General features: G+C 46.0%; 52 protein-coding genes and 21 tRNA genes (2 of these 73 cut by a window edge). 17 read left to right on the top strand and 56 right to left on the bottom strand.

Features of this window, described 5'->3' with window-relative positions:
* Positions 1-1,037 carry the 3' portion of a 23S rRNA (cytidine(2498)-2'-O)-methyltransferase RlmM gene (gene rlmM, locus DYB02_RS04680; protein WP_015296337.1) on the top strand. The gene continues 55 nt to the left of window position 1, outside the view, so the window shows 1,037 of its 1,092 coding nt (coding positions 56-1,092); its start codon lies beyond the left edge, outside the window; the stop codon is at positions 1,035-1,037.
* 89 nt (positions 1,038-1,126) lie between these two features.
* Here rlmM and DYB02_RS04685 read toward each other — a convergent pair whose 3' ends face one another.
* The 6 genes from DYB02_RS04685 to queF form a co-directional block, all read right to left on the bottom strand.
* Positions 1,127-1,879, bottom strand: a complete 753-nt coding sequence (locus DYB02_RS04685; protein ID WP_005496245.1) for a DNA/RNA non-specific endonuclease — start codon at positions 1,877-1,879, stop codon at positions 1,127-1,129.
* Between the two features lie 192 nt (positions 1,880-2,071).
* Positions 2,072-2,854: a flap endonuclease Xni gene (gene xni / locus DYB02_RS04690; protein WP_005459149.1), complete on the bottom strand. Its 783-nt coding sequence runs from the start codon at positions 2,852-2,854 to the stop codon at positions 2,072-2,074.
* A gap of 73 nt (positions 2,855-2,927) precedes the next feature.
* On the bottom strand, positions 2,928-4,289 hold the full coding sequence (ppnN, locus tag DYB02_RS04695) for a nucleotide 5'-monophosphate nucleosidase PpnN (protein ID WP_005496242.1): 1,362 nt from the start codon (positions 4,287-4,289) through the stop codon (positions 2,928-2,930).
* Between the two features lie 289 nt (positions 4,290-4,578).
* Entirely contained in the window at positions 4,579-6,144 is a 1,566-nt protein-coding gene (locus DYB02_RS04700; RefSeq protein WP_021822948.1) for a GGDEF domain-containing protein, read from the bottom strand.
* A 98-nt stretch (positions 6,145-6,242) separates the two neighbouring features.
* A complete protein-coding gene (locus DYB02_RS04705) occupies positions 6,243-8,525 on the bottom strand; it encodes a tetratricopeptide repeat protein (RefSeq protein ID WP_024703717.1) in 2,283 nt (760 codons plus the stop codon).
* Between the two features lie 162 nt (positions 8,526-8,687).
* Entirely contained in the window at positions 8,688-9,533 is an 846-nt protein-coding gene (gene queF, locus DYB02_RS04710; RefSeq protein WP_029804599.1) for an NADPH-dependent 7-cyano-7-deazaguanine reductase QueF, read from the bottom strand.
* A gap of 108 nt (positions 9,534-9,641) precedes the next feature.
* Here queF and syd point away from each other — a divergent pair, with 108 nt between their 5' ends.
* Both syd and DYB02_RS04720 read left to right on the top strand, forming a co-directional pair.
* Positions 9,642-10,187 (top strand): SecY-interacting protein, encoded by a 546-nt coding sequence (syd, locus tag DYB02_RS04715; RefSeq protein ID WP_020840191.1) that lies wholly within the window; start codon positions 9,642-9,644, stop codon positions 10,185-10,187.
* Positions 10,188-10,189: 2 nt separating this feature from the next.
* The gene (locus DYB02_RS04720) at positions 10,190-10,966 is read left to right on the top strand and encodes a Zn-ribbon-containing protein (RefSeq protein ID WP_005459158.1); all 777 of its coding nucleotides are present in this window, start codon (positions 10,190-10,192) and stop codon (positions 10,964-10,966) included.
* A 104-nt stretch (positions 10,967-11,070) separates the two neighbouring features.
* Here the strand turns inward: DYB02_RS04720 and DYB02_RS04725 are convergent, their stop codons facing one another.
* The 3 genes from DYB02_RS04725 to metN are packed head-to-tail and all read right to left on the bottom strand — an operon-like array spanning position 11,071 to position 13,614.
* A complete protein-coding gene (locus DYB02_RS04725; RefSeq protein ID WP_005459159.1) occupies positions 11,071-11,880 on the bottom strand; it encodes a MetQ/NlpA family lipoprotein in 810 nt (269 codons plus the stop codon).
* 32 nt (positions 11,881-11,912) lie between these two features.
* Positions 11,913-12,590 carry a methionine ABC transporter permease gene (locus tag DYB02_RS04730; RefSeq protein WP_005459160.1) on the bottom strand — a complete coding sequence of 226 codons (678 nt, stop codon included), beginning with the start codon at positions 12,588-12,590 and terminating at the stop codon, positions 11,913-11,915.
* Positions 12,580-13,614 (bottom strand): methionine ABC transporter ATP-binding protein MetN, encoded by a 1,035-nt coding sequence (metN, locus tag DYB02_RS04735; RefSeq protein WP_029805220.1) that lies wholly within the window; start codon positions 13,612-13,614, stop codon positions 12,580-12,582. The genes DYB02_RS04730 and metN overlap by 11 nt, the downstream gene beginning before the upstream one ends.
* Before the next feature lie 342 nt (positions 13,615-13,956).
* Here metN and gmhB point away from each other — a divergent pair, with 342 nt between their 5' ends.
* The 4 genes from gmhB to treC all read left to right on the top strand — a co-directional run bounded on the left by gmhB (position 13,957) and on the right by treC (position 18,932).
* Entirely contained in the window at positions 13,957-14,508 is a 552-nt protein-coding gene (gene gmhB / locus DYB02_RS04745; RefSeq protein ID WP_005459163.1) for a D-glycero-beta-D-manno-heptose 1,7-bisphosphate 7-phosphatase, read from the top strand.
* 102 nt (positions 14,509-14,610) lie between these two features.
* Positions 14,611-15,558, top strand: a complete 948-nt coding sequence (gene treR / locus DYB02_RS04750; protein WP_029805222.1) for a trehalose operon repressor TreR — start codon at positions 14,611-14,613, stop codon at positions 15,556-15,558.
* A gap of 176 nt (positions 15,559-15,734) precedes the next feature.
* Positions 15,735-17,159, top strand: a complete 1,425-nt coding sequence (treB, locus tag DYB02_RS04755; RefSeq protein WP_005486795.1) for a PTS trehalose transporter subunit IIBC — start codon at positions 15,735-15,737, stop codon at positions 17,157-17,159.
* 87 nt (positions 17,160-17,246) lie between these two features.
* Positions 17,247-18,932 (top strand): alpha,alpha-phosphotrehalase, encoded by a 1,686-nt coding sequence (gene treC, locus DYB02_RS04760; protein ID WP_029805225.1) that lies wholly within the window; start codon positions 17,247-17,249, stop codon positions 18,930-18,932.
* Between the two features lie 104 nt (positions 18,933-19,036).
* Here the strand turns inward: treC and DYB02_RS04765 are convergent, their stop codons facing one another.
* The 3 genes from DYB02_RS04765 to DYB02_RS04775 form a co-directional block, all read right to left on the bottom strand.
* Positions 19,037-19,936, bottom strand: coding sequence for a hypothetical protein (locus tag DYB02_RS04765; RefSeq protein WP_029805227.1), 900 nt, complete (start codon positions 19,934-19,936; stop codon positions 19,037-19,039).
* 131 nt (positions 19,937-20,067) lie between these two features.
* Positions 20,068-21,588 (bottom strand): winged helix-turn-helix domain-containing protein, encoded by a 1,521-nt coding sequence (locus DYB02_RS04770; RefSeq protein WP_029805230.1) that lies wholly within the window; start codon positions 21,586-21,588, stop codon positions 20,068-20,070.
* A 90-nt stretch (positions 21,589-21,678) separates the two neighbouring features.
* Complete coding sequence (locus tag DYB02_RS04775; protein ID WP_005496223.1) at positions 21,679-22,281, bottom strand: YitT family protein; 603 nt, start codon at positions 22,279-22,281, stop codon at positions 21,679-21,681.
* 347 nt (positions 22,282-22,628) lie between these two features.
* On the opposite strand from DYB02_RS04775, the gene glyA reads away from it, so the two are divergent.
* A complete protein-coding gene (gene glyA / locus DYB02_RS04780; protein WP_005479594.1) occupies positions 22,629-23,879 on the top strand; it encodes a serine hydroxymethyltransferase in 1,251 nt (416 codons plus the stop codon).
* Between the two features lie 262 nt (positions 23,880-24,141).
* Here glyA and lipA read toward each other — a convergent pair whose 3' ends face one another.
* The 12 genes from lipA to leuS all read right to left on the bottom strand — a co-directional run bounded on the left by lipA (position 24,142) and on the right by leuS (position 36,709).
* Entirely contained in the window at positions 24,142-25,107 is a 966-nt protein-coding gene (gene lipA, locus DYB02_RS04785) for a lipoyl synthase (protein WP_005496220.1), read from the bottom strand.
* Entirely contained in the window at positions 25,104-25,766 is a 663-nt protein-coding gene (lipB, locus tag DYB02_RS04790; RefSeq protein ID WP_005488805.1) for a lipoyl(octanoyl) transferase LipB, read from the bottom strand. The genes lipA and lipB overlap by 4 nt, the downstream gene beginning before the upstream one ends.
* 176 nt (positions 25,767-25,942) lie before the next feature.
* Positions 25,943-26,221, bottom strand: a complete 279-nt coding sequence (ybeD, locus tag DYB02_RS04795; RefSeq protein ID WP_005488798.1) for a DUF493 family protein YbeD — start codon at positions 26,219-26,221, stop codon at positions 25,943-25,945.
* Between the two features lie 138 nt (positions 26,222-26,359).
* Positions 26,360-27,538: a serine hydrolase gene (locus DYB02_RS04800; RefSeq protein ID WP_005488796.1), complete on the bottom strand. Its 1,179-nt coding sequence runs from the start codon at positions 27,536-27,538 to the stop codon at positions 26,360-26,362.
* 92 nt (positions 27,539-27,630) lie between these two features.
* Complete coding sequence (locus DYB02_RS04805; protein ID WP_005496218.1) at positions 27,631-28,434, bottom strand: septal ring lytic transglycosylase RlpA family protein; 804 nt, start codon at positions 28,432-28,434, stop codon at positions 27,631-27,633.
* A 2-nt stretch (positions 28,435-28,436) separates the two neighbouring features.
* Positions 28,437-29,558: a rod shape-determining protein RodA gene (rodA, locus tag DYB02_RS04810; RefSeq protein ID WP_005483658.1), complete on the bottom strand. Its 1,122-nt coding sequence runs from the start codon at positions 29,556-29,558 to the stop codon at positions 28,437-28,439.
* Entirely contained in the window at positions 29,558-31,483 is a 1,926-nt protein-coding gene (gene mrdA, locus DYB02_RS04815; protein WP_005493014.1) for a penicillin-binding protein 2, read from the bottom strand. The genes rodA and mrdA overlap by 1 nt, the downstream gene beginning before the upstream one ends.
* A 29-nt stretch (positions 31,484-31,512) precedes the next feature.
* The gene (rlmH, locus tag DYB02_RS04820; RefSeq protein ID WP_005456129.1) at positions 31,513-31,983 is read right to left on the bottom strand and encodes a 23S rRNA (pseudouridine(1915)-N(3))-methyltransferase RlmH; all 471 of its coding nucleotides are present in this window, start codon (positions 31,981-31,983) and stop codon (positions 31,513-31,515) included.
* 4 nt (positions 31,984-31,987) lie between these two features.
* Positions 31,988-32,305 carry a ribosome silencing factor gene (gene rsfS / locus DYB02_RS04825; protein WP_021453827.1) on the bottom strand — a complete coding sequence of 106 codons (318 nt, stop codon included), beginning with the start codon at positions 32,303-32,305 and terminating at the stop codon, positions 31,988-31,990.
* Positions 32,306-32,396: 91 nt separating this feature from the next.
* Positions 32,397-33,416 carry a DNA polymerase III subunit delta gene (gene holA, locus DYB02_RS04830; protein WP_029805823.1) on the bottom strand — a complete coding sequence of 340 codons (1,020 nt, stop codon included), beginning with the start codon at positions 33,414-33,416 and terminating at the stop codon, positions 32,397-32,399.
* Between the two features lie 5 nt (positions 33,417-33,421).
* Positions 33,422-33,964: an LPS-assembly lipoprotein LptE gene (locus DYB02_RS04835; protein ID WP_005454508.1), complete on the bottom strand. Its 543-nt coding sequence runs from the start codon at positions 33,962-33,964 to the stop codon at positions 33,422-33,424.
* 171 nt (positions 33,965-34,135) lie between these two features.
* Positions 34,136-36,709: a leucine--tRNA ligase gene (gene leuS / locus DYB02_RS04840; protein WP_024703725.1), complete on the bottom strand. Its 2,574-nt coding sequence runs from the start codon at positions 36,707-36,709 to the stop codon at positions 34,136-34,138.
* Positions 36,710-36,864: 155 nt separating this feature from the next.
* Here leuS and DYB02_RS04845 point away from each other — a divergent pair, with 155 nt between their 5' ends.
* Positions 36,865-37,335 (top strand): zinc ribbon-containing protein, encoded by a 471-nt coding sequence (locus DYB02_RS04845; RefSeq protein WP_005454505.1) that lies wholly within the window; start codon positions 36,865-36,867, stop codon positions 37,333-37,335.
* 95 nt (positions 37,336-37,430) lie between these two features.
* Here DYB02_RS04845 and lnt read toward each other — a convergent pair whose 3' ends face one another.
* The 5 genes from lnt to miaB all read right to left on the bottom strand — a co-directional run bounded on the left by lnt (position 37,431) and on the right by miaB (position 43,054).
* A complete protein-coding gene (gene lnt / locus DYB02_RS04850) occupies positions 37,431-38,948 on the bottom strand; it encodes an apolipoprotein N-acyltransferase (RefSeq protein WP_025535088.1) in 1,518 nt (505 codons plus the stop codon).
* A 37-nt stretch (positions 38,949-38,985) separates the two neighbouring features.
* Complete coding sequence (gene corC / locus DYB02_RS04855) at positions 38,986-39,885, bottom strand: CNNM family magnesium/cobalt transport protein CorC (protein ID WP_005483493.1); 900 nt, start codon at positions 39,883-39,885, stop codon at positions 38,986-38,988.
* Between the two features lie 106 nt (positions 39,886-39,991).
* Positions 39,992-40,456: an rRNA maturation RNase YbeY gene (ybeY, locus tag DYB02_RS04860; protein WP_025507822.1), complete on the bottom strand. Its 465-nt coding sequence runs from the start codon at positions 40,454-40,456 to the stop codon at positions 39,992-39,994.
* A 2-nt stretch (positions 40,457-40,458) separates the two neighbouring features.
* On the bottom strand, positions 40,459-41,556 hold the full coding sequence (locus DYB02_RS04865; protein ID WP_005483495.1) for a PhoH family protein: 1,098 nt from the start codon (positions 41,554-41,556) through the stop codon (positions 40,459-40,461).
* Between the two features lie 73 nt (positions 41,557-41,629).
* A complete protein-coding gene (gene miaB, locus DYB02_RS04870; RefSeq protein ID WP_005496209.1) occupies positions 41,630-43,054 on the bottom strand; it encodes a tRNA (N6-isopentenyl adenosine(37)-C2)-methylthiotransferase MiaB in 1,425 nt (474 codons plus the stop codon).
* A gap of 258 nt (positions 43,055-43,312) precedes the next feature.
* Between miaB and DYB02_RS04880 the strand changes: the two genes are divergently transcribed.
* A complete protein-coding gene (locus tag DYB02_RS04880) occupies positions 43,313-44,488 on the top strand; it encodes a 2-octaprenyl-3-methyl-6-methoxy-1,4-benzoquinol hydroxylase (RefSeq protein WP_005490463.1) in 1,176 nt (391 codons plus the stop codon).
* A 139-nt stretch (positions 44,489-44,627) separates the two neighbouring features.
* Here the strand turns inward: DYB02_RS04880 and DYB02_RS04885 are convergent.
* From DYB02_RS04885 to lolB, 27 genes are all read right to left on the bottom strand, one after another.
* Positions 44,628-44,712: transfer RNA gene (locus DYB02_RS04885), tRNA-Leu, on the bottom strand.
* 54 nt (positions 44,713-44,766) lie between these two features.
* A tRNA-Gln gene (locus tag DYB02_RS04890) sits at positions 44,767-44,841 on the bottom strand.
* A gap of 47 nt (positions 44,842-44,888) precedes the next feature.
* Positions 44,889-44,973, bottom strand: a tRNA-Leu gene (locus tag DYB02_RS04895).
* Positions 44,974-45,002: 29 nt separating this feature from the next.
* Positions 45,003-45,087: transfer RNA gene (locus DYB02_RS04900), tRNA-Leu, on the bottom strand.
* Between the two features lie 47 nt (positions 45,088-45,134).
* Positions 45,135-45,211 (bottom strand) — tRNA-Met (locus DYB02_RS04905).
* Positions 45,212-45,235: 24 nt separating this feature from the next.
* Positions 45,236-45,320: transfer RNA gene (locus DYB02_RS04910), tRNA-Leu, on the bottom strand.
* 52 nt (positions 45,321-45,372) lie between these two features.
* Positions 45,373-45,447 (bottom strand) — tRNA-Gln (locus tag DYB02_RS04915).
* A gap of 29 nt (positions 45,448-45,476) precedes the next feature.
* Positions 45,477-45,561, bottom strand: a tRNA-Leu gene (locus DYB02_RS04920).
* Positions 45,562-45,614: 53 nt separating this feature from the next.
* Positions 45,615-45,691, bottom strand: a tRNA-Met gene (locus DYB02_RS04925).
* 24 nt (positions 45,692-45,715) lie between these two features.
* Positions 45,716-45,800 (bottom strand) — tRNA-Leu (locus tag DYB02_RS04930).
* 52 nt (positions 45,801-45,852) lie between these two features.
* Positions 45,853-45,927, bottom strand: a tRNA-Gln gene (locus DYB02_RS04935).
* Positions 45,928-45,956: 29 nt separating this feature from the next.
* A tRNA-Leu gene (locus DYB02_RS04940) sits at positions 45,957-46,041 on the bottom strand.
* 52 nt (positions 46,042-46,093) lie between these two features.
* A tRNA-Gln gene (locus DYB02_RS04945) sits at positions 46,094-46,168 on the bottom strand.
* A 29-nt stretch (positions 46,169-46,197) separates the two neighbouring features.
* Positions 46,198-46,282: transfer RNA gene (locus tag DYB02_RS04950), tRNA-Leu, on the bottom strand.
* A gap of 35 nt (positions 46,283-46,317) precedes the next feature.
* Positions 46,318-46,392 (bottom strand) — tRNA-Gln (locus DYB02_RS04955).
* A gap of 48 nt (positions 46,393-46,440) precedes the next feature.
* A tRNA-Leu gene (locus DYB02_RS04960) sits at positions 46,441-46,525 on the bottom strand.
* 30 nt (positions 46,526-46,555) lie between these two features.
* Positions 46,556-46,640, bottom strand: a tRNA-Leu gene (locus DYB02_RS04965).
* Between the two features lie 77 nt (positions 46,641-46,717).
* Positions 46,718-46,794 (bottom strand) — tRNA-Met (locus DYB02_RS04970).
* A 77-nt stretch (positions 46,795-46,871) separates the two neighbouring features.
* A tRNA-Gln gene (locus DYB02_RS04975) sits at positions 46,872-46,946 on the bottom strand.
* 31 nt (positions 46,947-46,977) lie between these two features.
* Positions 46,978-47,062 (bottom strand) — tRNA-Leu (locus DYB02_RS04980).
* Between the two features lie 40 nt (positions 47,063-47,102).
* A tRNA-Met gene (locus DYB02_RS04985) sits at positions 47,103-47,179 on the bottom strand.
* Between the two features lie 18 nt (positions 47,180-47,197).
* Positions 47,198-47,458 (bottom strand): hypothetical protein, encoded by a 261-nt coding sequence (locus DYB02_RS04990; protein WP_077345907.1) that lies wholly within the window; start codon positions 47,456-47,458, stop codon positions 47,198-47,200.
* Positions 47,459-47,462: 4 nt separating this feature from the next.
* Positions 47,463-48,554: a redox-regulated ATPase YchF gene (gene ychF, locus DYB02_RS04995; RefSeq protein ID WP_005496175.1), complete on the bottom strand. Its 1,092-nt coding sequence runs from the start codon at positions 48,552-48,554 to the stop codon at positions 47,463-47,465.
* Between the two features lie 10 nt (positions 48,555-48,564).
* Positions 48,565-49,155 carry an aminoacyl-tRNA hydrolase gene (pth, locus tag DYB02_RS05000; RefSeq protein WP_005496173.1) on the bottom strand — a complete coding sequence of 197 codons (591 nt, stop codon included), beginning with the start codon at positions 49,153-49,155 and terminating at the stop codon, positions 48,565-48,567.
* Between the two features lie 151 nt (positions 49,156-49,306).
* Positions 49,307-50,251: a ribose-phosphate pyrophosphokinase gene (locus DYB02_RS05005; RefSeq protein WP_005496171.1), complete on the bottom strand. Its 945-nt coding sequence runs from the start codon at positions 50,249-50,251 to the stop codon at positions 49,307-49,309.
* Between the two features lie 28 nt (positions 50,252-50,279).
* Positions 50,280-51,152, bottom strand: a complete 873-nt coding sequence (ispE, locus tag DYB02_RS05010) for a 4-(cytidine 5'-diphospho)-2-C-methyl-D-erythritol kinase (RefSeq protein ID WP_029805335.1) — start codon at positions 51,150-51,152, stop codon at positions 50,280-50,282.
* Positions 51,149-51,787, bottom strand: coding sequence for a lipoprotein insertase outer membrane protein LolB (gene lolB / locus DYB02_RS05015; RefSeq protein ID WP_005490532.1), 639 nt, complete (start codon positions 51,785-51,787; stop codon positions 51,149-51,151). The genes ispE and lolB overlap by 4 nt, the downstream gene beginning before the upstream one ends.
* A gap of 134 nt (positions 51,788-51,921) precedes the next feature.
* Here lolB and hemA point away from each other — a divergent pair, with 134 nt between their 5' ends.
* The 7 genes from hemA to ushA all read left to right on the top strand — a co-directional run.
* Complete coding sequence (hemA, locus tag DYB02_RS05020) at positions 51,922-53,178, top strand: glutamyl-tRNA reductase (RefSeq protein ID WP_005496164.1); 1,257 nt, start codon at positions 51,922-51,924, stop codon at positions 53,176-53,178.
* A gap of 29 nt (positions 53,179-53,207) precedes the next feature.
* Positions 53,208-54,296: a peptide chain release factor 1 gene (gene prfA / locus DYB02_RS05025; protein WP_005456867.1), complete on the top strand. Its 1,089-nt coding sequence runs from the start codon at positions 53,208-53,210 to the stop codon at positions 54,294-54,296.
* A gap of 3 nt (positions 54,297-54,299) precedes the next feature.
* Complete coding sequence (gene prmC, locus DYB02_RS05030) at positions 54,300-55,157, top strand: peptide chain release factor N(5)-glutamine methyltransferase (protein ID WP_020904133.1); 858 nt, start codon at positions 54,300-54,302, stop codon at positions 55,155-55,157.
* A gap of 41 nt (positions 55,158-55,198) precedes the next feature.
* Entirely contained in the window at positions 55,199-55,582 is a 384-nt protein-coding gene (locus DYB02_RS05035) for a SirB2 family protein (protein WP_005468486.1), read from the top strand.
* Positions 55,583-55,587: 5 nt separating this feature from the next.
* Positions 55,588-56,397, top strand: a complete 810-nt coding sequence (locus DYB02_RS05040; RefSeq protein WP_005481357.1) for a SirB1 family protein — start codon at positions 55,588-55,590, stop codon at positions 56,395-56,397.
* Positions 56,398-56,451: 54 nt separating this feature from the next.
* Positions 56,452-57,303 (top strand): 3-deoxy-8-phosphooctulonate synthase, encoded by an 852-nt coding sequence (kdsA, locus tag DYB02_RS05045; RefSeq protein ID WP_005457350.1) that lies wholly within the window; start codon positions 56,452-56,454, stop codon positions 57,301-57,303.
* A gap of 223 nt (positions 57,304-57,526) precedes the next feature.
* Positions 57,527-57,671, top strand: the beginning of a protein-coding gene (gene ushA / locus DYB02_RS05050; RefSeq protein ID WP_029805333.1) for a bifunctional UDP-sugar hydrolase/5'-nucleotidase UshA. The gene runs 1,538 nt beyond the window's last position; only the first 145 of its 1,683 coding nucleotides appear in the window; the start codon lies at positions 57,527-57,529; its stop codon lies off the right edge, out of view.

Here is a 57,671-nt window from a genome sequence, read left to right on the forward strand (position 1 = left end):
AAATTCAGGACAAAGCGACACAGTTGGAAGTGTATGGCTTTCCTCGTGTGAAGAAAAACTCAGGTTATGTTGTCTTCGAGTGTTACCAAGATGGAGACGCAGAGAAGCTAGTTAAAGGCTTAGACTTTAGCTCATTGATTTTTGCGCGTCAGATGTTTGCTGTAGCGGCTGAGTTTGAAGCGCTGCCAAGTGAAGACCGCATCAGCCCAATTCTTGCCGAGCTGTCAGAGTTTGAATCGTTCCCACGTTGTGGCGATCTACGTATCGAAACGCCAGATACGAACGAAGCAAAAGAGCTATTGAAGTTCTGCCGCAAGTTCACCGTACCAATGCGCCAAGCGTTGCGTGGAAAAGGCTTGATGTGGAATAAAGACAACGCGAAGAAGCCAGTGCTACACATCTGTTTTGTCGCACCGGGTCATTGTTATGTGGGTTACTCACTACCAGGCAACAACTCGCAGTTCTTTATGGGTATCCCTCGCTTGAAATTCCCAGCAGACGCACCAAGCCGTTCAACGCTAAAACTGGAAGAAGCTTTCCACGTATTTATTCCGCGAGATGAGTGGGATGAGCGTTTGGCGCCAGGCATGTGGGGCGTTGACTTAGGTGCATGTCCAGGTGGTTGGACGTACCAATTAGTGAAACGTTCTATGTTCGTTCATTGTGTTGATAATGGCATGATGGCAGACAGCTTGATGGAAACCGGTCAAATTAAGCACCACATGGTGGATGGCTTTAAGTTTGAACCAGACCGCAAGAACGTGACTTGGATTGTGTGTGATATGGTTGAGAAACCAGCTCGCGTGGCACATCTTATGGGCCAATGGCTGCTTAAAGGTTGGGCGAAAGAAGCCATCTTTAACCTGAAATTGCCAATGAAAGGTCGTTACGATGAAGTACTGCAAGATCTTGAAAATCTAAAAATGTTCTTGATTGAGAACAAGGTGAAATTCAAGCTGCAAGCGAAGCATCTGTATCATGACCGTGAAGAGATCACGATTCACATTCAGTGTCTATCTAATATCTCTCCGCACTAAGTTATCGTTTCTATGTGGTTGAACATTATTAAAAAAGCGCCTACTTCAGGCGCTTTTTTTGCGGTTTAGGAATCGCGACAGTCACTCAATTACTGGTTGGTTGGCCACATCTCTTCCCATTTTACTGATTCCATGTTGTCTTCGATGCTATCTGGCGTTTGAGCAAAAAAGTCTAATCCAGTTTGACGTTCAACTTCGTCAATGGTGGTAATAAAGTTGGCTAACTCAGAGCTTGAAACATCGCGATGCGGGACAATGAACGCAATGGCTTCATCAAAGCTTGGATCAAGAATGACTTTGTAAAATGCGCTCGGGATCGCCACACCATTACCGATTGTTCCTTCGTTACCTTGGTAAATCGGCCCAGTCACCACATAAAGCTCATTGTACTCATTGGCGAGGTCACGAACATGTTCCTCTAGAACGCGCCAACCAACTCGGTTAAACCCCGGCAGTTGAGGTGACATGTTACTCATCAAAAAGCTTTGCTTCATTGACTCTTGGGTGAAATCCATTGTCGCTGACGGCGCAAGGTGCCCTCTGTCGTATCCTGATCCTTTGTAGTCCGCTAGGGTAGAGCGTGCGTAATCCGGCATTTCAGTGTCTTCTTGGAAGGCGTTACTGCGTTTGTTGGTGATGTTCACGCTTTCCGCGGTAATGTGGTAAGCAACCCAGTCTGCATTTTTGGTGTTGTAGTTGTACCCAACCGCATAGCCATCTCTGCAAAGGAACTGATCGCTGTTGCTTGAAGGTATGCCTTTATCAAGGTGTTGACCGCAAGTTTCAGCAAGAGTAGGGAAGGATAAGAGTGTGACTAAAGATACTAAGATGATGTTTTTCATTATTTTTCTCCGTTATTAAGAGATTTAAAAATAATGAAATTACTCACTAAGACTGTGAATTAGCTTATAAATTAATCAGTATCTTGTAGGTTAATGATGAGGTAAATATCATTGCCGTGAATGTAAAGGGTTACACAACAGATTTTATAAACGTGTTGCTAACCCAAAACTCACAGCGTAAAAGAGATGTGCTTACTCGGCTTTATTTGGTCCGGTAAAGCGAATGTCTTGCAGGTTAAAGCCGAGCTCGATATCGCATTTCAACGCCGCTACTCGTTTACATAGACGTGCAGACTCAATGTGTTCATCCAGTTTCTTGCGATATTTCGGTGCAAGTTCATCGCTGGCGTAGGCCGCTTCAATGTCTTCAAATTGAGTTAGGATCTCTTTGGCAGCTTTTGGTCCAATGCCCGGAACGCCCGGCACTTGGCTTGAACTAATGCCAGTTAACCCCCAATAATCAGCGAGTTGGCTTGGCTTTACGCCAAACTCTTTCTCGATAAACGGTTCATCCAACCAACGGTGTTGAAAGTAATCGCGAATTTGCAGCGTCGGTGAAAGTAACTGGCAGTAGCCTTTGTCGGTTGAAACGATCGTTACTTTCTCGCCGTGGCTTGCCACTTTGGTCGCCAGTGTCGCAACTAAATCGTCCGCCTCATCGCCTTCTGATAGCAGTGAATCAATACCTTGCTCCCACCATGCTTGTTGGATGGCATCCAAACCTTGCATCAGCGGCTCTGGCATCGGTTTGCGATTTTGCTTGTAGTCAGGAAGGATTTCAGCGCGCCAACCTCTATCTTGTTCATGGTGATCAAACACCGCGATGATATGTGTTGGTTTCGCTTCGGAAAGAATACGCGTAAGGGTTCGCTGAGTCGTCGTGATGGTTCTTGCGATGTCAGTTGGATCCGGCTGTGCAGAGTGCACACGGCGAATCAAGTTGAGGGCATCAATAATAACAAGATGAATAGACATAATGACTTAGCAATAAAAAAGGGGCGTAATGCCCCTAGTGTAACGAATGCAAGCCAGACTATCGACCACCAATTTATGGATGGGCAATTCGATAGCATGGTTCGTAATCAGAACCGCCTGGCAATTTCATTCGATGCTGTTCAACGAAGTCTTGCAGTAGCTTGTCGAGCTTCTTCATCAGTACAGGATCGCCATGAATGGAAAATGGACCTTTGCATTCGATTTCGCGAATGCCCTCGGCTTTGACGTTACCTGCCACAATACCAGAGAAGGCTTTGCGTAAGTTAGCCGCCAGAACCTGAGGTTCTTGATCCAAGTTCAAATTCAACCCTTCCATTGATGTATGCGTTGGGTCAAATGGCAGTTGGAAATCCGGTTCGATTTTCAATGACCAGTTGAAGCTGTAAGCATCGCCTTTTTCTTTACGGTGAAGGCGTACATCTTCCATCGAGCGCTTCATGATACGTGCAACTTCTGCAGGATCATCAATGACGATTTGGTAGTGTTTTTGACCTTCTTCACCTAAGGTATCGCGAATAAACGCATCGATAGAACGGAAGTATTCTTCGCTCTCTTTTGGTCCGGTTAACACAATCGGCATCGGCTGATCAGCATTGTCTGGATGCATCATGATACCAAGAATGTACAGCAACTCTTCAGCAGTACCCGGACCACCCGGGAAGATCACAATACCATGCGCCATACGAACAAACGCTTCTAAACGTTTTTCGATGTCCGGCATGATGATCAGCTCGTTGACGATTGGGTTTGGCGGCTCAGCGGCAATGATTGAAGGCTCTGTCAAGCCAAGGTAGCGTTGCTCAGTGTAACGTTGTTTAGCGTGACCGATTGCCGCTCCTTTCATCGGGCCTTCCATCGCACCTGGTCCACAACCCGTACAGATATTAAGTTCACGTAAGCCAAGCTCGTTACCCACTTCGCGCGTGTATTGGTATTCAACGCCATTGATTGAATGGCCGCCCCAACAGACGACGAGATTTGGTTCAATACCGGGAGTGAGCGCGCCTGCGTTACGCAAAATACCAAACACAAGGTTGGTAATATGCGTTGGGTTAGTGAGATTTAGGCGCTGGCTGTCAGCCAAGTGCATGTTCACATAAACGATGTCACGCAGTACAGAGAATAAGTGTTCTTGAATGCCTTTTATGATCTCTCCATCGACGAACGCATGCTCTGGTGGGTCGGTCAGCTCTAGCTTAATGCCACGCTCGCGGCGCACTACATTCACATCAAACGATTGGTGTTTATCGAGAAGCTCTTTGGAGTTATCTGTGTGGCTACCAGAGTTCAATACCGCTAACGTACAGTTACGATAAAGCTGGTAAAGATCACTCGAAGCGGTTTTCTTTAAGCGTTCAACTTCCAGTTGGGATAGCAAGTCCATGCTACCTGCGGGGCTTATATGGGTAATCATAACGCCTCCTTGTGTTGCATTATTTTGAGGGATAGTTCCAACGCATCTTACTTAGTTGTACGTGTCGTTTTACTCAGATGGCTGGAGGGTTTGGTTTTATGGTTATCGAGTCCCAAGCAACCTCAAGATGCCATATTCGTCATGAATGAATACATCATCTTGAAGTGACTTGGGTTTTAACAGCTTAGCAGACTGAAAGGGGATAAATGTGATAACTCGTTGAAAATGGGAGGTTATGAGCGTTTGAGAGGGGGGGGAAGTGTTTGTTTGCTTGTTTTTTGAACGGTTTTTAGTTCCAGTTTAGCTGGTTTGTGCCCCGTTTTTTAGCGTCAGTGAGCATTTGCCCAAGGCGATCGAGCACATATTCTGGTGCGTCTGATTCCTTAAATGAAGTAGAGACGGCTGTCAGAGTAATGATGATGTTTTGCTCGCGGAACTTAAACGGCAGCTGACAGATATCGCGCTGAATATTCTTCATCAGCTCTAACGTGTATTCTTCACTTTGTTCTGGAATCAGCAGAATAAACTCTTCACCGCCAAAGCGAGCGACGGTTTCGGTATCAGACACGCTCTTATTGATGGCTCGAGCGATGATCTTCAGCGCTTTATCACCAGCGGTATAACCATAACTGTCGTTTACGGCTTTGAAGTTATCGACATCAAACAGTACCACTCGTAGATTTTGTTGAGAGCGAATCCAACGACGGTATTCGAGCTCAAGACGATCGTTAAATGCTGTTCGGTTGTAAACCTTCGTGAGTGGATCAAGCAACATTCGCTGTGTCTGGTCGTCTAAGCGGCGGCGGTAATCTTGTGTGGTTTCAAACACCGCTTCAAGCTGATTTTTGCTGTAGCTTAAACGCTCTTGCAGGGCCTGTTCTCTCTCTTCCGTCATCTTGAGGCGCTCGGTTAACGAGGCCATTTTTGCCAGCAATGGAGCGACTTCTTGTTTGAGTTCTGCTAAATCCTGTGCTTGGTCGAGAGATTGTTGGCTGAGCTCAACCAAACCATTCATTTCCGTATTCAGCTCTTGGCGATGCTCAAAATAAGTATGGTGTTGATCGACGTTTTGATGGACGGTTTTGAGGTTACTCGCCAGCGCTGAGTTTAACTGATCGAGAAATTGGCTTGATGCTTTGCGCTCAAACTTAGTCGCTTCGACGACTAACTTCAGAGTGCTTAACGTCAGCTCGATTAAGGATTCTGCATTCACGCCAAGCAACAGTTTTGCACGAATATCAAGCAGTCTCTCGCCACATTCGCCTTCAAAATCAAGTTCTGTAATCGTATGTTGTAGATCGACGGCGAGGCATTCTAGTTGAGATTTGTCTGGGTTGTTTTCGAATTCGCTGAGTTGTAAACGCGAGTTCGAAGTGATGATTTTAATCGCGCGTTCGTAGATGCTCAGTAGACGGGTAGCTTGATCGACTTTCTTCCCTGCGTGTACTTCCGAGAAGCTCATTAAGTTGCGCAGTTCGCGTTTTAACTGCGCTGGCAAACCCGTAACACGTTGGAGTGTCTCACCGCTGTGTTTGATTTGTTCATCGAGGTAGCCGTTCTGTTTATCCATCGTTTTCGACTGCTGTTTGAGCATTCTTTCAAGTACCGCCAAACGCGGGATCAGAGTGCTGATGTCTTTTTGATGTTGCAGCTCTTGCTGAATTTCAAACAGATAGTTAGCAACTTGGGTGTTTGAGCCTTGGCAAGCAGACGACAAAGATGCCACAACGCGCTTGAGAACTTGTTGTTCTCGCTTAAATTTGAGCGAAGTATCACGATGTGTCAGCCTGAGTTGGTCAAGTTGACAACTCAGCTGATGAAGCTGCGACTGAATATCGGATTCCAAGATTCCCATGAAACGACTACGGTTAAGTCCATGTACTACTGACAATTAACTGATAATAACAAAAAACTTTATAGCGTCATTAGTTATTACGCTTAACCGATGGTTAATTATCCATTTTTTAATATTTTCTTGATGTCGTCCTCATTCTTGTAAGAGGAGTGGATCTTGATCAGGCCTTGGTTGATGGCATGTTGGCAAGCGGTTCTTATGTTACCGGTTGCAAAGCTTGCTGCTGGCGCGTTGTCTATGGCTTTCAAAAATACCCAATGACTTTGTTTATCTTTGAGGCTAACTTCGCGTGCAATGTGCGTCGCAAGTAGCAGTAAATCGAGCAGCTCTTCGTCATTGATAGCGGTGTAAGCACGAGGCAAGAACGGGTAGTCGCTGATGCCCATACGAATGATGCGATTGACGTTATGCTGAGTCGCAAATTCGTCTACCCACGCTTGGAATTTTTCAAACATGACTTCGGCAGAGGCGTCGCGGTCTGCGTTAGGTTCGATGTAGAGTAAGTTTGCATCCGAGAAGTGGTACAAACGTGCCGGTTTTTCGATGCGCTCTGCTAGGTATTCACCGAATGCGCGTTCTAATTCTAAGCCCGCTTTGTAACCATTTTGAACGTACATGCTGCGTAAGAACGGTAGGTCGATCATCACAAAACGTAGTCGGTCGTTGAGCGGTTCATGGATAAGTTCACCCATTTGCCACTGTTCAAAAGTGTCACGCGATTTTTTCAGTGAGCGAGACAACTTCACGTTCAGCATGCGCAGATTACGTAAGCGAGAGCGGGAATGGGTAAAGAGGTCGTTGCGAAGTTTCTCGATTTCACCCGCTTGGCGCTGCATGATCACGCCGCGGCGCATAATGAACAAAAACATAACCAGAACGGTGATGAATAGGGCAAAGGAAATTTTCTGGAACTTACGATGTTCCATTTCCACCTGCTCTAGACGCTCTGATTGACCGACATAGTGAATGGTCTGTTCCGCAAACTCTTTTTGCTGACGGAACGCATCTTCACTAATTTGGTTGAGTTGTTTTTGCTCCAAACGCACTAAGCTGGTGTATTTTTTGTACGCTTGCAGTGACAGTTGATATTCGCCCGCCTGTTCGTAACCCAAGCCTAACAAACGGTAAGATTGCTGCTTGATGAAGTTTTTGTTTTCCGGCGCTTTTTCGACAAGCTCTAAGGCTTTCTTCGCGTTTTCAATTACTTTTTTGCTGTCGTTCTGATGATAAGCGAGACCAGACTGAAGTAGGGCGGCTTTCGCTTCAAGCTGAGGGATATCCGCGTATTCCAGTAACTCTGTCGCACGTTCCAGATATTGCTCTGCAAGTGCGTAGTTGTAGAGTTGCAGGTAAGTCGCAGCCAAGCTCAACCGAATCTTGATGGTGCGATTGATATTACGACTGGTGCTTTCGTGATCCAGTACGTTGAAGTAGTGCACCAAAGCAAGGTTGAACTTGCCTTGATAAAAATAGATGTCGCCCATTTGTTCAAGCACATCGGCCAAAATAGGGGAGCTTGGGTAAGAGTCGTAGAAATCTGCAGCCTGAGACAGATATTCAATGGCTTTGTCGTAAACACGACGTTCTTGGAAAAGTCTCGCCAGCAAGCGGTTTACTTTGGCAAGGCGAGTACCGCTGTCACTTTCGATGGACTGCCAATAACCGTAAAGCAGTTCTGAAAGCGCAAGGTTGTATTTTTTACTGTTAAGGTAAAACTCACCAACAGAAGTGTAGTAATCAATTAAGGCCAAATCGGAACGACTGTCCTCAAGCATGCTTTTCGCTTGAGCATACAAACGCTCTGCGCCAACGTTATCGCCACGATGAGCCGCTAGCAGGGCTCGTTGCATCACCATACGATAACGGACGCTGTCTGTACGTTGAAGTACAGAGTCGGCTTCGTCTAGCTGTTTTTCAATTTGATTGAGGGTGTCTTCGGCAGCTGAATAGTTGTGGTCGTACATCCAAATCATTTGGTTGCGCATGAGTTGCACATCCAAAGTCATGTAAGGCAGTTGATATTCTTTCGCGAGCTTTTCTGCTTCATTGAGGTTATCGATCGCTGAGCGGACATTGCCCATTGTATAGTCGGCTTGCGCAATGATCTTGTGTGCTTCGATGGTGCTGGCTGGGGTACGAATGCTGCGATCGGTCTCTTCTCGAGACATCGCAGAAGGGCTGCCGCTTTCTTTACGTTCGGTCAGTTCGCGTTGCGATAAGTAGTTTTTGGCTGCTTGCTTTGCTTGAGCTGGCTCTATCTCAGCCAGTTGTTGTGCTTCGTTAAGCAAAGCAGAAGATAAAATGGTCGCGTGAAGTGGCTGTGCCAAGAGTAGACAAAAAAAGCCTATTAATTTAATTAGACGCGAACTGTCCCAAAACATTCTTTTCGTTCCCTCGAACTGTTTTAGATAGCGGATAAACCCAAATGACTTCAACTTGCTTTTTATAGCCGGTTGAAGTCGTTTGGTATAGTAACATGCTTGGGCAATAAAAACGCCCGGCAATCCTCTTGATTGCCGAACTTATTTCTGCCTATCACGCTATTATTGACGAGCCATGCGATGATTATGAGCTGGCTTATCTTGTTCTGTCGAACGGTAAGGGTTGATATCCAAGCCGCCACGACGAGTGTAACGCGCAAACACAGTCAATTTGTTTGGTTGGCAGTATTTCATCAGGTCAGTGAAAATACGTTCTACACATTGCTCATGGAACTCGTTGTGTTCACGGAAAGACACCAAATAGCGCAGCAACTTCTCACGATCGATCTTGGCACCTTGGTAGCGAATTTCAACGCTCCCCCAGTCTGGCTGGTTGGTGATCAAACAGTTCGATTTCAATAGGTGGCTATGCAGCACTTCTTCTACTTGCTCTTCGCCAGCAGATCCTGCTAGCAAATCAGCATCAAAATCGTAGCTGTTGATTTCAATGTCTTGGTCGTCAATGCATTCGCCTTCCATTGTCACGATAGGTTGGTTGGTGTAGTGACCTACAGGGTTCACTTCGACCAACACCTTTTCGCCCGCACACGCGGATAGGTCTTGCGTTAAACGCTCCGCTACTTCTTCCCAACTCGCGAAACGGGTTTGGTTGTAGCTATTTAGGTAGAGCTTAAATGACTTCGACTCAATTAAGTTTGTACTGGTTGCAGGAATGTACACTTCACCAACGGCCACTTGAGGCAAGCCTCTGCTGTTTAGCCAAGACAGTTCGTACAGAGTCCAAATGTCATGTCCCAAGAAAGGTAAGGTGTCGCCTAGTTCAAGGTCATCACGGTTTAGGCTGCGAGGTACAGGTTGCAGTAGGCTTGCATCGTACTGGTTAGCGTACTCAGTCTTTTTGCCCAGCGTCAGGCCAGCAAGCTCTTTAGCGTCAGAATATTTGCTCATACTTTGTGGTCGTTTTCGATTAGAATGGCGAGAATTTTACTGAATCCGCTGATTAATTGCTATCCGGCAAATTCTGCTATCTGACAAATAAGGAATGAGGAGACCTTCATGACCCAAACCGTTACTCAGGCGCTACAAGACTTCAGCCTGCGCTACCAACAAGCTTGGCAAAATAAGCACAATGAATTGCCTCGCAATGAGGAGCTTGCTGATCTTGTTTCTCCATGTGTCGAAGAGAAGTGTGACGGCGCGGTATTGTGGAAAGCATTCCCGCGAGAAGAGATGGCGGATTTCACTAACGTTGAAAATGCGATTGAGTTGACGCTGCATGAAGACATTAAAGCGTTTTATGGCTCTCAATACAGTGCGGATATGGACGCAACGTGGCAGACGAATCCTCTGACATTGCTTCAAGTTTGGAGCGATGACGATTTTGTTCGCTTACAAGAGAACATTTTGGGTCACTTGGTGACACAGCGTCGTCTAAAGCTAAAACCGACGGTGTTTATTGCAGCGACGGATGCAGAATTGGACGTGATTTCAATTTGTAACTTAACGGGCAATGTGATCTTAGAGCGTTTAGGAACAGATAAGCGCGAAGTGCTCGCAGAGAATATTGTGGAGTTTTTGGCCAAAATTGAGGCTGCGGTGTAAGCATGTACGTTGTTGAGTTGCAATTTGAGTGTTTTGATAACACCACCGTCAGTGCGGTAGATAAAGCCATTAACGGTTTGATGGATGCGTTGCGTTACAACGGCCAAGTGCTAGGTCGTGAATTCCCGATAGTGATGGGCGATGGCGAATTTTTTGTGCGCGTGGTTTGCCCGGAACAAGACAGTTTGCATCCGCGTTATCATTCAGATTTCGTTAAAGTGTGCATGAATCGTTTGTCGGATGCGTCTTTGCTTGCGCCGAAAATGCGTATGCTTGGTCGTGATTTAAATTCAGAACAAGCGGCCGAAGACGAAGCGCCAAGTTGGCAAGTGCTCTACACGACGTATGTGCACACATGCTCGCCACTGCGCAGTGGTGAAACCTTGTTGCCAATTCCACTGTATCGTAATGATCCGACACTCAATGGCGATCATAAAGCGGTCATCAAATGGCAGACGGAATGGCAAGCGTGCGATGAAATCCAAATGGCGGGCGGGTGCCGCGCGGAGCATGCGGCGCTGCACGAAATTTGCGACGTAGACAGTGTGTTGTTCCGCCGCGGTTGGGATTTGCGTGGTCGTATCGAATACATCACCAAGATTCCAACTTACTATTACCAGTATCGCGTAGGCGGTCAGTCGTTGGAGAGCGAGAAAGCACGTAAGTGTCCGAAGTGTGGTGGAGAATGGCTGCTTGATGAGCCATTACATGACATCTTCTATTTTAAGTGCGACTCGTGCCGAATTGTTTCGAACATCTCTTGGGATCATATTAAATAGGTTCTCACCTGACGTAACTTGATAGATTGAGAAAGACTAAAAAGGGCTGATGTTTTCACATCAGCCCTTTTGTTTTCGAATAGTTCGGTTTTAGAAAAGCGGGATTACCAACCTTTCACTACGCCGCCTTTGAATAGTTTTTTCGCTGCTTCGTAAACTTCTTCAGTTTGGTAAGCTTTTACGAAGTTTTGTACGTTTTGAGCATTAACGTTCTCTTCACGCGCTACGATTAGGTTTACGTATGGAGATTCTTTATCTTCAACAAACACACCATCACGCTCTGGAGACAGGTCGATAGAGCTTGCGTAAGTGGTGTTAATGATAGACAGCGTTACGTCATCCAGAGAGCGAGGAAGTTGCGGTGCTTCTAGCTCAATGATTTCAATGTTCTTAGGGTTGCCTACGATGTCACGTACTGTAGCGAGTAGACCAACGCCATCACGTAGAGTGATCAAACCTTGTTGCTCAAGAAGCAGTAGTGAGCGACCTAGGTTGGTTGGATCGTTTGGAACCGCGATGCGTGCGCCATCTTGAATTTCATCCACAGATTTTACTTGCTTTGAGTACCCTGCGATTGGGTAAACAAACGAGTTACCTGCGATAGCCAGTTTGTAGCCGCGATCTTTAACTTGTTGATCTAGGTAAGGTTTGTGTTGGAAAGCGTTCGCATCTACAGAGCCGTCATCTAGCGCAGCGTTTGGTGTTACGTAGTCCGTGAACGTAACCAGTTCAACGTCTAGGTTGTACTTTTCTTTCGCTACTTTTGCCGCTACTTCAGCAACTTGCGCTTCAGCACCTGCAATTACGCCAACTTTTACCTTGTTTACGTCCACTTCTTTATCGCCACAACCCGCTAGAACAAGAGCAGAAGCAGCAGTTGCTACAGTCAAAAGACCTTTAAGGCTAAATTTCATGTTTATCTCCTTATAATATGTATTTTCAATGCTTATCGGTGGTCTACACGGCGCACCACTGCGTCACCGATAGACTGAATAATTTGTACTAGAACAATCAACATCACAACGGTTACTGCCATGATAGTAATGTCGTAACGGTGGAAGCCGTATCGGATGGCTACGTCACCGAGGCCGCCGCCGCCCACCGTTCCTGCCATCGCAGAGTAGCTCACTAATGTCACTAGAGTAATCGTCACTGAGTTAACAATAGTCGGCATTGCTTCTGGTAGGAGAACTTTTGTGATGATTTGCGTTGGTGTTGCACCCATGGATTGCGCAGCCTCAACCAAGCCAGTTGGTACTTCCAGCAATGCCCCTTCAATAAGACGAGCGACAAACGGAATCGCACCAATAGTCAGCGGAACGATTGCCGCAGTTGTACCAATGAAAGTGCCCACTAACATCTTAGTTACTGGAATGATCGCAACCATCAAAACAAGGAAAGGAACTGAGCGCCCAACGTTAACCACTGCACCAAGAATTCCGTTCAGTTTGGTGTTTTCTAGTAAGCCGCCTTTCTTAGTAATATGCAGAATCACTCCCAATGGAATGCCGACCGCAAAACCAACTACGCCCGCAACCGCGACCATGTAGATGGTTTCCCACGTAGCACCTAAAAGTAGTTTGCTGTTTAAACTTAGCCATTCAAAAATCGTATTAAAGGACATAACCAAGTACCTCTACTTTTACGTTGTTCTCGCGCAGATATTCAATTGCTGCACTGTCGTCTTGTTCATTACCAAACAGCTCTGCGACCATCATGCCGAACTTCACGCCGCCAGCGTAATCAAGATCGGAACTCAGAATGCTGACGTCGATGTTGTACTTACGCGAAATCTGCGACATCAACGGTGCATCTACGGTTGCGCCAGTAAATTCCATACGGACAAGAGGGTAGCTGCCTTCAACGCGATTTGGTTGCAAACGCGCTTGGTAATCTTCTGGAATGGAAAGATCCAATGTGGAACGAATGAACTCGTGAGCCAGTTCCGTTTTAGGGTGCGCAAAAATATCGCCAACCGTGCCTTTCTCAACCAATTCACCACCACCGATGATCGCCACTTCGTGACAGATGCTTTTTACCACTTCCATTTCGTGGGTGATCAGTAGAATCGTGATGTTGAGTTTGCGGTTGATTTCTTTTAATAGCTCAAGGATGGATTGAGTTGTTGCAGGATCCAGTGCGCTGGTGGCTTCGTCACACAACAGTACGCTTGGGTCGGATGCCAATGCACGAGCAATAGCCACACGTTGTTTTTGACCGCCACTTAGGTTGGACGGATAGCTTTCGTGCTTGTCCGCTAAGCCAACGAGCTTTAGCAACTCAGTCACTTTTGTTGTGATTTGCGATTTGTCTTTGCCAGCCAGTTCCAGTGGTAGAGCCACGTTATCAAACACAGTACGAGACGAAAGCAGATTGAAGTGCTGGAAGATCATGCCAATGTTGCGGCGCGTTTCAACCAACTGCTTTTTGCTGAGTGTTGTTAAATCAACGCCATCAACGATGATGGATCCAGAGCTTGGTGCTTCTAGCATGTTTACACAGCGGATCAGAGTACTTTTACCAGCGCCTGATGAACCGATAACACCGAAGATGGTGCCCTTGGCGATGTGTAGGTTAATGTCTTTCAGGGCAAGGATTTCCTTACTGCCTTGGTAGAACACTTTATTGACGTTTTTTATTTCTATCATGTTTCAACCTGCCCAGAGATAAGGGGAACTTCGCTGTCAAAAACGGCCTTTGACAGAACTTAATTTTGAGCTTTATCTCAATTCTCAGTTGATGCTATGGGTTAACCAGAATGAAGTCAATAGATATTTTTACGTCTAGACGTCTAAATGTATGGATGTTCTGTTTTGGAAAGAAAGAGGCGTAGATAACAACAAGAAGATGAGCGGAGGGGCACCCTCAGATTTACCGATTCTTGCCCAACAAATCAACCGTTTTGTCGAGGCCTAGAACGAATTAGATAGTGTTGAAGTTTATAAGGTATGTAATAATCTGATTAAACCGAGTTAATAGAGAAATACGTTTTGGCAAAACCTGCTGTTTTTATCGATCGTGACGGCGTGATCAACGTTGACCACGGCTACGTTCATGACGAACATGATTTTGAGTACATTGACGGTGTGTTTGAAGCGACAAAAGCGCTGAAAGATAAAGGTTACCTGTTGGTGCTTGTAACGAATCAATCGGGCATCGCGCGCGGTAAATTCAGTGAAGACCGTTTCTTGTCTCTGACACAATGGATGGACTGGAACTTCGTTGATAATGGCGTTGAGTTTGATGGTTTTTACTATTGTCCACATCATCCTGAGCATGGCATCGGTGACTACAAGCAAGATTGTGATTGCCGCAAACCTAAACCTGGTATGTTTATCTCTGCTCGCGACTTCTTGAAAATCGACATGGAAAAATCTGTGATGATTGGTGATAAAGCCGAAGACATGATGGCAGCAGAAGCCGCAGGTGTTGGCACTAAGATTCTGGTTCGCACAGGTAAGCCAATCACCGAGCAAGGTGAAGCATTAGCTACAGTAGTGCTCGATAGCATTGCAGATGTGCCAGCGTATTTACAAAAATAACACCACAATTTGCATGTTTAAGGGAAGCGTTTGCTTCCCTTTTCTTTTATTGCTGTTAAAGTTCAGTCACCTAAGCATTCATCCATTCTAGTTTGATCACTTATGAGCAAAAAACTCACCATTCTTGATATCGCGAAATTGGCAGGCGTTGGCAAATCAACAGTAAGCCGTGTGCTTACCAATGATCCAAAAGTGAAACCTCAAACGCGAGAGAAAGTAGAGCAAATCATTCGTGAATCTGGCTATGTACCGTCCAAATCTGCGCAATCAATGCGTGGCGGTAGCCAAAAAGTCATTGGAGTTATTATCTCCCGTCTGGACTCACCATCCGAAAATCGCGCAGTTGGTACAATGCTCAATGCATTGTATTCCGCTGGCTATGACGCGGTGATCATGGAAAGCCAGTTTGATCGCGACAAAACCAACGAACACCTAAACGTGCTTAAGCGTCGCAATGTGGATGGCGTGATTGTGTTTGGCTTTACTGGGTGCGATGAGCAAGCCTTAGCCGAGTGGGGAAATCGCATTGTGGTGATTGCGATGGATACCAATAACGTCTCTTCCATCAATTATGATAACCAAGGCGTGATAGACATGGCTTTGTCTCATCTTGAGCAGCAAGCTTTATCTCGCATTGCTTACATTGGTGTTGATCCTGAAGACAAAACCACAGGCTTGGCGCGTTTAAATGCTTATAAAGCTTGGTGTCAACGCAAACAACTCACACCTTGTTTCCAAACCGGTAAGCTTAGCCATGAAAGTGCTTATCAGTTGGTGGATCACGTTCTAAAAGCAGACACGCAAGCCATTGTGTGTGCCAGCGATACCATTGCATTGGGCGTAATTAAGCGTCTTCAAGAGTTAGGCCGTGAAGACGTGGTCGTGACAGGCGTGGGTGGTAACGAGTTGCTTTCTTTCCTTTTCCCTAACGTATTTAGTGTTGACCCAGGTTATACCCTTGCGGGTGAAAAGTCCGCTAAGATGCTGATTAATCAATTAAATGGCGATGAAGAAGTCGTTCACTTCACTCAACATCCTGTTTGCCGTTAACCCGTTCTAAAACGATCTGCTCTAAAATTATACTGTGATCATTCTCAATTAATGGGACTGTTCCCATTTTGTTTTTTGTCTTTGGGTGGCAATATTAAAATTAAGAAATGGGAATGTTCCCATTTATAAAAATAAAATGATGAATCGAATGTATCCAATACAGGGTGGACAAAGTTATGAGTAAGATTGCGCGTAAAGACGTGGAGCGTCTTATTGAGCTGGTCGGGGGGCCGGACAATATTGCCAGTGTAAGCCACTGTTTAACTCGCTTACGTTTTGTTCTAAATGATACCGACAAAGCGGACACGAAACAGTTAGAAGCCTTGCGTATGGTGAAAGGCTGTTTTACCAACGCAGGTCAATTCCAAGTCGTCATCGGCACTGAAGTTGATGAGGTTTACAAAGTTCTGATCGAGCTAAGCGGTAAAAGTGAAGCGAGCAAAGACGAATCCAAGAACGCTGCTCGTCAAAACATGAATATTGTTGAGCGCGGTATTTCCCACCTTGCAGAAATCTTTGTACCGTTGCTGCCTGCGATCATCACTGGTGGTCTGATCCTTGGTTTCCGTAATGTGATTGGCGACATCAAAATGTTTGATGGTCAAACCCTAACGGAAATCAGTCAGTTTTGGGCGACTGTTCACTCATTCCTATGGTTAATTGGTGAAGCGATTTTCTTCTTCCTACCCGTTGGTGTGTGTTGGTCGACCGTGAAAAAGCTCGGTGGTACACCGATTCTGGGTATTACGCTCGGTGTGACGTTGGTTTCGCCGCAGTTAATGAACGCGTACTTGATCGGTAAACAAGCACCAGAAGTCTGGGATTTCGGATTGTTTGTGATTGAGAAAGTGGGCTATCAGGCGCAGGTGATTCCAGCGATGTTAGCGGGTATGGCACTGGCGTTTATCGAAACGCACTTAAAACGCATCATCCCATCTTATCTATACCTTGTGGTCGTGCCGTTTGTTTCTCTCATTGCCTCGGTGATTTTAGCGCACTCGATCATTGGTCCATTTGGTCGCATGTTGGGTGATGGCGTGGCATTCGCAGCAAAAGCGGCCATGACGGGTGACTTCGCGATGATTGGCTCAACCATCTTCGGCTTCCTATACGCGCCACTTGTGATTACTGGTATCCACCACACAACCAATGCCGTTGACTTACAGTTGATGCAAGAATTGGGGGGCACGCCGATTTGGCCTTTAATTGCACTATCGAACATTGCTCAAGCATCGGCAGTGGTTGGCATCATTATCATCAGTAAAAAGCAGGATGAGCGTGAAATCTCAGTGCCTGCGGCGATTTCTGCCTACCTTGGCGTAACAGAGCCAGCCATGTACGGCATCAACTTGAAATACAAGTTCCCAATGTTGAGCGCGATGATCGGTAGTGCATGCGCTGCTGCTATCTGTGGTAGTGCGGGCGTAATGGCGAACGGTATCGGCGTAGGCGGCTTGCCGGGTATCTTATCTATCCAGCCGCAGTTCTGGGGCATCTTTGCTCTGGCGATGCTAGTCGCGATGGTGGTACCTGCCGCATTAACATTAATTCTTTATAAGCGTGCACAAGCGAAAGGTGAGCTTGAAGCGGCAAACGCGTAATTCAATTTGAGGCAGTGACTTGGCTGCCTCCTCCTGTTTTTCTTTTCAAATTTTAAGTTTCCGATTACTGGTAAGTGAGTGTTAGAAATGGCTATGACCAAGCATGATGAGAGCTGGTGGAAAACCGCAACCATCTACCAAATTTACCCAAAAAGCTTTTGTGACAGTGGCAGTAAAGGCACGGGCGACATTCAAGGGATCATTTCTAAACTGGATTATCTAAAACACCTTGGTGTGGATGCGATTTGGCTGACGCCAGTGTATCAGTCTCCTATGGTTGATAACGGTTATGACATTTCCGATTATTACGCGATCAATCCACAGTTCGGCACTATGGATGATTTCGATACCTTGCTGGCAGAAGCGCATCAGTTGGGTATTCGTATCATCATGGACATTGTAGTGAACCACACGTCGACTGAGCATCATTGGTTCCAATCCGCGTTAGGGGACAAAAACAGCCCATACCGCGATTACTACATCTGGAAAGATCCGGTTGATGGCACAGAACCTAACAACTGGCAATCGAAGTTTGGAGGCAATGCTTGGGAATTGGATGACGCGACAGGGCAGTACTACTTGCACCTTTTTGCTAAAGAGCAGGCGGATTTGAACTGGGAAAACCCAGTGGTGCGTGAAGAAGTCAAAGAAGTCATCAGTTTCTGGGCAGACAAAGGCGTGGACGGTTTCCGTCTCGACGTCATCAACCTGATTTCTAAACAGCAAGACTTCCCAAGTGATGATATTGGCGATGGCCGCCGTTTCTATACGGATGGTCCTCGCGTGCACGAATATCTGCAAGAAATCAGCGAAGCTGTGTTTCAAAAGTACGGCAGCGTGACGGTGGGGGAAATGTCTTCGACCACGCTAGAGCACTGCCAGCAATACTCTTCATTAGATGGCAAAGAGCTGTCGATGGTGTTCAATTTTCACCACCTGAAAGTCGATTATCCGGATGGTGAAAAATGGACCAAAGCGCCGTTTGATTTCATTCAGTTAAAGCAGATCTTCAACCATTGGCAAACGGGCTTAAATGGCAAAGGGTGGGGGGCGCTATTCTGGTGTAACCACGATCAACCTCGTGTGGTCAGCCGCTTAGGTGATGATAAACAATACCGCGTTGAGTCGGCGAAAATGCTGGCGGCATCTGTACATATGATGCAAGGCACGCCGTATGTTTATCAAGGTGAAGAGATTGGTATGACCAACCCTGGTTACACTGAGATCAGCCAGTACCGCGACGTAGAAAGCACCAACATGTACGACATCATGGTCAACCGCGATTACGTATCACACGAAGAGATGATGGCGATTTTGGCGCAGAAGTCGCGTGATAACTCACGTACGCCAATGCAGTGGAATAGCCAAAAGCACGCTGGTTTTACCGAAGGCACACCGTGGCTTGAGGTGGCGCAGAATTACTCTGAAATCAACGCAGAAGCGGCGGTTGCTGATTTGAACTCGGTGTTCTACTTCTACAAACGTTTGATTGAGCTACGTAAACAGGTTCCGGTGATCACCGATGGCCGTTATGAAGATTTACTGCCAGAGCATCAACGCATTTTTGCTTACGCTCGCCAGAACGACAAACAAACGCTGCTGTGTATCAATAACTACTACGCTGAAGAGGTGGAATGCGTTCTGCCAGAACGTTTTGAACTGAGTAAAGCGAAAAACTTGCTATCCAACTATCAAAACTCAGCGAGCGCAGTCGCGTCAAACCATCAAGTGTTACGACCTTACGAAACTCGTATTTTATTGATAGAAGAATAAACTCGGGTGTCATCACCCCTAGGATTGATGTTCGAGATGAAGGCTTTGGTGTGCTCCCCAAAGCCTTCTTTTATTGAGATGCCGTATTTCTAAAAGATGCGAGCTTATTTTGTTTCAATCGCTGTTAGCTGCACGTTCTCTTCGTTGATTTGTACTTGTTGTACTTTTAGTAGTTCGACTTGCTCAATCAGACCTAAGCTCGGGTTAAACCAACGTTCTGCCGAAGTGGCGAACTCCATTGAGTCCATATCATCGCAGTTTAGGTTGTAAGTATTCTCTTCCGTCAGGTACGCCGCTTCAATTGTCTTGCCCGAAATCGAGAACGTTTTACGTACGCCAGTCTCTCGGATTTGCTGTTGCCAAACCACTTGGCAAGATGCTGTCATTGGCAGGTTTTGTACCCACTCATGTTCTTCAAAACTGTCTAACAGGTGGTGTACTGCGTTGCCTGTAAGAGTGGTTTGCAGAGACATGGTTTCTTCACCGATATCAATGTTCGGGCTTTTCTCTTTTACGTCGTTACCGTTCAGGCGGAAAATCGGGCTACTGTGCATTAGCATGGCAATAAACTGATTGCCAATAGAATAAACGTCGGTGATTTCATGAAGTGCGCCATCAGAGCCTGCAAAATAAAGTGTATTGCTCTCTTCTTCGTTGTTGAACTGTTTGTCAGAGTAGTAGAACTGTTGAGCGCCGTAGTTCACCAAGTCATTAACCAGCTGGATGATTGCCTCGCTGTTTGGGATTTGTGCCAATGCTGCCAATATTTGCTCGCTATCCATCGCTTGAAAGCTCAGCTTCATGTCACCTTCAGATTGGCCATCCAAGCTAAACGAGTAGCTAAGTTGTGTGTTTGTCTCGGGAGCGAAAATGGAGTTTTGAATCGCGATGTCGAAACTTTCTTGAGGCCCTTTGTTTGGATTAGTACTGCCAGAAGACGAACCTCCGCCACAGCCGTAAAGAGCCAGAGTTGCTGCTGCGATAAGCGTCATTTTGTTTAGCATGGTTTACATTCCTGATTGATAAGGCCGCTTCATGTTGGGCCGTTGCTTGAATGCGAGCATGCTAAGTTCAGTGAGATAAAAAGGGCAAAAAACAAAAGCTAATAGCGCTTAACGAAAGCTTAATTTTATATTTAGGTCTTTGTTTTATTTGGGTTTATTTCGTTGGCTACGTTGGTGCAATACTCATTGATGAGCGCTTTCCATCGGCTGATAATTTCTTGATCGGTCAAACTGACATGCAACGTTTTCCATGGTTGAAGGCAAGTTTCTTTCGATTCTGATTGAGAAAGACGTTCAAACAATGTCTCGGAGGGTAAAACGCGCAGCAGTGCCACCAGTGATTCCATGTAGTTGAGACGGAACTGTTCAAGTTTGTTTTGCTTATAAGCGATGTGAGACACAAACGTATAAATCAGCGCGTTTTGAATGCGTGAGTCGCCATCTGGAGTGGTCAACAGAACTTTTGCTCGGTCTAGGTTACCTAGTTTGAAATGCAATACGCCCAACCAGAGGCTTAGCTCATCTGGCAAAACATCGAACGAAGACTGCACTTGCGTCAAATACGTTTCCAGCTTTTGAGGCTCTTGCTCGTATAACGCGAGATGCCTTGCGGTTGTGATAGCTGCAAACTCATCAGCTTGTTGGAGAGGTTGGTTAGAAAAGACATTCTCAAACAGCATTTTTTGGTGAACGTCTGACAGTTGCCATGTGCTTGCCGAAGGTGCAGGCAAGTTGAAGTATTGTGCGACATCCGAGTGAATTTGGAAGATGTCCGATTGTAGGTCGGATAAGCGCAGTGTGTATTCATTGCGAAATGCCAGCTTCCCTGTCGCAGGATAAATAAGGTTCATCTGCGCTTTCAAGGTGCCTTGTTCTGCGCCGTCTTTTAACTCTATGTTGAGTTCGTAATCACTGGTCTGCATATTTCGTGCACCAGGGAAATACGGTGTATGACCAATGGGATCCAGAAAGTAACTTGGAGCGTCTTGGTTAGCGATGTCGGTATATGGATATTCGACTTGTTGTTGCAGTAAGACGGCTTTGACCAGTGTGCGATATTTTCGTGCCTGAGAGCCGATTGCATCGACACGGTTGAGCAGCAACTCGACTTTGGGGATAAGTAACTGATGACGTGTTTGTTGTGTTGAAATCTCTTGGCGTTGCCATAGCAAGCTTGCGAGCGTCACGCTACAAACCGCAAGTATGGCACACAAGCTATAAGCAAAAATTAGCTTGAAGTTCTTATTACTCGCAACCTGAGTTGGGAGAACGCGTCGATGGCTTTTCGCTGGCGGTATTAAACGGATATTGGCAGGGTTAAGAAAATAGCCCTTTCGAGGATAAGTGACCAAGAGCTTAGCCGCATCGTACTCGGGTAGGTGTTGCTGTAGCAGCGCACGTAAGGTGCTAATGCGGTTAGTGAGCACATTCTTGGAGATGAATTTGCTCTGCCAAATGGTTTCGATAATGGTGTCGGCAGAGAGCGGATGCCCCACGCTTGTTAGCAGAAGTTCTAATAACTCAATGGTACGAGGTTCGAGATCAATCGCGATAGTGTCTTGATGAAGAGTCTGTTTTTTCGGATTGTAGACCAACTCGCCAATCGCAATACAACTGTGAGTTTGTTTGGCTTGTTGTAGAAAGTCGCGCATACCGTACCGAGTTATTTGGAAATCGCGAAATATTATATAGTTATTGAAGCGCGAAATCTTATAAATCGCGCGTCAATTATCATCAAAAGTTTATGAACCGTAGGTAACGGAATATCGGTGTGGTTTGTGATTCATCGCCAATACGACATTCAGTGCAAAGGCACCCAAAATCGAAAGGCCAATCACCTCTGGAGTGACAAAGAAGAATGAAGCAAACAGGATACATGCATCGATTGCCATCTGGCTTTTGCCAACAGAAATGCCAAACTTGTCCTGAATAAACAAACACAACACGTTAAAGCCACCTAGGCTGGAGCGATGTCGGAACAAAATCAGCATACCTAATCCCATCAATAGGCCACCTGCTACCGCGCAATAAATTTCGTTAACGGATTCGAGTGAGATCAGCAAATAAAGGTGATCGGCAAAGATAGAAACCAAAGCGCCAGAAATAGCGCTATTGATTGCGAAATGACGGCCGAAGCGTTTCCATGCGAGTAAGTAAAAAGGACAGTTTGCCAAAAAGTACAGCACACCAAAGGTAAAAGGTGTAAATTGGCTTATTAGCAATGCCAATCCAGTCGTGCCTCCTGTTAGAAGGTTCGCGGATTGGAGAAAGAAAACGCCCTGAGCTACCAAAAAGGTACCAGTGAGAATTGCTATCCAGTCTTCTTTTCTTGAGTGTTTTTCCATCAAAATTGCAGTCATCGGTGAGAAATAAGGCGTGCATAGTAGTAAAAAGATGATCTTTTCGGTAGCTAGAGGGTAAAATTTGCGGTAAACCTATGTAATTGCTGTTTTACAGGGTGTAAAGCACAAAATTGACAGGCAATAAATCGTGGTTGAACAATTGCAACATCACCATGATAACTATTGCTTGTCATCATGAAAAAACTGCATGAGAAAAATTGTAAATTTCTCTTTATGACCTAGATCAAATTATGTAGAATGCGCGCCATTGATGCGACGAAAACGTTTGCGTTAGGTCGTTAACCAGTTTTTTTGCAACTTTCAGTACTAATCTGAGTCAGGAGATACAGATGCTTAAGCGTGATATGAACATCGCAGATTACGATGCGGAACTGTTCGCAGCTATCCAGGAAGAAACCCTTCGCCAGGAAGAACACATTGAACTTATCGCTTCTGAAAACTACACAAGCCCACGTGTAATGGAAGCGCAAGGTTCTCAGCTAACGAACAAATACGCTGAAGGCTACCCAGGCAAGCGTTACTACGGCGGTTGTGAGTACGTAGATAAAGCAGAACAGCTTGCTATCGATCGTGCATGCAAACTATTCGGTTGTGAGTACGCTAACGTACAACCTCACTCAGGTTCTCAAGCAAACAGCGCAGTTTACATGGCGCTTCTTAACCCAGGCGATACAGTACTAGGTATGAGCCTAGCGCACGGTGGTCACCTGACTCACGGTTCTCCAGTAAACTTCTCTGGTAAGCATTACAACGTTATCCCTTACGGTATCGATGAAGCGGGTCAAATCAATTACGACGAGATGGAACAGCTAGCGCTTGAGCACAAGCCTAAGATGATCATCGGTGGTTTCTCTGCTTACTCGCAAATCGTTGATTGGAAGCGCATGCGTGAAATCGCGGACAAAGTAGATGCTTACCTTTTCGTTGATATGGCACACGTAGCTGGTCTTATCGCAGCAGGCGAATACCCAACACCTGTTCCACACGCTCACGTAGTAACAACAACGACGCACAAAACACTAGCAGGCCCTCGCGGTGGTCTTATCTTGTCTAATGCTGGCGAAGATATGTACAAGAAGCTGAACTCAGCTGTGTTCCCTGGTGGTCAAGGTGGCCCTCTAATGCACGTTATCGCTGGTAAAGCAGTAGCGTTCAAAGAAGCGATGGAGCCAGAGTTCAAAGCTTACCAAGCTCGCGTAGTGAAAAACGCAAAAGCGATGGTTGGTCAGTTCCAAGAGCGTGGCTACAAAATCGTATCTAACGGCACAGAAAACCACTTGTTCCTTGTGGATCTAATCGACAAAGACATCACTGGTAAAGATGCTGATGCGGCACTAGGTGCAGCAAACATCACAGTAAACAAAAACTCAGTACCAAATGACCCACGCAGCCCATTCGTAACATCTGGTATTCGTGTAGGTACACCAGCGATCACTCGTCGTGGTTTTACTGAAGAAGATGCAAAAGATCTAGCAAACTGGATGTGTGACGTCCTAGATAACATCGGCAACGAAGAAGTTATCGAAGCGACTAAACAGAAAGTATTAGAAATCTGTAAGCGTCTACCGGTTTACGCCTAATTGTTCTGCCTGATTCGCTCTATTTTTGCGTCAAAGGTGCTCATTTGCAGTTGTAAACTGCGCGCTTTTTCCCTGAACTAGAAACGAATCAGTTTGAAAATACTAAAGGTCCTCAATTGAGGGCCTTTTTGTTTTTTCTGGCGTCTGGGATTGTTTAATCGTGCCATCGAATAAAAGAGAGTGGTGCAGGGCATCTCTTGGTTGGCAGATACAAAAAAGGTTGGCACTAAGCCAACCTTTTCAGTTTTCGAGTTCAAGATGCTTATTTGATCTCAAGACCTTGTGCCTGCATATCGGCATGGTATGAAGAGCGAACAAATGGACCACATGCTGCGTGCGTGAAGCCTAGCTCTAGTGCGACTTCTTTTAGCTCGTCAAACTCTGATGGTGGAACGTAACGTTCTACAGGCAAGTGGTGACGGCTTGGCGCTAGGTACTGGCCTAGAGTCAGCATCGTTACACCGTGTGCACGCAGATCTTTAAGCACTTCGATGATTTCTTCTTTGGTTTCACCAAGGCCCATCATCAGACCTGATTTGGTCGGTACATCTGGATGCTGTTCTTTGAACTTCTTAAGAAGCTCAAGTGACCACTTGTAGTTCGCACCTGGGCGAGCTTTACGGTAAAGACGCGGCGCAGTTTCTAGGTTGTGGTTGAAGACATCTGGCGGGTTGTCTTTCATCAGGTCAAGCGCTACGTCCATACGACCACGGAAGTCAGGAACCAGTGTTTCGATCTTGATGTCTGGATTTAACGCGCGGATCTCACGGTTACAATCGGCAAAGTGCTGTGCACCACCATCACGTAGGTCGTCACGGTCTACTGAAGTAATAACAACGTACTTCAGTTTCATGTCGGCGATAGTTCTTGCCAGTTTTTGTGGCTCTTCTGCTTCTGGTGGTAACGGACGGCCATGAGCAACGTCACAGAAAGGACAACGACGAGTACAGATTGCACCTAGGATCATGAAGGTTGCTGTACCGTGGTTAAAACATTCCGCTAGGTTAGGGCAAGACGCTTCTTCACATACGGAGTGAAGTTTGTTCTTACGCATCGCAGCTTTGATGTCTTGAATTCGTTGGCTGTCGGCTGGTAGCTTGATCTTCATCCAATCAGGCTTACGTAGCACTTCTTTCTGCTCTGTAGGCATGTTCTTTACGGGAATCAATGCCATTTTATCGGCGTCACGATATTTAACGCCTTTTTCCATCTGGATTGGTTTGCTCATGCTTTATTACCTTGAGAAGGTGCTTCTGTGCTGAATTCTACTCGCTCGTAATCGAGCAAAGTAACGAGTTCTTCTATTAATTGTTTTTCTACGGTTTCTACGTCACTCGGGCCGTTAAATTGGCTCACTTGAACCATTTCCATGCCTGCATAACCACAAGGGTTGATGCGTAGGAACGGCGTTAAGTCCATATTTACATTCAGGGCTAACCCATGGAATGAGCAACCTTTACGAATACGTAGACCGAGAGAGCATATTTTCTTGCCATCGACGTAAACGCCAGGGGCGTCTGGTCTTGCGGCAGAGTCGATATTGTATGCTTTTAATGTGTTGATCACGAGGTTCTCGATGGTTGTAACGAGATCTCGTACGCCTAATTTTTTGCGACGTAGGTTGATCAAGAAGTAAGCCACGAGTTGACCAGGACCATGATAGGTTACCTGACCACCACGGTCACTTTGTACGACAGGAATATCACCAGTGTTAATTAAGTGCTCAGCTTTGCCTGCCTGCCCTTGGGTAAATACTGGGTTATGTTCTACCAACCAGACTTCATCAGGGGTTTCTTCTGTGCGTTGGTCGGTGAACTCATGCATCGCCTTCCATACAGGCTCATAGTCTTGGCGGCCAAGTCGTTTTACAACAAGTTGGTGTTGCATGGGAATTCCTGTCGCTAATATATAAAGTTTTTGGATTATAAACCGGATGACCCAGATGCTCTACCGCTGAGTAACAGATTTTTAACTGAAAGCACAAGGGTATCGAGTTATCTAGTTGATAAATAAAAAGAAAGCAGCCGAAGCTGCTTTCAAAAAAAATTTAATCTATCAAAAAATTATAGAACCATACGAACGATGTCGATTTCGCCCAATTCTTTGTATAGGGTTTCAACCTGCTCGATAGACGTTGCAGTGATGTTGATAGACACTGAGTGGTAGTTGCCTTTAGCGCTTGGTTTGACTTTTGGGCTGTAGTCACCTGGAGCATGGCGCTGGATTACTTCAAGAACGAGTTCTGGAAGCTCAGGCTTTGCATGACCCATTACCTTGTAAGTAAAAGAACAAGGGAACTCAAGCAGGTCTTTCAATTTTGCATCAGAGTTGATGGTTAGCATATCGATAACTCCAGTTGGTATTCGTTGCGGTGCGAAATAGTACAGTCAAATTAGGGTGAACTCAAGGTGAGGATCACAGACTTAAAAAGCCGCCATAATTGGCGGCTTTGCGAATAAGTTTGCTATTCTGCGACTCGTTTAGAAGAAGCTCTTGAATAACAATACGATGTAATCCCATAAACGGCTGAACAAGCTACCTTGCTCTACGGTTTCTAGTGCCATTAGCGGGTATTCAGCAATATCTTCACCATCGATTTGATAGTATAGCTTACCGACTACATCACCTTTATTAATTGGGGCTTCTAGCTCTTTTTCAAGTACGAAGCTTGCTTTTAGGTTTTTCGCTTCACCGCGTGGCAGTGTTACGTAAGTGTCTTGATCAAGACCCAGAGCAACGGTGTCTTTGTTACCCATCCACACTTTTTCTTCTACGAAGGTTTCACCCGCTTTGTGAGGCGCTACTGTTTCGAAGAAGCGGAAGCCGTAGCTCAGTAGTTTTTTACTTTCTGATTTACGAGCATTTGCATCTTTAGTGCCCATCACTACAGCAACCAAACGCATTTGGCCTTCTGTTGCTGAGCTTACTAGGCTGTAACCTGCGTTGCTTGTGTGTCCAGTTTTGATGCCATCAACGTTCATGCTCTTATCCCAAAGTAGACCGTTGCGGTTGTATTGGGTGATGCCGTTGTAAGTGAATTTCTTTTCAGAGTAAACACGGTACTCGTCTGGCACGTCACGAATCAGGGCTTTACCAAGTAGCGCCATGTCGTAAGGTGTTGAGTACAGTTCTGAGTTATCTAGGCCGTGAACGTTGGCAAAATGAGAATTCTTCATGCCTAGGGTATTTGCCCACGCGTTCATTAGGTCAACAAATGCATCTTCAGAACCTGCGATGTGTTCAGCCATTGCCACACACGCATCGTTACCTGATTGAATGATGATGCCACGGTTAAGATCACGTACTTTTACCGTAGTACCTACTTCAATGAACATTTTTGAAGAATCTGGGAAGTTTTTCGCCCATGCATTCTTACTGATGGTTACGTCATCATCTTCTGAGATATTACCACGTGCTAGCTCTTGGCCGATTACGTAGCTGGTCATCATTTTAGTTAGACTAGCAGGAGACAATTTTGTGTTCATTTCTTTTTCTGCTAGCACTTTACCTGAATGGTAATCCATCAGTACGTAGCCTTTTGCCGCAATTTGAGGCGCATCTGGAACAACGACTGGTGATGCAAAAGCAGATTGAGCGAAGGTTGCAGAAAGGGCAACCGAAGAAACGAGAATAGATTTCACAAACTTATTTTTATTCATGGTAATTCAAATTTTTGGGTTTAACTGCACACATCTTACCAGAATCCCCACTTATGTAAGAGGGGCTTCGTTTAGAAATTCATGACTCAAGGTCATTTCGCAGTGTTGTGTTTTTTAATAAATGCGGACGAATAGCCGAGCAACTTTACTTTATCCAGTGTGGCTTGCGTCAGGGAATAGTCAGTAAATGGACCCAATAACAAGCGATAAGACTCTTTCGCGTTTTCTAAGAAAGTTTCGGTATCCAGCTTTTGACCAAGCTCTGCGCCTAAAGTTCGTGCGCGATCTTCATTTTTTGAAGATGCGACTTGAATGACGTACTTTGGGTGAGATTCTAGCGATTTTTGATCGGTAGGTTTCTCTACGCTGATAACTTCGATTTCAACATTCGCCGTTCCTGTTTTTATGACATCCAATTTATGCGCAGCGGCGTAGCTCAAGTCGATGATACGGCCATCGTGAAACGGACCTCGGTCATTTACTCGAACGACTGTGGTTTTGCCATTGTCGGTGTTGGTCACTTTCACATAGCTTGGTAACGGTAGCGTTTTATGCGCAGCCGTCATGGAGTACATGTCGTAGATTTCACCGTTAGACGTCAAATGCCCCTGAAACTTTTTACCGTACCAAGATGCACGACCTTTTTCAGTAAACCCTTTTGCGTCGCGAACGATCTTGTAATTATTACCGCGCAAGTGGTAATCGGTATTACCGCCTAGGCTGTAAGGTTCGTATTTGGGATGCGCATCCTCGATGTGTTCGACTGAAAGCGGTGTATCAGGTGCTACATCGGATTCAAGTTCGTAACGGCCTTCTTGTGTCTTTTGACTGGTGGATGAACAACCAGCCAAAATCAGTGCAGAAAAAACTAAGGAATATAAAGCGCGTTTTTGCATGTCTAGGTCGCCTTAGAGAATGCTTTTCGGTGCGTATGAATCGACATCAAAATGCCAAAACCAGCCATTAGGGTCACCATCGAGGTGCCGCCGTAGCTGATCAGTGGTAACGGTACACCTACAACAGGTAGGATGCCACTCACCATGCCGATATTTACAAAAATATACACGAAGAAGCTAAGTACAATACTGCCTGCCATCATTCGTCCAAACGCGGTTTGTGCTTGGCTAGCAAGGTACAAACCTCGACCAATAATGAAGAGATAGATGGCTAATAGGCAAAGGAAGCCAATCATACCCCATTCCTCAGCAATTACTGCAAAGATAAAGTCAGTGTGTCGTTCAGGAAGAAATTCCAGTTGTGACTGCGTACCGTGCAACCAACCTTTACCGGAAATACCGCCAGAACCAATCGCAATTTTACTTTGGATAATGTGGTAACCCGCGCCAAGTGGGTCAGATTCTGGATTGAACAGAGTACGAACGCGAACCTTTTGGTATTCGCGCATCAAGAAGAACCACAAAATTGGTATGAAACCACCTAAGGCAATGGCAGCCGCTGCGATGATCTTCCAACTGATGCCTGCTAGGAAAATAACGAAAATACCTGAAGCCGCAATCAGAATCGACGTTCCCAAATCTGGTTGTTTCGCGATAAGAATCGTTGGTAAGCACACCATGATTAGCGCAACAATCAGCGTTCGGAATGTTGGTGGTAATGGTTGGCGACCGATATAGCGCGCAACCATCAACGGTACCGCAAGTTTGAGTAATTCGGACGGTTGGAATCGAACAAAGCCTAGGTTGAGCCAGCGTTGCGCACCTTTCGAGGCCTCACCAAAGAACAGTACGCCAAATAGTAAAACTACACCGGCAACAAACATTAGTGGCGCCAGGCTTTCATACGTTCGTGGAGAAAGTTGAGCCAGAACCACCATCACGACAAGAGACAATACCATGCGCATTGCTTGGCGATCCATCATCTCCAAACTTTGTCCGCTGGCACTGTACATGATCACAAGACCAAAACCCATTAAAGCAAAGATGCCGAGTAGAAGGGGTAAGTCGATATGGAAGCGCTCAAACAAGGCGCGGTTTTTACCTGTAGAGGGATCCATCTTCATTAGCGTGTAACCTCTTTTTGCGCGTTGGTTTTGTCATCTTCTGGTTTGATTTCTTCTGGGCCAAGTACCACTCGGTCAAAGATTTTTCTCGCCATTGGACCACCGTTACTTGAGCCACCGCCTGCGTTTTCTAGCACGAGAGTAACGATAACTTTTGGATCGTCAAACGGAGCAAAGCCCGTAAACAGGGCGTGGTCACGCAAGTGTTCCGCGATTTCATCTGCGTTGTACTCTTCGTTCTCGCCCAAGCCAAAGACCTGCGCTGTACCTGATTTACCGGCTGTCTGGTAGCTCATATTGTAGAAAGAACGACGAGCTGTACCACGAGTACCATGGTTTACACGGCGCATACCTTCTTTCGCAATATCCCAGTATTTTTCTGGCACATTTTGAATCGGTGGGTAGGTTACGTATTCAGAGGTTTCTTGTTCCTCAAAGTTATCACCATTATCGATGGTGGACTTTAGGAGGTGAGGAGCGGAAACCGCACCATTATTCACTAACACCGATGTTGCTTTCGCAATTTGCATAGGTGTCGCCGTCCAATAGCCTTGGCCGATACCAACAGGAATGGTGTCACCTTTATACCAAGGCGTTTTGTGACGAGACATTTTCCAATCACGAGTTGGCATATTAGCCTTACTTTCTTCGTAGATATCGATGCCTGTGTAGTCACCAAAACCAAACATCATCATCCAGTTTGAAATTCGGTCGATCCCCAAGTCATAAGCAATTTGGTAGTAAAACGTATCAACAGACTCTTCAATGGATTTAATGACATCCACGCGGCCATGTCCCCAACGCAACCAGTCACGGAATGGACGAGTGTCTGAGTTAGGAATGCGCCAATAACCTGGGTCGTTGCGAGTAGTATTTGGCGTGATTACGCCTTCTTGCAACGCTGCGACAGCCATAAATGGCTTGATTGTTGAAGCTGGCGGATAAATACCTAGCGTCGTGCGGTTTACCAACGGGCGGTTTTTATCGTTCAACAAATCGCGATAGGCTTTACCAGAAATGCCGTGGACAAAAGCGTTCGGGTCGTAACTTGGGCTAGACACCATAGCTAGCACCCCATTGTCACGAGGATCAAGCACGATAGCGCTGCCACGTCGACCATCCAAAAGCTGATGAACGTAAAGCTGCAAGTTGATATCGAGGTTTAAGACAATGTCTTTGCCCGGAACTGGCGGTACGTACTTTAACGTGCGAATCACGCGTCCTCGGCTGTTGACTTCCACTTCTTGGTAGCCAGCAGTGCCGTGCAGCAGATCTTCGTAGTATTTTTCGATGCCCAACTTACCGATGTCACGAGTCGCTTGGTAGTTGGCGTCTTTTTCTTCTCGAATCAAACGCTGCATGTCGCGGTCATTGATACGAGAAACGTAGCCGATTACGTGCGTCAACACTTCCCCGTAAGGGTAGTAACGTTTGAGTGTTGCACTGATTTCAACACCAGGAAAACGGTATTGGTTGACGGAAAAGACCGCGACCTGCTTTTCGTTCAGCTGGGTTAGCAATGGGACGGATTTGAATCGACGAGTGCGCTTACGTTCACGATGGAAGCGTTCGATCTGTTCTGGTGTGATTTCCAGAATGGTTTGCAATTCTTGGATAGTAGCGTCGATGTCTTTGATTTTTTCTGGAGTCAGCTCCAAGTTAAATACAGGACGGTTTTCGGCTAACAGGACACCATTTCGGTCGTAGATAAGACCGCGGTTTGGCGCAATAGGAACAACTTTGATGCGGTTGTCATTTGAACGGGTTTGATAATCTTGAAACTGGTTCACCTGAATGTTGTACATATTGGCGACCAGCAAGCCCATCAAAACAACGATGCCGAAAAAAGCAACGATAGCGCGGCTGGCGAACAGGCGCGCTTCGGCTTGATAATCTCGGATTTGACTGCGGCGTCTACGAATCATTAACGCTTGGCTCTAAAGTTAAACAACGATTATTCGCGATGGTAAGGGTGGTTAGCGGTAATGCTCCACGCTCGGTATAAACTCTCTGCCATGACGATACGCACAAGTGGGTGCGGTAACGTTAGCGCTGACAGTGACCAACTTTGGTCGGCTGCGGCTTTACATGCAGGTGCTAAACCTTCAGGACCACCGATCAGAATAGAAACGTCACGACCATCGAGTTTCCAAGCTTCTAGCTGCTCTGCCAGCTGTGGGGTGTCCCACTTTTTACCGGGAATATCTAGGGTCACGATACGATTGCCTTTTGGCACTGCTGCTAACATCGCTTCGCCTTCTTTTTGTAGAATTCGAGCAATATCAGCGTTTTTGCCGCGTTTTCCTGCTGAGATTTCAACCAACTCAAGTGGCATATCATGAGGGAAACGGCGACGGTATTCTTGGAAGCCTTCTTCAACCCACTTTGGCATTTTTGTGCCAACGGCAATTAGTTGAATTTTCAAAAGATTAACCCCAGAGTTTTTCTAGTTGGTACAGAGAGCGGTGTTCTTCCTGCATGACATGCAGCATCGCGTCGCCCATATCTAGGACAACCCATTCACCTTCGTTTTCTCCTTCCATACCTAAAGGTTCAAGGCCTGCTTTTTTTACTTCAGATGCAACGTGATCGGCGATGGATGAAACGTGGCGTTTAGACGTACCCGTACAAATGATCATGTAGTCTGTTACGCTGGATTTGTCTTCCACGTTTAGGATGATAATATCTTCCGCTTTCATATCGTCGGCTTTGTCTGCTAAAAAGTCTTTCAGTTCTTCGCGAAGCACTCGGTTTTCCTCGGGTTATCTCTTTTTACATCTCATCTATTTTGCGTGTAGTTGGGCAAAATAGGTCGCGCACTATAGCACGCTTTGATTTTTAAATTGCCAGCTTAATATCAGGAGAGCAGGTTTCTAAGCTCAATTGATGAATAGTTGGCCAGACGGACTCGTCATACTGGGTTTTGGCTTTAATCTCAGCTTGCGCAAGCAAGGAGGTTAGGGCACATATACGGCTTGCTGATAAGCGCATTAACGCGGCGTTATAAAGCGGACGTTTATTTTGCCAAACGCGATACTTCTCAAAGACTTGGCTAATCGACATTTGAGTCAGATCTTGATGCATGCTTAATAGTTGATTGAACTCTTTCTGCACACTTCGGATGAGAATGACCGTTTCAATGCCTTCGGCTTCTAATTGACGCAGGATGCGTTGAGCACGATTAGCTTTACCTGCAAGTAACGCATCAATCCAATTAAACGTCGTAAAGTGGTTGTGTCGACTTAAGGCTTCCTCTAAGCGTACAACAGTCAGTTCGCCATCAGGATAGAGCAAAGCCAGTTTCTCTAGACTCTGAGAAAGTGCAAATAAGTTGCCTTCATGCCACTGTGCCAACATCTGTAAGGATTGCTGATCGGGCTTTAAACCTAATGCGCGGCAGCGCGTTTGCACAAACATAGGCAAACGCTGAAGATCCGGCGTTAAGCAGCTGACCCAATCGCCTTTGGTATTCAGTGCTTTAAACCATTTGGCATTTTCTTGCGCTTTAGTCAGCTTCGTTCCGATGATCACTAGCATGATGTCATCATGCAGCATGTCACACAGAGTCTGTAGCTCTTTGCTGATGGCTGTGGTGACACCGCTTTCTGGGATCTCAAGCTCAATGAGTTGTCGACTAGAAAATAAGCTCAGAGCTTGAAAGCAGTCATACACATGGTTCCAATCTAAACTTGCATCGACAGCAAAACGGTGTCTTTCTTCAAAACCGTGTTGTAGAGCGGTTTTTTGAATCGCTTGGCGGCTTTCTTGGATCAGTAGCGGTTCGTTTCCGAAGATCAGATAAACCTGCTTTAAGTGTTTGGCTAGATGGTCAGCTAGCTTGTCAGCATAAATTCGCATGTTGATTAAGAGTTTGTTTTCTCAGTTGGCGCGGCAATTTGCCCCGCTTCGTACTCAGCACGGATTCGGCCAAGTTGACGCATCATCTGTTTCGCTGCTTGTTGACGCATCTCGTCTTCGATTACGTCACGTTCAACCGATTTTGCCAATGCCGTTAACGGGTTGTCTAGGTAGTTGCGGTTCACGGTTGTGGTGAAATTTTTTGAGCCAAACCCTGGAATTGTGACGCGATATTGTACCACGTAAGTCAACTCTTTTTCTGCCGCACGACTGTTTTGGTAAAGCGAGAGCGTTCGCTCATCCATGGTTGCTTTGATTAAATGCAGATTTGGTACTGAAGATGACGGCTGAACTAGGTCAACTTTGTTGAGTTGCAGCTGAGAGCGTACATAGCGTGTGAGTTTGCTGTATTCATCGTAGCTAGAGAATGACATGGTGTGCAGCTCTTCCGGAACGGAATACTCGCCACGAAGGTGGAAACCACAGGCAGAAAGAAGCCCCGCTAGTACCAATACCACTGGTAGTTTAATCAAAGAGAAAAAGCGCATTGATTGTATTCATCCTAAATTGAAGGGGTTATTTACCTTAAACCACTCGCTGTGAATGGTTTGAGGTAAATAAACAGGGTAGTGAACTACCCTGTTTAAAGACTCTTAGCGCGCGAATTAGTTCGCTCTGCGTTGCGTTATTGCAAGCTGTAATTTGCTTACAGTGACCGCTTAGTTTGCAACGATGTTCAGCAGTTTACCTGGTACGTAAATTACTTTACGGATTGTTAGGCCATCTGTGAACTTAGTAACGTTTTCGTCGTTTAGACCAAGCTCTTCAACTTGTTCTTTCGTTGCGTCTGCCGCTACTGTTAACTTCGCACGTAGCTTACCGTTAACTTGAACAACGATAGTTTTTTCGTCTTCAACTAGCGCTTTCTCATCAAACGTTGGCCATGCTGCGTTGTCGATGTTTGACTCACCAAGCGCAGTCCATAACTCGTATGAAATGTGCGGAGTGATTGGGTAAAGCATCGTTACAACTGCTTTTAGCGCTTCATCAAGAATTGCACGATCTTGCGCAGATTCTTGAGGTGCTTTCGCTAGCTTGTTCATCAGTTCCATGATTGCTGCGATTGCTGTGTTGAACGTTTGACGACGAGCGATATCGTCAGTCACTTTCGCGATAGTTTTGTGAACGTCACGACGAAGTGCTTTTTGCTCACCAGAAAGTGCTGCTGTATCCACTGCTTCTGCTGCGCCTTTCTCTGCGTGTTCTTTCACTAGTTTCCAAACACGTTTTAGGAAGCGGTTTGCACCTTCTACGCCAGATTCTTGCCACTCAAGCGTCATGTCTGCTGGAGATGCGAACATCATGAATAGACGCACTGTATCAGCACCGTACTTGTCTACCATCTCTTGAGGGTCGATACCGTTGTTTTTAGACTTAGACATTTTGATCATGCCTGAGTGTGTTACATCACGGCCTTCGTTGTCTTTAGCAGAAATGATGCGGCCTTTACCGTCACGCTCTACAGCAACATCTGTTGGTGCAACCCACTCTTTACCGCCTTTCTCGTTCTCGAAGTAGAACGCGTCAGCCAGTACCATGCCTTGACATAGTAGTTGTTTGAACGGCTCGTCAGACGTTACGTAGCCTGCATCACGTAGCAATTTGTGGAAGAAGCGTGAGTACAATAGGTGCATACAAGCGTGCTCGATACCGCCGATGTACTGGTCTACTGGTAGCCAGTAGTTTGCTTTTTCTGGATCTAGGATATCGTCAGCTTGTGGTGAACAGTAACGTGCGTAGTACCAAGAAGATTCCATGAACGTATCGAACGTATCTGTCTCACGTAGAGCCGGTTCGCCGTTGAATGTGGTCTTCGCCCATTCTTTGTCTGCTTTGATTGGGCTGGTTACGCCGTCCATTACCACGTCTTCTGGAAGAATCACTGGTAGTTGGTCAGCAGGTACTGGGTGAACTTCACCGTCTTCAGTGGTTACCATTGGGATTGGTGCGCCCCAGTAACGTTGACGAGATACACCCCAGTCACGTAGACGGAAGTTAACGGTCTTAGTGCCTTTACCTTCCGCTTCTAGCTTCGCTGCAATTGCATCGAATGCCGCTTGGAATTCTAGGCCGTCGAACTCACCTGAATCGAACAATACACCTTTTTCTGTGTACGCCGCTTCAGAGATGTCTAGCTCGCTACCATCTGCTGGTTTGATCACTGGGATGATGTCTAGACCGTACTTAGTTGCGAATTCGAAGTCGCGTTGGTCGTGTGCAGGTACTGCCATTACAGCGCCTGTACCGTAGTCCATCAATACGAAGTTTGCGACGTAAACTGGTACTTCACGACCGTTCAATGGATGAATAGCAGTAAGGCCAGTCGCCATACCTTTCTTCTCCATTGTCGCCAGTTCAGCTTCAGCAACTTTGGTGTTCTTACATTCTTCGATGAATGCAGCAAGCTCTGGGTTGTTCTCTGCAGCTAGCGTTGCTAGAGGGTGACCCGCTGCGATACCAACGTAAGTCACACCCATCAGTGTGTCTGGACGCGTTGTGTAAACTTCTAGGTCTTGTTGACCTTTTACTTCAAACTTCAGTTCCACACCTTCAGAGCGACCAATCCAGTTGCGTTGCATGGTCTTAACCATTTCTGGCCAACCTTCAAGTTTGTCTAGATCGTCAAGTAGCTCTTGCGCGTATTCTGTGATCTTGATGAACCACTGAGGGATCTCTTTTTGCTCTACTGGAGTGTCACAACGCCAGCAGCAGCCGTCTTCAACCTGTTCGTTTGCAAGAACGGTTTGGTCATTTGGACACCAGTTAACAGAAGACGTTTTCTTGTAAACTAGGCCTTTTTCGTAAAGCTTAGTGAAGAACTCTTGTTCCCAACGGTAGTACTCAGGCGTACAAGTTGCGAATTCACGATTCCAGTCGTAGCCAAAACCTAGCAATTTAAGCTGGTTTTTCATGTATTCGATGTTTTCGTAAGTCCATGGCGCAGGAGCTGTGTTGTTTTTCACCGCTGCGTTTTCTGCTGGTAGACCGAACGCATCCCAACCAATTGGTTGCATTACATTTTTGCCTTGTAGGCGTTGGAAGCGAGATACTACGTCACCGATGGTGTAGTTGCGCACGTGACCCATGTGCAGTCGACCACTTGGGTATGGGAACATAGATAGACAGTAGAATTTTTCTTTATTTGGGTCTTCACTTACAACAAAGGTCTTGTTGTCATCCCAGTGCTTTTGAACTTTCTGTTCAATGTCTTGTGGATTGTATTGTTCTTGCATCGATGATATCCGGTTATCTTGGAATTTGTGAGTTCGGTTAGAACAGACTTAAATAGATCGTCATAGAATACCTAAAGCTAGGGATCACAACAATAGCCAATCTGTACCCATGCGCACTGAATGCGCCTAGGTAGGAGAAAGAATGGAGGTCAGTTATGCCTAAACGTAAAACAGGTTATGAGGAAATGCTCGAGGATGTGATTGAAACCTTGAAGCAAAGTCCGGAAGAAGTTAACAAAGCTTTAGAAACGTCGGGCAAAGTGGTGGAAGCCGCCAATGACTTGACCAAAGATGAGTTGGCCTTAATTGCCGCGTATGTGAAAGCCGACTTAAAAGAGTTTTCTGAGAGCTATGAAGACAGCAAAAGCGGTCCTTTTTACTTAACGGTAGCGGATTCCATTTGGCAAGGCTTACTAGAGATTACGGACCGTACCAAAGTTGAATGGGTAGAGCTCTTTGATGACTTGGAGCATCAAGGCTTGTATGAAGCTGGCGAGGTTATCGGCTTAGGCACACTTGTCTGTGATGAGTGCGGACATAAAACTACCTACAACCATCCAACTATCATCATTCCTTGTATCAAATGTGGCCACAAAGGCTTTAGTCGTCAGTCCTTGAAACCATAGCCATCTATACCATCTTTTTGTATTTGCTTGATAAGAAAAAAAGAGGCCGATTGGCCTCTTTTTCGTTATTCGTCTTATGTCAAAAAATGACGCTTTTAGTCTTTCTTTCTCGGTAACCACCAAGCCAGCATTAAACTCAGCGCAACCCAAAAATACAATGGCCAAGTGCCAAACGTTCGGTATGGTGTTGTTCCATCTGTTGGGGTGAGCTCTGCACGTAGTACAGCTGTTTCAAATTGAGGAACTTGCTCTACAATCTTGCCTTTATAATCGGTTACTGCTGTTAAGCCGTTGTTTGTTGAACGGATCAGCGGTTTGCCCAGTTCCAAAGCACGCATACGAGCGATTTCCATATGCTGAAGTGGTCCAATCGAATGTCCAAACCATGCATCGTTCGAAAGCGTTAGAATGAAGTCGGTTTCGTCAGTAACGTTTTGACGCACTTGTTCATTAAAAATGATCTCGTAACAGAGCGCTGGTGCCATGTGCATGCCGTTCGCAACGATATTAGGTTGCACGAACGCCCCGCGACTAAACGACGACATTGGTAAATTGAAGAATGGAGCCAGCGGGCGCAAGATATCTTCAAACGGAACAAACTCACCAAACGGTAATAGGTGATGCTTGTGGTAGCGTTCGCTCATATCAAAGCTGTAATCACCGTATGGTGTGACGCCTAGCGACAGAATGCTGTTATAGAACTGCCTGTCCTCCGATTGATTAACAATGCCTGTGATGATGGCGCTGTTGTTCATCTTCGCGGCACTGTCGATGTTGCTCAAGAAGGAAGGCACTTCAACTTCAAATGCAGGGATTGCTGCTTCTGGCCAGACAATGATGTCGGCGTCCCAGTTTTCACGCGTCAGGTCGGCGTACTTCATGATGGTTGGCCAGCGTTGGCTTGGCAGCCATTTGAGGTTCTGGTCGACGTTACCTTGAATCAAGGCCACTTTGGTGGTGTCTTCTGGGCGAGGTGTTACCCAATCATATTGGCGAATCCCAAAACCTGCGCTCATCAAAACAACAGGGATGATAATCATCAACCACTGTTTGTGAATCCACGCATATGCTAATGCTCCTGCACTAATAAGAACAAACAGCGTAAGCAGTTCTACACCACCGATCGGTGCAAAGCTTGCTAGTGGCGCATCAATTTGACTATAGCCCAACCACAACCAAGGGAAGCCGGTCATCACCCAACCGCGCAACCAATCGGTAATTAGCCATAATGCAGGAGCAGCAAGAAGCGCTTTACTGAGGCTAAATTGAGGGAAAAACTTATTGTTTAGCCAAGCGAACAATCCGGAATAAACTGCAAGGTAAGCAATGAGCATACCCATCAAGAAGAGGTTCGCAATCAGCGGCATCCCGCCGAAGCCAGAAATGCTGACATAAACCCAGCTAACACCTGTTGCAAATTGGCCTAATCCCCAAGCATAACCTATCCAAAGTGCGCGCTTAGGCGTTTGGTTTGCAAGAAGAATTAGCAATATTGCAGGGCTAAGAATGGCAATCGGCCACAACTGGTAAGGAGCAAATGCTAGGGTAGTGGAGGCGCCAACAAAAGCGGCCACTAAGGGCCGCTTGAGGCGATGAAAGAGTAAATTCATCATTATTGTTTTCTGATATTCCCGGTAGTAGGGTATCGCGTTACTCTTGAGTGGCTTCAACCAGCGTTTCTTCGTCTGGAATGGTCACTTGGAGTTGAATGACACGACGGTTATCGGCAGCGGTCACTTTGAAGTTGTAGCCTTCAATTTCGACCAATTCGCCGCGAGAAGGTAAGTGACCAAAGGCCGTCATGACCATGCCACCTACCGTATCTACTTCTTCATCGCTGAAGTTGGTACCGAATGTCTCATTAAACTCTTCGATGGTTGTCAGCGCTCTGACAGCAAACGTATGCTTGCTTAGCTTACGAATGTCTGTTTCTTCGCTTTCATCGAATTCATCTTCGATATCCCCGACGATTTCTTCCAGGATATCTTCAATGGTCACAAGACCAGAAACACCACCGAATTCATCGACAACAATCGCCATATGATAGCGTTCTTCACGGAACTCTTTTAGCAGGCGGTCAACACGTTTGCTTTCCGGTACCACAACTGCAGGTCGAATTACTTCTTCAATATCAAATGGGTTACTGCCTGAGCCTAAGTATTTAAGTAAGTCCTTCGCAAGAAGAATACCTTCCACATGGTCTTTATCTTCGCTGATTACTGGGTAGCGAGAGTGCTGAGCATCGGTAATAAGTGCGATTAGAGTATCTAAATCGTCAGTGCGCTCAACGGTGACCATTTGCGAACGCGGGATCATGATGTCACGCACACGCATTTCGGAGATTTCCATAACACCTTCGAGCATATCGCGAGTGTCGTGGTCAATCAGGTCATTTACTTCTGAGTCGCGGATTACATCCACAAGCTCTTGGCGGTCTTTTGGTTCACCTTGAAATAGTTGACCTAGGCGTTCAAAGAAGGACTTTCTACTCGGACCTTCTGCCTTTTCTTTCTTACCTTCGTTAGAAGAGGGAGAATTATCTTCGTTCATTGTTTCTCAATTAAGTAACGCTATCAGACGTGTGATAGCTCACGTAGAGAGGCGAACGCGAGAACTGTTTTATTGGTTCGCCTTTCCCTGTCGAGTACCCAACGGGTTACTCTTTTTCAGCAATATAAGGGTCTTCATAACCCATACCTTGCATGATTTCGGTTTCGAGTGACTCCATCTCTTCAGCTTCGTCATCCTCGATATGATCATAACCTAGCAGATGCAAGCTGCCATGTACAACCATATGCGCCCAATGTGCTAACAGAGGCTTATTCTGTTCAATTGCCTCTTTTTCAACAACTTGGCGGCAAATAATAAGATCGCCCAAAAGGTCAATCTCCATGCCAGGAGGCACTTCAAATGGGAAAGAAAGCACATTCGTCGGCTTATCTTTACCACGATACTCATGGTTAAGAGCGTGGCTTTCTTTCTCATCGACAATTCGAATTGTCACTTCTGCTTGAGGTTGGAAAAGAGGGATGGTCTTGTCTAACCAAAGTTGGAAGTCTTGCTGCGAAGGTAGGCCTTCTTCATTTTCGACTGCCAGTTGCAGATCAAGTTCAATTGCCATTTTTATTCCTTAGTTGCAGCGACTTGAGCGCTAAGTTCTGCTTTCGCTGCTTCTAACAGTTTAGCATCACGCTCTTCACGGCGACGTTTCTCGAACTCTTTACGTTCTTTTTGATCTTGCGCTTCCCACTTCTCGTAGGCGTTGACGATGCGAGCAACCACTGGGTGGCGAACAACGTCATCTGCTTGGAAGAAGTTAAAGCTAATGTCGTCGACTTCACTGAGCACTTCAATCGCATGACGAAGACCTGACTTCGCACCACGAGGTAAGTCGATCTGAGTGACGTCACCAGTAATAACCGCACGAGAATTGAAACCAATACGAGTCAGGAACATTTTCATCTGTTCAACGGTGGTGTTCTGGCTTTCATCTAGAATGATGAAAGCATCGTTCAGCGTACGACCGCGCATGTATGCCAGAGGAGCAACCTCTATAACGTTGCGTTCAATCAGCTTCTCAACTCGCTCGAAGCCTAGCATCTCGAATAATGCGTCGTACAGTGGACGAAGGTATGGGTCAACCTTTTGGCTTAAATCACCAGGTAAGAAACCCAGTTTTTCACCCGCTTCTACCGCCGGACGTGTCAAAAGAATGCGACGAATTTCTTGGCGTTCTAGTGCATCAACTGCTGCTGCAACGGCAAGGTAAGTCTTACCTGTACCTGCAGGACCAATACCAAAAGAGATGTCATGCGTAACCATATTGACCAAGTATTGAGCTTGGTTTGGTGTGCGCGGTTTAATGACGCCTTTTTTGGTTTTTACGAACACTTCTTTACCGTGCGCAATACTTGATTCGGTATTTTGTTCTAATACGCCAGATTCTTTGATCGCCAGATGAATTTGTTCTGGTTCGATATCTGGGATCTCGCCACGCACAGGCGCAGTATCTACATAAAGCGTTTTTAGAATGTCCAGCGCAGCCGCTGAGGTGTGAGGCTTACCAACAATGGTAAAATGGTCACTACGATGGTTGATTTCAACGCCTAGACGGCGTTCTAAATGCTTGATGTTGTCGTCGAATGGACCGCACAGGCTAGCAAGTCGGCGGTTATCTGAAGGTTCTAGGTTAATTTCTAGAGTTACGATTTTATTGCTCAATGTTGCCTCTCATTTTATGCCACTCAATGAGAGCCTGATGACGACCAGGCTCTCCATGGCGATTTATACGAGCTTATGGCGTAAAAGTAGCTACACCTAGCTCATCTTCGCGACGTGTTTTCGCCATCATTTGTGTTGGAGAAATCACACTACGAAGGTCCATGTCTTTTTCTGTACGTACTAGCTCACCACGTAGCGAGTTTGCAAATACGTCCGTAATCTTCACGTCAACGAACTGACCAATTAGGTCTGCGCTACCTTCAAAGTTTACTACACGGTTGTTTTCTGTACGAGCGCGCAGTTCCATTAGGTTTTTCTTAGAAGGGCCTTCAACCAGTACACGCTGCTCAGTACCAAGCATTAGGCGTGAGTAACGCATTGCTTGTGCATTGATGGTTTGTTGCAGCTCGTATAGACGCTCTTTTTTCACTTGCTCTGGAATATCACAAGGGTAATCTGCCGCTGGTGTACCTGGACGAGGTGAGAAGATAAAGCTGAAGCTCATGTCAAAGTCTACGTCTTTGATTAGCTTCATTGTGTCTTGGAAATCTTTGTCTGTTTCACCAGGGAAACCAACAATAAAGTCAGAACTGATTTGGATATCAGGACGCGCTTTACGTAGTTTACGGATGATTGACTTGTACTCGATAGCTGTGTGAGGACGCTTCATCATCGTTAGAATACGGTCACTACCACTTTGTACTGGCAGGTGTAGGAAACTCACAAGCTCCGGGGTATCTTCGTAAACCGCGATGATGTCGTCTGTAAACTCTAGCGGGTGGCTAGTCGTGAAACGAATACGGTCGATACCATCGATAGATGCAACGAGACGAAGCAGTTCAGCAAAAGAGCAGATCTCGCCGTCGTGCATAGGGCCACGGTATGCGTTTACGTTTTGACCTAGTAGGTTAACTTCACGTACACCTTGTTCCGCTAGCTGTGCAATCTCGAATAACACGTCATCCATTGGACGACTAACTTCTTCACCACGAGTGTATGGTACAACGCAGTAAGTACAGTATTTTGAACAGCCTTCCATGATAGAAACAAACGCCGTCGCACCTTCTGCACGTGGCTCAGGTAGGCGGTCGAACTTTTCAATCTCTGGGAACGAAATGTCCATTACCGGTGCATCGTCAGTTTGAGATTGTTTGATCATCTCAGGTAGGCGGTGCAGAGTTTGAGGGCCAAAGATTACGTCAACGTATGGTGCACGCTCACGGATGTGGTCACCTTCTTGTGTTGCTACACAACCACCTACACCGATAACTACGCCAGGTTTTTTATCTTTTAGTGTTTTCCAACGGCCTAGCTGGTGGAAAACTTTCTCTTGCGCTTTTTCACGGATCGAACAGGTGTTAAGTAGAAGTACGTCTGCTTCCTCTGGCTCTTCCGTCAGCTCATAGCCGTTTGCAGCATTAAGCAGGTCGGCCATTTTTGATGAATCGTATTCGTTCATCTGGCAGCCCCAGGTTTTAATTAGCAGTTTCTTACTCATCTCACTTTCGCTCGTTCAGTTGTACTTAAATTGGAGAGCTATTGCTCAAATTATAGCCGCCATCACGGCGGTAAGCGGCGTATTGTACTGCTTTAAAAAGCACCTGACTAGTGATCTGACGAATTCTCTGCAAACCCTGATGAAATCTAGTTTTTTGCCCTATATACAGCAAGGTTTTTTGTTAAACAATTTTGTAAAAATAGCCTCGGAACGTACAATTGAAAAACGCCAAATAATCAGCATGATGAAGAGCAAAAAATGAACAAGTATGACATCGCCGTAATCGGTGGCGGCATGGTCGGGGCAGCTGTCGCGGTTGGATTTGCCAAGCAAGGTAGAAGCGTAGTGGTAGTTGAAGGAGCGGAGCCTAAAGCATTCGATGCTGCTCAAGCTCTGGACGTGCGAGTTTCTGCTATTTCACATCAATCGGTGAAATTACTTGAATCATTAGATGCTTGGTCGGCGATCGAAGCAATGCGCGTCTGTCCCTATCGTCGTCTGGAAACTTGGGAGCATCCTGAGTGTCGTACTCGTTTTCATTCTGATGAGCTTTCATTGGATCAACTTGGCTACATCGTTGAAAACCGCCTAATCCAACTTGGCCTTTGGCAAGCTTTCGCGCAATTCGACAACTTAACGGTGAAGTGTCCTGAGCGATTAAAAGACATCGACTTCAATGATGGAAACCGTATCACGCTAGAAAGCGGCGAACAGTTTGATGCGAACTGGATCATTGGCGCTGATGGTGCCAATTCTAAAGTACGTCAGCTAGCGGGTATTGGCGTGACTGCTTGGGATTACCGTCAACATTGTATGCTCATCAATGTTAAGACTGAGTTGCCACAACAAGACATTACTTGGCAACAGTTCACTCCTAGTGGGCCTCGCTCTTTCCTACCTTTGTGTTCATTGACAGAAGACGGACAAGAAGTCGGGCAAGGATCTCTAGTTTGGTATGATTCCCCAAAACGAATCAAACAGCTTTGCGCTATGACCAAACCTCAATTAAGAGAAGAGATCGTGCGTCACTTTCCTAAAGAGCTTGGAGATATCGAAGTTCTGCAGTTTGGTTCTTTCCCTTTGACACGTCGACACGCGCAGTCCTATTCGCATAGAGGTTGTGTGCTAGTTGGTGATTCAGCGCATACAATCAATCCATTAGCGGGGCAGGGCGTGAATTTAGGCTTTAAAGACGTTGATGTATTGCTATCAGTGACACAAGGGCAAGATGAGTTAACGGATGCTCTATTAGCAAAATATGAGCGTACTCGTCGCCCGGACAATCTTCTAATGCAGACCGGTATGGATTTTTTCTACAAAGGCTTTAGCAATGATTTGGGGCCTTTGAAGTTTGCACGCAATGCAGCATTAAAGCTGGCTGAAAATTCAGGGCCGATCAAAGCACAAGTATTGAAATACGCGTTAGGTATGTAGGCTAAGTATTACGTAGCAAACCAGATAGAAAAAAAGCGAGCCATGAGCTCGCTTTTTTAATTCGGTAAATCAAAGATCTACCGAGTCCAGAATCGGAAAAAAGAAAAAACCCAGCAAATTAATGCTGGGTTTTCAATGATGGTGCGGAAGGAGAGACTTGAACTCTCACACCTTGCGGCGCCAGAACCTAAATCTGGTGCGTCTACCAATTCCGCCACTTCCGCAACTTATCTTGTAGTCATCAAGGTAATTGGTAAAACCTCAACAACGTTTTGTAATGGCAGGGCTACCTGGATTCGAACCAGGGAATGGCGGCATCAAAAGCCGCTGCCTTACCGCTTGGCGATAGCCCTACAGGTCTTAGCCTTTCAACTAAGCGCTTTCCAAAACAAGGAAAGTATGGTGCGGAAAGAGAGACTTGAACTCTCACACCTTGCGGCGCCAGAACCTAAATCTGGTGCGTCTACCAATTCCGCCATTTCCGCATATTTGATATTGTAGATGATTATTAAGATGGTGCGGAAGGAGAGACTTGAACTCTCACACCTTACGGCGCCAGAACCTAAATCTGGTGCGTCTACCAATTCCGCCACTTCCGCATCTTAAATTCTACATGACTGATAGCTTAGGCTAACAATCTAATCAATGGTGGCTACGACGGGATTCGAACCTGTGACCCCATCATTATGAGTGATGTGCTCTAACCAGCTGAGCTACGTAGCCATCTCAAATTGTTTAAATCAAGAATGGTGCGGAAGGAGAGACTTGAACTCTCACACCTTGCGGCGCCAGAACCTAAATCTGGTGCGTCTACCAATTCCGCCACTTCCGCATCTTGATTTGTAGTTATCAAGGAGATTGGTGAACCTTAATAACATTGTATATGGCAGGGCTACCTGGATTCGAACCAGGGAATGGCGGCATCAAAAGCCGCTGCCTTACCGCTTGGCGATAGCCCTACAGGCAGTAGTTTTCACTACTTAAAATATGGTGCGGAAGGAGAGACTTGAACTCTCACACCTTGCGGCGCCAGAACCTAAATCTGGTGCGTCTACCAATTCCGCCACTTCCGCAACTTATTCTGTAGTTATAAAGGTAATTGGTAAAACCTAAATAACGTTATAAATGGTGGCTACGACGGGATTCGAACCTGTGACCCCATCATTATGAGTGATGTGCTCTAACCAGCTGAGCTACGTAGCCATCTCAAATTGTTTAAATCAAGAATGGTGCGGAAGGAGAGACTTGAACTCTCACACCTTGCGGCGCCAGAACCTAAATCTGGTGCGTCTACCAATTCCGCCACTTCCGCATCTTGATTTGTAGTTATCAAGGAAATTGGTGAACCTTAATAACATTGTATGTGGCAGGGCTACCTGGATTCGAACCAGGGAATGGCGGCATCAAAAGCCGCTGCCTTACCGCTTGGCGATAGCCCTACAGGTAGTAGTTTTCACTACTTGAAATATGGTGCGGAAGGAGAGACTTGAACTCTCACACCTTGCGGCGCCAGAACCTAAATCTGGTGCGTCTACCAATTCCGCCACTTCCGCAACTTAATTTGTAATTATCAAGGAAATTGGTGATCCTCAATAACATTGTATATGGCAGGGCTACCTGGATTCGAACCAGGGAATGGCGGCATCAAAAGCCGCTGCCTTACCGCTTGGCGATAGCCCTACAGGCAGTAGTTTTCACTACTTGAAATATGGTGCGGAAGGAGAGACTTGAACTCTCACACCTTACGGCGCCAGAACCTAAATCTGGTGCGTCTACCAATTCCGCCACTTCCGCATAGTTACTGAGTAAAACTCAATAACGTTAAATAATGGCAGGTCTACCTGGATTCGAACCAGGGAATGGCGGCATCAAAAGCCGCTGCCTTACCGCTTGGCGATAGACCTGCAGACAATAGTCATGAGACTATATCATCTCTATTTCTAGAGAAAGAATGGTGCGGAAAGAGAGACTTGAACTCTCACACCTTGCGGCGCCAGAACCTAAATCTGGTGCGTCTGCCAATTCCGCCATTTCCGCAAATATTCTTTATATAGAGTTGAATCAAGATGGTGCGGAAGGAGAGACTTGAACTCTCACACCTTGCGGCGCCAGAACCTAAATCTGGTGCGTCTACCAATTCCGCCACTTCCGCGTCTTGAACTCTATAAACCATCAGTTAATTGGTAAAAACTAACAGTTATATTTCTTGTTTCTTTCATTAAGAAAGAATGGTGGCTACGACGGGATTCGAACCTGTGACCCCATCATTATGAGTGATGTGCTCTAACCAGCTGAGCTACGTAGCCATCTTTTGGAGCGAGACAATATAAACCTTCGCGCTCTCAGTGACAACCCTTTTATCAAGGAATCTCACTTTGAATAATGGCAGGTCTACCTGGATTCGAACCAGGGAATGGCGGCATCAAAAGCCGCTGCCTTACCGCTTGGCGATAGACCTGCAGACAGTAGTTTTTCAACTACTTAAAATATGGTGCGGAAGGAGAGACTTGAACTCTCACACCTTGCGGCGCCAGAACCTAAATCTGGTGCGTCTACCAATTCCGCCACTTCCGCATCTATTCCTAAGTGCTCTTAATTAAAGAACGTTTAGGAATGGTGGCTACGACGGGATTCGAACCTGTGACCCCATCATTATGAGTGATGTGCTCTAACCAGCTGAGCTACGTAGCCAAAACCATATTTTTGCTCTCAACGCTTTGTTGCCTTGTCGTTGGGAACGGCGCGCATTATGCGAAGTTGAGTGAGATCCGTCAACAGTTTTTTTAAATAAATCCCCCAAAAAACATCGTTCGCTTTCTTTTTAAACAAAGAGGCGCGTTTATGATCTAAAACTGGAAATAAATTAGCTTGAAGCAAGGAACTTAACTTTGTGGCGTTTATTGCAGACATAAAAAAAGCCAGCATTACTGCTGGCTTTTTATGTAAATGAAGTGTTTGAATTTCATTCACTTAATTATACGTTGAAGCGGAAGTGTACAACGTCGCCATCTTTTACGATGTAGTCTTTACCTTCTAGACGCCATTTACCTGCGTCTTTTGCTCCGTTTTCACCGTTGTATTGGATGAAGTCTTCGTAACCAACGACTTCTGCACGGATGAAGCCTTTTTCAAAGTCAGTGTGGATCTTCGCTGCTGCCTTTGGTGCTGTTGCGCCAACAGGAATTGTCCATGCACGAACTTCTTTAACGCCAGCTGTGAAGTACGTCTGTAGACTTAGCAGTTCGTAACCAGCACGAATTACGCGGTTTAGACCAGGTTCTTCGATGCCTAGATCCGCTAGAAACTCTTCGCGTTCGTCGTCTTCTAGTTCAGCCATTTCTGATTCGATCGCTGCACATACAGGAACAACCACGTTGTTTTCTTTTGCTGCGAACTCACGTACTGCGTCTAGGTACGGGTTGTCTTCAAAACCATCTTCATTTACGTTTGCAATGTACATGGTTGGTTTTAGCGTTAGGAAGTTTAGGTAACCTACAGCTGCTAGTTCTTCTTTAGAAAGCTCAACGGTACGCGCTGAACCACCTTCTGTTAGTACAGGAAGCAGCTTTTCTAGAACTGTCAGCTCGAACTTCGCGTCTTTGTCGCCGCCTTTTGCTTTCTTCGCGTTACGCTGAATCGCGCGCTCACAAGAATCAAGGTCAGCCATAGCTAGTTCAAGGTTGATTACTTCAATATCTTCGATTGGAGATACTTTACCGGCAACGTGAACGATATTTTCGTTTTCGAAACAGCGTACAACGTGACCGATAGCGTCTGTTTCACGGATGTTCGCTAGGAATTTGTTACCTAGGCCTTCACCACGAGATGCGCCCGCAACCAAACCAGCGATGTCTACGAATTCCATTGTAGTAGGTAGAACTTTCTGTGGGTTAACGATCTTTGCTAGTGCGTCTAGACGTAGATCTGGCACAGGAACCACACCAGTGTTTGGTTCGATGGTACAGAACGGGAAGTTTGCTGCTTCAATACCCGCTTTAGTTAGTGCGTTAAACAGAGTTGATTTACCAACGTTAGGTAGACCAACGATGCCACATTTAAAACCCATGATAGTAACCTTATTCAGCTTTGAACGTGTGGAGGCGGTTTTGTGCTTTGGATAGGCCATCCTTAATCAGGATGTCTAGACAACGAACAGCTTCATCTGCTGCGGCATCTAGTAGCTCTTGCTCTTTCGCTGGAGCTTTACCTAATACAAAACCTGCCACTTTATCTTTGTGTCCAGGATGGCCAATGCCGATTCGAAGACGATAAAAATCTTTGTTATTGCCCAGTTTGCTTATTGTGTCACGTAGTCCGTTGTGGCCCCCGTGGCCACCACCTTTTTTAAACTTAGCGACACCTGGCGGTAAGTCTAGCTCGTCGTGAGCAACCATGATCTCTTCTGGCTTAATTTGGTAAAACTTCGCCAAAGCAGCGATCGCTTTTCCAGAGAGGTTCATGAAAGTGGTAGGGATAAGCAAACGGAGATCCTGGCCGTTGACCATGATGCGTCCGGTTAGGCCAAAGAACTTTGGTTCGTTCTTCAGGGTAACGTTATGGACGCGTGCTAATTCTTCTACAACCCAAGCGCCCGCATTATGGCGAGTTTTGGCATATTCTGGTCCCGGATTAGCAAGACCAACAAGAAGTTTGATTGGTTGAGTCAAGGTTAGGATCTCTCTGGAATCTCAAAAAGCGCAGTATAATAGCACAGAATTCTCACAGTGGGCGACCAAGGGATTTTCTGCCTATCGATACAAATAAAAAAACACCCCATAGAGGGGTGCTTTTGAAATCAGTCTAACTGAAATGTTCGGATTAGTTGAACATTGCAGAGATTGACTCTTCGTTGCTGATGCGACGGATTGCTTCAGCTAGCATACGAGATAGGCTTAGTGTGGTTACTTTGCCTGTCGCCGCCATCTCTTTAGAAAGAGAGATAGAGTCAGTTACGATAACTTGGTCAAGAACAGAGTTCTTAATGTTGTCTGCAGCGTTACCAGAGAATACAGCGTGAGTTGCGTAAGCGAATACACGCTTAGCACCGCGCTCTTTTAGCGCTTCAGCTGCTTTACATAGAGTGCCACCTGTATCGATCATGTCATCAACGATCACACAGTCGCGACCTTCAACATCACCGATTAGGTTCATCACTTCAGAAACGTTTGCACGTGGACGACGCTTATCAACGATAGCAATATCGATGTCGCCTAGCGCTTTTGCCGTTGCACGAGCTCGAACCACACCACCTAGGTCAGGAGAAACCACTACTGGGTTATCTAGACCGCGAGATTGCATGTCTTCGAGTAGTACAGGAGTACCGAAGATGTTATCTACAGGAACATCGAAGAAGCCTTGGATTTGCTCTGCGTGTAGGTCGATAGTAAGAACGCGGTCAACACCAACGTTAGATAGGAAATCAGCAACAACTTTTGCAGTAATAGGCACACGAGCAGAACGTACACGACGATCTTGACGGGCGTAACCAAAGTAAGGGATAACTGCAGTGATACGGCCTGCTGAAGCACGGCGCATTGCATCAATCATAACAACCAATTCCATTAGGTTGTCGTTAGTCGGTGCACAAGTGGATTGAATGATGAAAACATCGCTACCACGAACATTCTCATTGATTTGAACTGCAACTTCGCCATCAGAAAAGCGAGAAACAGATGCATCACCAAGAGAGATGTAAAGACGATCAGCAATACGTTGGGCTAGTTCAGGTGTTGCGTTACCAGCAAATAGCTTCATATCAGGCACGGTGGAAACCTCGGGTTTGCGTCCAGTTTTAAATAGGTCGGTGTGAGGCTGATTGGTATTCAGCCAAAGTCTCTTTTAGTGGCGAAATATTGCGCCCTTGAGCGACAAATGCCGAGACTTTATCAGAGAGTTGTGCAAGGATAGTTTCTGCTTCCGATTTGCTCGAAAATTCAGCAAAAACGCAAGATCCTGTCCCCGTCAATCTTGACGGCGCGTATTGTAGCAGCCATGAAAGTTGCTTATCAACCTCTGGGTAGAGCATTCGTACAATTTTTTCGCAATCGTTTACGCTCGGCGCGTTCAAAAGTGTTTCTAGATCTCGTTTTGGTGTGTTTCGTGTCAGATCTGGATGACGGAATATATCCGCTGTCGCAATAGAAACATTTGGTCTCACGACGAGATACCACTTTTCTTCCGGGTTGGCTGGAGAAAGCTTCTCACCCACACCTTCAGCAAAAGCGGAAAAACCGCGCACAAAAACAGGCACATCAGCGCCCAGTTTTAGGCCAATCTCGGCCAGTTCATCATCAGTTAAATTGAGCTGCCACAAGTAGTTGAGTGCCACAAGTGTCGTAGCGGCATTTGAAGAACCGCCGCCAATTCCCCCACCCATTGGTAAAACTTTGTGCAGTTCGATATGTGCACCAAAAGAGCAGTGAGCGTAATTTTGCAGCGCAGTTGCAGCTTTCCAAATTAAATTGTCTTGAAGAGGCACACCTTCTATCTCTGGAGAAATCGTAACATCACCAGAATGGCTTGCTTGAATGGTGAGCTCATCTCCATGATCGACGAATTGGAATAAGGTTTGTAACTCGTGATAGCCGTTTTCTGTGCGGCCATTGATGTATAGAAAGAGATTCAATTTCGCCGGGGACGGCCAGCGGGTTGAAGTTTCGATCATTGGGTGATGTTCCATTTTGTGATCACTAGATTGATTTTTACGTCTGATGTCGTCAGCTTTAGTTTATTCGGTAATGGAAGCGTCTGTTCGTGCCATTCTACGTCGCCATAACGTTCGTAAGCGATTTTCCAGTCGTTAAGACCTATCTGTTTGTCTAAGGTTTGCAGTGTGTTGGCTGGAGAAAGCTGGAATGTATCTGCATCGGTAGGTAAACCGAGTAACCAGTCGGGCATGTGGTCAACTGGCATCATCAAGCCTGTGAGGCGATAAATCAGTTGATTAGCGTTGCGTGCTGAAAGGACTTGGTCATCATACGTTTCAACCGTTGCCCCTTGTGGGGTAATCGTCAGTTTTAATGCGGTTTGTCCCAAGACTGTGGTTAATCGAAGTTGGCTTAAAGCGGTGGAGTGCTTCCAAAAAAAGTTCAGACTTTGTCTTTGGTCGGGGCCGATGTAGCCTAATTTCCCGGTCGCTTGAAAATCATGGATGGTTTCAAGACGTTGTTCATGAGCTTGCCATTCGACGCTGGTGACGCTTTCAGGAACGGAACTACACCCAGCGAGAATAAGGCTCGACAAGAAAAAGATGAGAAAGGAACGTAAGGTCATGTTTGATGGCTTATTAATCAGTTTCATCGGGAATCGCTCACAACTATAGCATTGAAAAGACGGACTTAGGAAAACAAATCCGGCTTACCCTTTCAATAAATGCGTGCTTACAGTAAAATTCTGAACCTATTTTATAACCGATCTCAGAGATACCACGTTAGATGTCCTTGCTTGCTATTGGAATTAATCACAATACAGCGTCTGTTGACTTGCGAGAGAAAGTGGCGTTCGGGCCTGATAAGCTCGGCCCTGCACTTGAGCAACTCAGAGAGCACGAAGCGGTTAACGGCAGTGTGATTGTTTCAACCTGTAACCGTACTGAGTTGTACTGCGACGTTAAGCAAGGAGCGCGAAACAAGCTGATCGATTGGCTCGCTCAATTTCACCAAGTGAGCCGTGAAGACTTGATGCCAAGTTTGTATGTACACGAAGAACAAGCGGCAATTAAACACTTGATGCGCGTCTCGTGTGGCCTTGATTCACTGGTACTTGGTGAGCCGCAGATCTTAGGTCAAGTGAAACAGGCATTTTCTGATTCACGTGATCATCAAGCTGTAGACTCTTCGATTGATAAGCTGTTCCAAAAAACGTTTTCTGTTGCAAAACGAGTTCGTACGGAAACTGATATCGGTGGCAATGCTGTGTCGGTGGCTTACGCCGCATGTACATTAGCAAAACACATTTTCGAATCGTTATCTGACTCGACAGTCTTACTTGTCGGGGCAGGTGAAACCATCGAACTGGTCGCGAAGCACTTAGCGTCAAACGGCTGCACAAAAATGATAGTCGCAAACCGCACCAAAGAGCGTGCTCAAGGGTTAGCTGAGCAGTTTGGTGCAGAAGTAATCAGCCTGAACGAAATCCCAGACCACCTCGCAAGAGCGGACATCGTGATTAGCTCAACAGCGAGTCCGTTACCTATTATTGGTAAAGGCATGGTCGAAACGGCGCTGAAACAACGTCGTCATCAACCTATTCTGTTAGTCGATATTGCTGTACCACGTGATGTGGAAGCGCAAGTTGGCGAATTGAACGATGCTTATCTGTATTCGGTGGACGACTTGCAGTCGATCATCGATAGCAATATTGAGCAACGTAAAGTTGAAGCGATTCAGGCCGAAGCCATTGTTAGTGAAGAAAGTGCGTCGTTTATGACGTGGCTACGCTCACTGCAAGCGGTTGATAGTATTCGCGATTATCGTAAGTCGGCGAACGAAATACGTGAAGAGTTACTGAGTAAAAGCCTGCAATCATTGGCAGCTGGCGCAGATCCGGAGAAAGTACTGCGCGAACTTAGTAATAAACTCACCAACAAACTGATTCACGCCCCAACACGCGCACTACAAAGTGCGGCGGAACAAGGCGAACCAGCAAAATTAACGATTATCCGCCAAACGCTTGGCTTAGATGATCTGTAACTCACGCTTTTTATTAAGAAAACGACACTATGAAAGCCTCTATTCTGACTAAGCTAGAAACGCTAGTAGAACGTTACGAAGAAGTTCAACATCTTCTTGGTGATCCTGATGTAATTGGAGATCAGGACAAATTCCGTGCTCTATCAAAAGAGTACTCTCAGCTAGAAGAAGTAACTAAGTGCTTCCAAGCTTACCAACAAGCTCAAGACGATCTTGCTGCCGCTGAAGAGATGGCAAAAGAAGACGACGAAGAAATGCGTGAAATGGCTCAAGAAGAGATCAAAGACGCGAAAGAAGCGATTGAACGTCTTGCTGATGAGTTGCAAATTCTTCTTCTTCCAAAAGATCCAAATGATGATCGTAACTGTTTCCTTGAAATCCGCGCTGGTGCAGGCGGTGATGAAGCAGGTATCTTCGCTGGCGACTTATTCCGTATGTACAGCAAATACGCAGAAAAGCGTGGCTGGCGCATTGAAGTGATGTCTTCAAACGAAGCAGAGCACGGTGGTTACAAAGAGATGATCGCGAAAGTGAGCGGTGACGGTGCATATGGCGTACTGAAGTTTGAATCTGGCGGTCACCGTGTACAACGTGTACCAGCGACAGAATCTCAAGGTCGTGTGCATACTTCTGCGTGTACAGTAGCGGTTATGGCGGAAATCCCAGAGGCGGATCTGCCAGAAATCAAAGCGGCAGACCTAAAAATCGATACGTTCCGTGCATCTGGCGCGGGTGGTCAGCACGTTAACACTACGGATTCTGCAATCCGTATTACCCACTTACCAACGGGTACAGTGGTAGAGTGTCAAGACGAGCGTTCACAGCATAAGAACAAAGCGAAAGCGATGGCAGTACTGGCTGCTCGTATCGTTCAAGCGGAACAAGAGCGTCGTGCGGCAGAAGTGTCTGACACGCGTCGTAACCTACTAGGTTCTGGTGACCGCAGTGACCGTATCCGTACTTACAACTACCCGCAAGGCCGTGTTTCTGACCACCGAATCAACCTAACCATCTACCGTTTGAATGAAGTGATGGAAGGCGACCTACAAAGCTTGATTGACCCAGTGGTTCAAGAACACCAAGCAGACCAACTAGCGGCGCTAGCTGAGAACGCTTAATCGATGAGCCAAGTTCAATCCATTGAGCAAGCACTGAAAAGTGCGACGGCAAAACTGACAGAAGGCGGCAAAGAGTCGCCTTCTCTCGATGCAGCTGTCCTTCTTTGCCATGTTCTTGGCAAACCGCGAACCTATTTGCTAACGTGGCCAGAAAAAGCATTGGAACCTGAGCAACAAGCGCAGTTTGATGCTTTACTCGCAAGGCGCTTAGCAGGCGAACCCGTTGCTTACATTATTGGTGAGCGCGAGTTTTGGTCTCTACCTCTCAAAGTTTCTCCTACTACCTTGATCCCAAGACCAGACACCGAGCGTTTGGTGGAAGTTGCTTTGGATAAAACCTATGGGCAGACCGGATCGATTCTAGATTTAGGCACGGGGACAGGAGCAATTGCGTTGGCATTAGCGTCTGAGCTACCGAATCGTCAGGTAATGGGAGTTGACCTCAAACAAGAGGCCAAAGAGCTTGCTGAGTACAATGCCGCGCAGCTAAACATCAAAAATGTGACGTTTGACCAAGGTAGCTGGTTCGAGCCTATTGCAGAGGGAACAAAGTTTGCTTTAATTGTTTCCAATCCGCCGTATATTGACGAGAAAGATCCGCATTTATCCCAAGGTGACGTTCGTTTTGAGCCAAAATCCGCGCTGGTCGCTGATGAAAATGGCTTAGCGGATATTCGCCATATCTCCGATTTGGCTCGTCAGTATCTTGAAGAGGGCGGTTGGCTTGCCTTCGAACACGGTTACGACCAAGGCGAGGCGGTTCGCGAGATCATGAGTGGCTTTGGTTATCAGCAAGTTGTCACCGAAAAAGATTATGGTGGGAATGATCGAGTGACCCTCGGTTGCTACCAGCCTTCATAAGAACGAGCAAGTCAGCAGTAATTTATTAAAAGAGAAGAAAAATGTACGTAGCTCTAAAACATATTCACCTTGTCACCATCGCACTGAGTGCCACATTGTTGTCGATTCGATTCGCGTTAATGATGATGAACTCTCCAAAGCGCAACCATCGTTTTCTGAAAGTTTTTCCACACATTGTTGATACCGCGCTGTTGTTGTCAGGTGTTGCTTTGATCTTTGTTACTGGCTTCATTCCATTTACAGACTCAGCACCTTGGCTAACCAACAAGATCACGTGTGTGTTGGCGTACATTGCTCTGGGCTTCTTCGCTCTGAAATTAGCTAAAAATAAATTGCTGCAAATTTTCGGTTTCTTTGGCGCACTCGGTTGGTTGGTCATGGCGGCTAACATCGCCGTGTCTAAGAGTCCAACTTTATTTGGGTAATCGTCATGCTTGAGTTTTTTGACGAAGATTTTGACAACATGGCGCTGGTGGAAGGAGCGTTAGAGCTCAATAAATCCGTTAATCCAGAAACCAACGTCCATTGGGCTAAGCAAGAGCTAGAGCGTCTGTACCAAGAAGCAGAAGCAACGCTTATCCATGAAACAGATGAAGAGCAGCGTTTCGACTCTTTCCTACGTCTGTTTTTCCATGAGTGGGGCTTCAAAGGTGACGACCAAGAGTACTTTATCTCTGACAACAGCTTTATCGATAAAGTGCTAGAGCGTAAAAAAGGTATACCGGTCAGCTTAGGTGCAATTTTATTGTACTTAGGCAATCGCCTTGGCTTCCCTATGAAAGGTGTGACATTCCCAACTCAGTTCCTAATTAAAGTGGATTGGATGCACAAAACACCAGACTACATTAACCCGTTCAACGGGGAGTATGTTGGTGAGAAAATCCTTCAAGCTTGGTTAATCGGTCAAGAAGGACCGTTAGCGCAACTTAAACCAGAACATTTTGACGAAGCGGATAATCCGACAGTGATTGGTCGCTGGTTGGCGTTGATTAAAAGCGCGATGCTGAGAGAAGAGCGTTACACACTGGCGCTGCGCTGTACTAATCTGGCGTTGACCTTTGTGCCAGATGACCCATACGAGATTCGTGATCGCGGTTTTATCTTCCAACAGCTTGAGTGTCATCAGGTCGCGGTATCTGACTTTCAGTACTTTATTGACCAATGTCCCGACGATCCTGCGTCTGAGCTACTAAAATCACAAGTTAATGCGATGAGTGAAAAACACGTCACGCTTCACTAATTTTATCGGAGTGCCCAAGCGTGGCATACCGTGGACAGAAAAAAGAGAATCATAATGGAACAGAAAATCGTTAATATCGGCGACATCCAGGTTGCAAACGACAAGCCATTCACCCTATTTGCAGGCATGAACGTTCTTGAGTCTCGTGATCTTGCTATGCAGATCTGTGAGCATTACGTAAAAGTAACAGACAAACTGGGCATTCCTTACGTATTCAAGGCGTCGTTCGACAAAGCAAACCGCAGTTCTGTTCATTCATACCGTGGCCCAGGCCTTGAAGAAGGTATGAAAATCTTCCAAGAGCTAAAAGACACTTTTGGCGTTAAGATCATCACTGACGTTCACACCGAAGCACAAGCTCAACCTGTCGCTGACGTGGTAGACGTTATTCAGCTTCCTGCATTTCTAGCTCGTCAAACTGACCTAGTTGAAGCAATGGCGAAAACAGGCGCAGTGATCAACGTGAAGAAACCTCAATTTATGAGCCCTGGTCAAGTGGGTAACATCGTTGAGAAATTCGCGGAATGCGGTAACGACAAGATCATCCTATGTGAGCGCGGTTCTTGCCACGGTTACGATAACCTAGTTGTAGACATGCTTGGCTTTGGTGTAATGAAGAACGCGTCGAAAGGTAGCCCAATCATCTTTGACGTAACGCACTCACTACAAATGCGTGACCCATCAGGCGCAGCATCTGGCGGCCGTCGTGAGCAGACAGTTGAGCTTGCAAAAGCGGGTCTAGCGACAGGCATTGCGGGTCTATTTATCGAAGCGCACCCGAACCCAGATCAAGCACGTTGTGATGGCCCATCTGCACTGCCTCTAGACAAACTAGAGCCATTCTTGGCGCAAATGAAGTCACTAGATGACTTGATTAAGAGCTTTGAAAACATCGATATCAAGTAGCGATTCGTTACTTTTCATGATGAAAAATAAAATAGCCAACCTAGAGTTGGCTATTTTTTTATCTGATAAACCGTAAATTCTCAAACTTGTTACTGATGAATTTGTTATTGCTAAACAATGCATCATAATTATGAAATCAATGTGTTAGGGTGCGCGTGGTTTTCAAATAGCTCTAATGTTTGAAAATGTGCATCAGTAATCCCGATAAGAAAAAGGAAAAAAAATGAATCAGCGTCTGATTATCAAAACCGCTTTGAGTGCAGCTATTTTGGCCTCGCTGGCTGGATGTGCTTCGCAACCTGCTCATGAATGGAATGCAGATACCACTTATAAATTGACTGTCTTACACACCAACGATCACCACGGTC

The organism is Vibrio parahaemolyticus (assembly GCF_900460535.1).
Lineage (GTDB): Bacteria > Pseudomonadota > Gammaproteobacteria > Enterobacterales > Vibrionaceae > Vibrio > Vibrio parahaemolyticus.

Coding starts and splice junctions, on each gene's coding strand:
- DYB02_RS04685 (WP_005496245.1), bottom strand. CDS start 1,879: ATGAAAAACATCATCTTAGTATCTTTAGTCACACTCTTATCCTTCCCT.
- xni (WP_005459149.1), bottom strand. CDS start 2,854: ATGTCTATTCATCTTGTTATTATTGATGCCCTCAACTTGATTCGCCGT.
- ppnN (WP_005496242.1), bottom strand. CDS start 4,289: ATGATTACCCATATAAGCCCCGCAGGTAGCATGGACTTGCTATCCCAA.
- DYB02_RS04700 (WP_021822948.1), bottom strand. CDS start 6,144: ATGGGAATCTTGGAATCCGATATTCAGTCGCAGCTTCATCAGCTGAGT.
- DYB02_RS04705 (WP_024703717.1), bottom strand. CDS start 8,525: ATGTTTTGGGACAGTTCGCGTCTAATTAAATTAATAGGCTTTTTTTGT.
- queF (WP_029804599.1), bottom strand. CDS start 9,533: ATGAGCAAATATTCTGACGCTAAAGAGCTTGCTGGCCTGACGCTGGGC.
- syd (WP_020840191.1), top strand. CDS start 9,642: ATGACCCAAACCGTTACTCAGGCGCTACAAGACTTCAGCCTGCGCTAC.
- DYB02_RS04720 (WP_005459158.1), top strand. CDS start 10,190: ATGTACGTTGTTGAGTTGCAATTTGAGTGTTTTGATAACACCACCGTC.
- DYB02_RS04725 (WP_005459159.1), bottom strand. CDS start 11,880: ATGAAATTTAGCCTTAAAGGTCTTTTGACTGTAGCAACTGCTGCTTCT.
- DYB02_RS04730 (WP_005459160.1), bottom strand. CDS start 12,590: ATGTCCTTTAATACGATTTTTGAATGGCTAAGTTTAAACAGCAAACTA.
- metN (WP_029805220.1), bottom strand. CDS start 13,614: ATGATAGAAATAAAAAACGTCAATAAAGTGTTCTACCAAGGCAGTAAG.
- treR (WP_029805222.1), top strand. CDS start 14,611: ATGAGCAAAAAACTCACCATTCTTGATATCGCGAAATTGGCAGGCGTT.
- treB (WP_005486795.1), top strand. CDS start 15,735: ATGAGTAAGATTGCGCGTAAAGACGTGGAGCGTCTTATTGAGCTGGTC.
- treC (WP_029805225.1), top strand. CDS start 17,247: ATGGCTATGACCAAGCATGATGAGAGCTGGTGGAAAACCGCAACCATC.
- DYB02_RS04765 (WP_029805227.1), bottom strand. CDS start 19,936: ATGCTAAACAAAATGACGCTTATCGCAGCAGCAACTCTGGCTCTTTAC.
- DYB02_RS04770 (WP_029805230.1), bottom strand. CDS start 21,588: ATGCGCGACTTTCTACAACAAGCCAAACAAACTCACAGTTGTATTGCG.
- DYB02_RS04775 (WP_005496223.1), bottom strand. CDS start 22,281: ATGGAAAAACACTCAAGAAAAGAAGACTGGATAGCAATTCTCACTGGT.
- glyA (WP_005479594.1), top strand. CDS start 22,629: ATGCTTAAGCGTGATATGAACATCGCAGATTACGATGCGGAACTGTTC.
- lipA (WP_005496220.1), bottom strand. CDS start 25,107: ATGAGCAAACCAATCCAGATGGAAAAAGGCGTTAAATATCGTGACGCC.
- lipB (WP_005488805.1), bottom strand. CDS start 25,766: ATGCAACACCAACTTGTTGTAAAACGACTTGGCCGCCAAGACTATGAG.
- ybeD (WP_005488798.1), bottom strand. CDS start 26,221: ATGCTAACCATCAACTCTGATGCAAAATTGAAAGACCTGCTTGAGTTC.
- DYB02_RS04800 (WP_005488796.1), bottom strand. CDS start 27,538: ATGAATAAAAATAAGTTTGTGAAATCTATTCTCGTTTCTTCGGTTGCC.
- DYB02_RS04805 (WP_005496218.1), bottom strand. CDS start 28,434: ATGCAAAAACGCGCTTTATATTCCTTAGTTTTTTCTGCACTGATTTTG.
- rodA (WP_005483658.1), bottom strand. CDS start 29,558: ATGAAGATGGATCCCTCTACAGGTAAAAACCGCGCCTTGTTTGAGCGC.
- mrdA (WP_005493014.1), bottom strand. CDS start 31,483: ATGATTCGTAGACGCCGCAGTCAAATCCGAGATTATCAAGCCGAAGCG.
- holA (WP_029805823.1), bottom strand. CDS start 33,416: ATGCGAATTTATGCTGACAAGCTAGCTGACCATCTAGCCAAACACTTA.
- DYB02_RS04835 (WP_005454508.1), bottom strand. CDS start 33,964: ATGCGCTTTTTCTCTTTGATTAAACTACCAGTGGTATTGGTACTAGCG.
- leuS (WP_024703725.1), bottom strand. CDS start 36,709: ATGCAAGAACAATACAATCCACAAGACATTGAACAGAAAGTTCAAAAG.
- DYB02_RS04845 (WP_005454505.1), top strand. CDS start 36,865: ATGCCTAAACGTAAAACAGGTTATGAGGAAATGCTCGAGGATGTGATT.
- lnt (WP_025535088.1), bottom strand. CDS start 38,948: ATGATGAATTTACTCTTTCATCGCCTCAAGCGGCCCTTAGTGGCCGCT.
- corC (WP_005483493.1), bottom strand. CDS start 39,885: ATGAACGAAGATAATTCTCCCTCTTCTAACGAAGGTAAGAAAGAAAAG.
- ybeY (WP_025507822.1), bottom strand. CDS start 40,456: ATGGCAATTGAACTTGATCTGCAACTGGCAGTCGAAAATGAAGAAGGC.
- miaB (WP_005496209.1), bottom strand. CDS start 43,054: ATGAGTAAGAAACTGCTAATTAAAACCTGGGGCTGCCAGATGAACGAA.
- DYB02_RS04880 (WP_005490463.1), top strand. CDS start 43,313: ATGAACAAGTATGACATCGCCGTAATCGGTGGCGGCATGGTCGGGGCA.
- ychF (WP_005496175.1), bottom strand. CDS start 48,554: ATGGGTTTTAAATGTGGCATCGTTGGTCTACCTAACGTTGGTAAATCA.
- ispE (WP_029805335.1), bottom strand. CDS start 51,152: ATGATCGAAACTTCAACCCGCTGGCCGTCCCCGGCGAAATTGAATCTC.
- lolB (WP_005490532.1), bottom strand. CDS start 51,787: ATGAAACTGATTAATAAGCCATCAAACATGACCTTACGTTCCTTTCTC.
- hemA (WP_005496164.1), top strand. CDS start 51,922: ATGTCCTTGCTTGCTATTGGAATTAATCACAATACAGCGTCTGTTGAC.
- prfA (WP_005456867.1), top strand. CDS start 53,208: ATGAAAGCCTCTATTCTGACTAAGCTAGAAACGCTAGTAGAACGTTAC.
- prmC (WP_020904133.1), top strand. CDS start 54,300: ATGAGCCAAGTTCAATCCATTGAGCAAGCACTGAAAAGTGCGACGGCA.
- DYB02_RS05035 (WP_005468486.1), top strand. CDS start 55,199: ATGTACGTAGCTCTAAAACATATTCACCTTGTCACCATCGCACTGAGT.
- DYB02_RS05040 (WP_005481357.1), top strand. CDS start 55,588: ATGCTTGAGTTTTTTGACGAAGATTTTGACAACATGGCGCTGGTGGAA.
- kdsA (WP_005457350.1), top strand. CDS start 56,452: ATGGAACAGAAAATCGTTAATATCGGCGACATCCAGGTTGCAAACGAC.